Genomic DNA, 57,671 nt, shown 5'->3' with positions numbered 1-57,671 from the left:
GCACGCTACTATTTCCGTTTGCTAAGCGGGCGATTGATGTGGTGACAGACTCTATCTCGCCTCATACCGTCCTATTTAGTGGGATGTTGCCTTCACTATTAATAAATATCACCATTTGGGTTTTTACCCCTATCATTGTAGCATTCACGCTCATTGCCTTTGTATTTTATGCTATGGGTGTCATGACAGAAAATATTCGGGCTAAACCTTAGTTTCTATTTCAAAGAACTTACTTTAAAAAAGATTTTTCTGTACACCTATAAAAGCAAAGACAAGCTAGCATTGTCTTTGCTTTTTGTTTTTATAAGTCAGCTAATAATCGCACTGCATTTACCTTGGCGCATATTTCGCTATGTATTATCTTTCTGTTTTATCATAGACCTTCTAATAAATATTCATTATTAAACACAATATAAGGCGTTTGTGCTGAAAAGTTGTCTATAATGCTCATTTAATGCGGCATCGCAATAGTGATAACAGGGTTTTTATAAATATCGCAGGCGATGGACGTTTTTATCAGGGTTTTTTATTGAAGGAATTTTATTAAATGACTACTACTCGCCAAGAATACGACTTACTCGGCCATCGTGATGTGCCGGCTGACGCTTATTACGGTATCCAAACTCTACGTGCTTTTGAAAACTTTACCGTTAGTGGTGTGCGCTTACATCAGTTTTCAACCTTTATTCGTGCTTTTGCTACTGTCAAAAAAGCTGCAGCTATTGCTAATAATAAAGTTGGTGTATTAAACGATGTTATTAAAGATGCAATCGTCGCGGCGTGTGATGACTTAATCGCTGATAAGTATCATGATCAATTTATCGTCGATATGTTTCAAGGCGGCGCAGGCACCTCAACCAATATGAATGTCAATGAGGTCATTGCCAATCGTGCTTTAGAGATACTAGGCTATGAAAAAGGACAATATCAGCATGTCCATCCAAACAATCATGTTAACCTTTCGCAGTCGACCAATGACGCTTATCCAACAGCGTTAAATGTTGCATTAGACGATTATTGCACGCGCCTATTAGACAAGATGGCAATATTGCATCAAAGCCTCGTCAATAAGAGCATCGAGTTTGCCGATCAATTGAAAATGGGTCGCACCCATCTACAAGATGCGGTACCAATGACAGCAGGTCAAGAGTTCAATGCTTTTGCAACGATGGTCAAAAAAGAGATGGTACGTATCGAGTCAACTCGTGCACTGTTTCATGAGATTAATATGGGCGGTACGGCTATCGGTACGGGCTTAAATGCACCTGCTGGCTATTCTGAAGAGGTCGCTGAAACCTTGTCTGAGCTAACAGGCAGACCTTATTATATCGCTGAAGATTTGATTGAAGCCACGCAAGATACCAGTGCCTATGTCGCTTTATCTGGTAACTTACGTCTTTTCGCTGCACGTCTATCAAAAATTGCCCATGATTTACGCTTACAATCCTCTGGTCCTCGCGCAGGTTTGGCACAGTATCGCCTACCAGAGATGCAGCCTGGTAGCTCAATTATGCCGGGCAAAGTTAACCCTGTTATTCCTGAAGTGGTCAATCAAGCCTGCTTTCATGTGATGGGTATTGATAGCGCTATCGTGATGGCATCAGAAAATGCTCAGCTACAACTAAACGTATTCGAGCCGGTTATTGCTTTCAACCTATTTACTGGCATGAGCATGATGGCTAATATTTGCGAGATGTTTGCCACCCGCTGTATCGATGGCGTGATGATGAATAATGAAGCTTGTAACACTGAAGTATTTAATAATATTGGGCTGGTTACTGCCTTAAACCCATATCTGGGTTACGAGTCGTCAACTTATGTAGCAAGAAAAGCCCAAGAAACCGGTGGTCGGGTCTATGACATCGTTTTAGAAGAGAACCTTATGGATAAAGAAACGTTAGACAACCTATTGTCTCCTGCCAACATGGTGTATCCAAAAGTAAAACTCACGCCTTAGAGAGTTTTTGAACGTAAAAAGGCTAGGTTAGCATTTGCTAATCTAGCCTTTTTTTATTTTATTTATACGTACATTATTAAAGAATAATTTTATAGGATATACCTGCGCACTCCTTAAAAACTAGTGCATAGTACTTACCCTATTTACTTACTCTAAAACTCGTAAACCTGCGCGAGCAATACTCACGTCTTCATTACCATGTGCGCCGCCTACCCCAATACCACCAACTACAACACCATTAATATAAATAGGAATACCGCCCGGCATGATCAGTATATTTTCATCAAGGTATCTGATGTCGGCGGGAATACTGCCGTCCGCAACGCCTCTTCCGATAACCGCTGTTTCTCTTTTTTGCGAATTGGCCGTATAGGCTTTTTTATAACTTGAGCGAATAGTATGTACGCCAGCTTCGTGATCTCTTAAAAATGCCATTATTTGCCCAGAGCGATCGACCACCGTTACTGATACCATCAGCCCGTGTCTTTTGGACTCCATAAATGCAGCATTGACGATATCTTGCGCCATCCCACCTGTCAATAACGATATTTTTATATTCTGTGTTTCGTCACAAGAGACGCTATCCATAGCTGTAATTTCCATCTTCCATCCTTGATTTGGTTTTATGAGTAATTCATGAGCTTTGCAGAACTGTTAAGTGCACGCTTTATAATAATCAGCGTATCACCAACGTGATAAGGTGAATTAGCCAAATGGCTTAAAAACTACCTGCTCACTCGCGCAAAAATCCGGCAAAGTACGGACTATGGCGATAATAATAAAGCCGACACCTTGTACAAGTGCGGTTAAGGCGTCAGACAACGTAAGCGATGACAAATGGTCAAACACCAATGTCAACGTAAAAGAGAAATATTACTTCTAAAAAAACCACTACTTAAATAGTATAGAGCTTAAGAACGGGCATGGTTAAATATAAGTATAGTTTTACAGTGTTATGACCTCATAGTGCGATTACTAATGCGGCAATTACTTCTATAGGTATATACAGGGTCAGTATAGACTGACGAGTGTAGATTAGGAGATGCTAAATGTTTTGGTTCGAGCGTGGCAATATTTGCTGAAAATACCGATAAAAAGCCAATGCCTCAGAGCAACTTCTTTGATATTAAGTATTCTAAAAAGGCTTATAAGGTATAAGCTTAACAGCCAGTGTATGATAATAGCTAAGATGTTTAAATGAGCTGCTGAATAAGCGCTTTGATAATACGGCTAACTAGTAAAATTGTCATACTTCTAGCATAGACTAAAAGTATGACTGTAAAATGTTTGAGCGTTGATTAAATTATAACGTCTACGCTAGCGCCTAAGCTAAGCCAGCTTATCCCAAATTTTACCTAAACGCTTAGGTGATACTGCCATACGAGTTTTCATTGGTTGCGCAAACAGCTGAATCCGATACTCCTCAACCATCCAGCGGTAATCGCTAATGGCTTTGTCATTAGCGCGTCCTGCCAGCCGCTCCATATGTAAATCAAGCGCACAAACACCATCTAGGTCGGCTTCAATATTGTGCTCAAGACGCTCGATACGAATCTCTAGCGCTTCTAGATAGCGTGGATATTGCTGCCAATGACTATAATCCATGCGATAAACGAAATCTGCTAAATGCAAATCACCTAGCTGATCCTCGATATCTTCGATAGATTCGCCAAATATTTCTCGATCAAGCATCAACAAGCTTTGGCGGATACGTTGCCAGCGCGTATAGACGTTTTTGAGCGTTTTGATGACAGTTTGACCGATTAGTAAGAAGTTACTCAGTACTACATCGAGCGTTTGCAGGTATTCTTCAGGGGTAAATGGTAGCTCTTCGCTAAGCCCGATCGCAATATCATCTGCACTTTCAGGTATGTCTGCCGTGTGATCAAAAAACACATAGTGCTCTTCGAGAGCGGCATCTAACGTAGCATCTATAATGATGGTTTTAAGCTTTTCCATATCACCTAGCGGTGCAAATGCCAGTTTAAATATTTTATCGACTTGGCTGGTGAGCTGTTTTTTCTTTGAGCCAAGCTTAGTTTTGATTAGGGTTAATACCCCAATACGGTGCGCCTGCAACGCTGCATTGACATCAGTGTACTGATGGATAGATACGGCTTCACCTGCCTCGTCAGCGACTAAAGCCGCAAACTGCTTCATCACTACGCCTGCGCTATGGTGGTTTTTGCTAAAGGCAAAATGTTCAGGGAATTCTGTATGTGCGCCTTGCTGCTCATTTACTGCTTGTCTGGTTTCAGAGGCATGGCGAATCTGTAGCGTTTGTAGGTCGCGACCTTTTTCAATGATGCGGTTCTTGTCATCAACCACACAGATTTGGGGTTGTAGATAACGGTCAATACTAGAAGGATTAAAATGCTCTGAGGTCACTGACATAATGCCACGGCGATGCAGTGCTTGGCAAAGTTGTTTTAGTAATCCTTGCCCACCTGCAGGCTGCAACTCATCGAACAAGCTATCAGCAGTATCAGGAATGGGCACAATCTGACGGCGAATATCTTTTGGTAACGATTTTAATAACTGTAATACTAACTCAAAACGCCAACCAGGTACACCCCATAATAGCTCAATCGCATCAAGCTGTGGTAACGCCACAAGCGGCACACGAATGGTTACCCCATCGTCGTCGCTTGATGGATCAAAAACGTAGCGTAATGGCAGTTTTAAATCGCCAAGCTTCCACACTTCTGGGAAATCACCTGTGGTCGGTGCTTGGCTGTTGAGCACATCGTCATCGGTAAAGAACAGATACTGAGTATCCGTCTTTTCAATCTCGGCACGCCAATCTTCAAACGCTTTACGGCTTGCTATATGCTCAGGGATTTTTTTATCATAAAACTGATACAAAGATTCTTCATCGACCAATAAATCACGGCGACGTAATTTATCTTCAATGCGTTCAATGTCAGCAATTTTATCCATATTATGCTGTAAGAATGGTGCTTGTCTACCTAAATTTCCAGTAACCAGACCATCACGGATAAATATCTCACGCGACTCGCTTAGATTGACTTGCTCATAGTTGGTCAATTGCTTACTGATAATAATCAGACCAAATAAGCTAATCTGCGCGTAAGCTTTAACGCGACCGGTTTTTTTGGACCAATGCGGCTCAAAGTAGTGATATTTTAATAAGTTACCAGCCGCTGAGATAATCCATTCTGGTTCAATTTTGGCAACCGTACGCATAAAGACTTGCGAGGTTTCGACCATCTCAAATGCCATGACCCACGGCGGTATTTGCTTAAATACCGTACTGGCTGGGAATATTTTGGCTTTTTGCTGGCGGGCAGCAAGATACTCACCACGATTTTCAGTTTTATGGGCAATAATAGACAATAAACCTGTTAACAAAGCTCGGTGTAAATTGGCGTATTTAACCGCTTTAAGTTCTTCATCTTCAATCACAGTAGGATCGCTATGATTGGTAATATTTTCACCGCTATCACTCACATCGGTAAGATTAAGCTCGTTCACCATTTGCACTAGCTGGCGATGAGTCTGATGCCATTCACGCACACGCGGAAAGCTAAGATAATTTTTCTTAGCGAATTGCTTACGCTGATTGCCAGACAACTTATTACCATCTTCATCCTTTTCAAACAAAGCCTTCCACAGTGTCAAGTAAAATAAGAAATCAGAGTCATCTTGGCGAAATTCTGCATGCTTTTGATCGGCTTGAGTACGCTTATTCGCTGGACGCTCACGTGGATCTTGCACGGCAAGCGCTGCAACGACAATCAGCATCTCACGGATACAATCAAAGTCGCTACCGGCTACCAGCATACGAGCCAGCCTTGGATCGATTGGCATACGTGCCATCTTTTGACCAGTAGGCGTTAGACGTAAATGATCGAGACCTTTCTTTGGTTTTGGCTTATTGCTTGCTTTATTATTTGTTGCAGTACTTGACTGACTAGCTGCTTGATCGTCTTTTTCGACAATTGCACCTAATTCATTAAGCAATTTATGCCCATCAGTGACCAAACGACTGTCAGGTGGCTCAATAAAAGCAAAATCATCGACGCTGCCTAAGCGCAGATTTGCCATTTGCAAAATAACTGAGGCCAAGTTGGTTCGTAAAATCTCAGGTTCAGTAAACTCCGGACGACCAGTAAAGTCCTCCTCGCTATAGAGACGAATACAAACACCTGGGGCAACACGACCACAACGACCTTTACGCTGATTGGCTGCCGCTTGCGAGATAGCTTCAATAGGTAGACGCTGCACACGTGAGCGATACGAATAGCGTGAAATACGAGCAAAGCCCAAATCAATCACATAACGAATACCAGGTACAGTTAATGCGGTTTCGGCGACGTTGGTGGCAATAACAATGCGGCGACCGCGACCTGAAGGCTGGAAGATACGCTGCTGCTCTTCATAGGTTTGGCGTGCAAACAACGGCAACACCTCGGTATGCTTAGGTCCATGACGCTCAAGCACTTCTTGTGTCTCACGAATCTCCGCTTCAGTGGCAGCAAATATCAAAATATCAGCTTGGTCAGCATGACCTTTATTCTGCGCATCGCTAAAGCATTCTTCTACCGCTGCAACGACAGCACGTGGCAGGTTTTCTTCAAAATCGTCATAGCTGTCATCATCCGAGCTGGTTACTGGTTCATCTGTCAATGGGCGATAACGCACTTCAACCGGAAAGCTACGACCTTCAACATTGAAGATAGGCGCAGGTATGTTGTGTTTTAGCTTATTATCATAGCGACTAAAGTACTCGCTAAAGCGCTTAGTATCCAGCGTTGCTGAGGTAATAATAACTTTTAAATCGGGACGCTTAGGCAGTAGTTTTTTAAGATAACCCATGATAAAGTCAATGTTTAGACTACGCTCATGGGCTTCATCGATAATAATGGTATCGTATTTACTTAAAAAACGATCATGTCCCAATTCAGCAAGCAAGATACCATCAGTCATCAGCTTAACAACTGACTGTGCAGTCCCTTGCTCGTTAAAACGAATCTTAAAGCTGACGGTATTACCAAGCTGCTCACCCAATTCTTCAGCGATACGGTTTGCCACACTGCGTGCTGCAAGTCGTCTTGGTTGGGTATGACCTATCTGTCCTGTGATACCACGACCTGCCAGCATTGCAAGCTTTGGCAACTGTGTCGTCTTACCAGAGCCCGTCTCACCGGCAACGATAATCACTTGATTATCAATAATAGCTTGGATTAAATCGTCGGCACGTTGGCTAACTGGCAAATCAAGATTCAGTTTCTCTGCCAGTTTATCTGGAATACTATCTATACGCGCTTGTACTGCTTGCTGTGAGCGGGTTTTTAGCTTTTCAAATTGCGCCTGTCTTTTCTCTACATCATTACTGTTTTTAACATCGTTTTTGGCATCGTGTTTGGCACCTACATTAGAGTTTTTACTAGTAGTAGGTTTTTTAGATGTCGGTTTGTTAGATAATGATGCCCGTGCCAGCTCACGCTCAAGGCGGCCAAGATAATACTCATCTTTTGCGAGCACAGGTAAATTCGCAACAGAAACCGTATTTTGGCTCTCTGTATTTTCTTGCGGTTTATTGTTTGCGTCAGCGTTTAGATTTTCAGCTTGTATATGTTGAGTATTTTCTTGATTGTTTTTTAGAGTATCGGGCATATTTACTTAGGCTATTTATTATTTGAAAGTGTTTAGATTATGGGGGTATTGTAGCTATGATTCAAGCTGCTCATGAAAGACATATAATACTTAGCAATCATTGGATTGCTAAATTAGCATTAAAAAGAAAGTTTGATAAAGTAGATAAGGAGAAATTTAAAATATTATTCTAACAGCAACTTTTTTAAATTCTTAATGCTCAAATAGCCGACATACTCTTTATCTTGTTTAATGTCTAAATTGGGATTCAATTCAATTAAAATCTTAACGTTTGAAATAAGCTCGTTGACGTTATATATATCATCAATATCTACCGCAAACTTATCATCAATATGTGAGGCGGCATTGAAAGGTGATGATATATCTTTAAACGTGAATTGCTTATAAAACTCACTTTGTTTTGCTTGTTTGATGGCTTCAGCTTGACTACTCGCTACAATCAGCATTTTGTAATGAAGTTCTTCAAAACTGCCCTGCTGATAACCACCTAAGTTAATAAAAAATAACTTTAAGTCGTTATAACTCTCTAGCTGGTGGTTTGATTCAACCAATTTGATCGCATAATCATCAACCTGAGTAATCGCGCGGTATGAATCAACATGCCACTTATTTTTGACTTCAGGCCAATGGTGATTGATATCATCTACCAGCTCGCTCACTTGATTGGCTATCCCAAAGAAAATATCATGCTGCTCAATCAAACGACCTTTCGGGCGACCACCGAGTTGAACCATATACAGAGTTAACATTTTGTACATTCCTCATCAAATAAAACAGATACCGTCAATCTTAAATTTAATAAGCTTTATTACTTTCATCTAAAAAACCTTTAACCCTACTTTACAGTCACAATACCCGACCTGTTCTTAATGCAAATGCCCAATCTTCACGACCATTTCTAACAGCCAATTTAGCTGCTGCTTCATAATCGTAAGGCACTTTGATATGCTCACTTTGCCAGCATTTACCCTGCTCAGTATCAACGTATCTAATCAGAGCATAGCTGGCATGAGGACAATAAGTCTGCATTTTATGGACAATAGGCAAATCATCTTCATAGGCAGGATAACCAACACTACCCGTATTGATAATAATTTGTCCTGTCGATAGCTTTACTGTGCGCGGGATATGAGTGTGACCACATACAATAACAGCACTATCAACACCATTGAGTAATGCCAAAATATCTGCGTCACTACGTACCCGAGGTTGTCCAGTTTCTATATCTTCTAACAAATACACCATGTCATCGGTTGGCGATCCATGGCACAGATAGATATCCTCACCCAAATGATAGTCAAAAGGCAAATTCTGCATCCATTTGATGGCCACTTTCGGTAAATCTTCGATAATAAAAGCCAGCGTTTGGTTACTATGAATATCTATTGTTGTAGCCTCATAGATTTGCCTATCCTGATTACCACAAATAGTAATGATATCGTCGCGATAGGTCATTAACAGCTTATAAGTGGCTTTAGGCGCAATCGGTCCATATAGAATATCGCCAAGATTGATTATTTGATCGACATTGCGATGTTTCATATCCGCAAGTACCGCTTTAAGCGCGAAAATATTGCTGTGAATGTCGGAAATAGCCGCAATTGTCGTTATCGGTCTGTCTACTTTCTAACTTATTCATTTATTTGCTCACCAGCCAAAAACTGCTTTACTACTTTAACTGTTGCCACCGGATCTTCTTCGTGCGGCACATGCCCTAAATCATTAAATATTTTGAGCTGGCTATTAGAAATATCCTTATGAAAAAGTGCAGTATTCTTAACAGGAATAAGGTCATCTTGTGCGCCCCAAATAATTAAGGTCGGCAAATCTAATTGCTTAATTTGTGCTTGGTCGCTGGTATTATCCATCTCTTGCAGACGACGATTTAATGCGCGGCGGTTACCTTGGCGCAGCGTTAAATCATAATATCGATCAATCAATGCCTCATCGACTTTACTGTCATCAGCATAGACACTAAGCACACTTTTTTTGACTACATCTCGCGGCAGTACGCGACTCAAGATAGGTGTTAAGCTCGAATACTTTGCCAACTTAAACCCAATAGGTACCTGTTTGGGCGTCGCTGGATAGCCAACGGCATCCACTAAGATAAGCTTATCAATACGGTCTGGATATAAAGCTGCTGTACGCCAAGCGATTTTGCCTCCCAAAGAATTGCCTGCCAATGTTACTTTTTTCAAGTTTAGACTATCGAGTACTTGTATAACGAATTTGGCATAATTAGCACTATTGTACTTGATCGTCTCATCTGTATACGGTCCCGTTAAACCAAAACCGGGCAAATCCATGCTAACGACACAATATTCATCACTTAACGCTTTCGTCCAGCCTTGCCATGTGTGCAAACTTGCGGATGTTCCATGCAATAAAACCACAGCTTCAGGTAGCGACTGTCCAGCGCTAACCGTTTGATCAATTGACGCCCTACTGCGATAAACATCACACTTATCTGATTGCAGCACATGAGCCTGCATTCCCTGAATAGCGATAAACTCGCTGTTAGGCAATTGCCATTGCTTGAGCTCAGCCACACTACGATCAGGCGCCCAATAAAAAGCCAATACAGCAGCTAGTATGGCAAGGATAATGAGAAAAACATAGAGAGTGATTTTGACTAAACGTGACATCATTTTCATTAAATCCATTTAATTACATGTGGTTATTTCTTATAGCTAAATATCAGTGATACCGTGTCCATAGTAGCAGCAAAAAAAAGCATCACTTTAATCTGTTATTAACTCACAAGTACAAGATAAGCACACCTAATAAAAAAACCGATATCCAGCTATATCTCGATATCGGTTTTTTATATAAATAATGGCAATACGCCTATTACCATGACTATTGTTGTTATTTTACAGTAAGAAAAAATACGCCCATAAACCCACTACGAACGTAGCAATGATATTAAGGATGACACCAACCCGTATCATCTCTGTTTGCTTAATCAGACCCGTACCAAAGACAATCGCGTTTGGCGGAGTGGCGACAGGTAGCATAAAGGCACAAGAAGCGCCGATACCGATAATCATGACTAATACAGCAGGTGGCATTCCCATTTGCTCAGCAATGGCAGCAAAGACAGGTACTAACAAGGCTGCAGAAGCAGTATTAGAAGCAAATTCTGTCAAGAAAATAATGAATGCTGAGACTGCAAGTACGACTATGATAAGCGGTGCAGATGCTAGTCCATTAGCAACGGTTTGACCAAGAACCAAAGATGCTCCTGATACTTTTAGAACGGTTGATAGTGCAATACCACCACCGAACAACATGAGTACGCCCCAGTCGGTATTGTCAGACACTTGCTTCCATGACACTAAACCTAAGCTAACCACTGCTGATGCTGCTAACAATGCGACAATAGAGTCAATATCATCGACATTCAGTGCTGCACCGATTTGTTTTGAGAGTATCCAACTCAATGCGGTGACGATAAAGACGATAATCGTCAGCACACGTGGCTTGTTCCATTCAATAGGCGCGTCTTCGTTAAGCGTTACCTGACGATTCAAGTTAGGCTTAAGGAACAAATACATCGCACCTAGTAATAATGGCAACAGCACTAGCATCATTGGAATACCAAACTTCATCCAATCGACAAAAGCGATATCAAGCGCTTTGGCAGCAATAGCATTGGGCGGCGAACCAACAATCGTACCCAAACCACCAAGGCTGGCAGAATAAGCAATACCTAATAGGACGAATACAAAAGTGCCACGGTCTTTTTCACGATCAACCTGCGTTAGAATACCAAGCGCCAATGGCAGCATCATCGCCGCCGTAGCCGTATTCGATATCCACATCGATAAAAATGCAGTTACCCCAAATATTAAGAATACCGCGTTTCTAAGATTGCCGCCTGACATTGATAGAATCTTGAGCGCAATTTTTCTATCTAATTGCTGCACATGCAACGCCGCCGCTAGCGCGAAACCACCAAAGAACAAATAAATGATGGGGTTGGCAAAGCTTTGTAAGCCGATTGCAGCATCGAAGTCCGGTAAACCAATAAGTGCGCCTATGACAACGACCAATATCGCTGTAATGGTGACATGTACCGCTTCAGTCAACCATAACACGCCGATAAAGAACAACATGGCGAGGCCTTTATTAGCACTAATATCGTACGGCAATACATTATAGATAAGTAGACTGATAACGGCGGCAATGGCGACAACTATCAGCCCTTTACCAGTACCCTTTGGAAAAGTATCAGTAAATAAATATTCATTGCCATCATCAGGTAGATGGCTGTCTAGTTTTTTCTCTGACATGTAATGTCCTTATTTTGCTCAAAGATGGTGCTAAAAATTATAAATATAAAGACGTATTTCAACAGTGAATAATAGCTTTATAACTGTGCTTACCAAAATACGCCGCTATCATAGCAGAAACATTATCCACCAAAATATTTTCAATATAGGCATTATAAAAACCATATTAGAAATATAGTTTTCATCTCATTTATCCAAAACCAATTGGCTGTAGAAATATACTTTTAAATCTGTTCAAGAGAACTATGAGTCGGGCTGATACAAAGTTACACACCGTCACTAAACATGCCCACATCTGCCCTGTACAACTTATAAGCAGTATCACATACTTAGTTGGTGAAGAACGTTAATAAAAACAAATAGGAGCCTCTCATGGCAGATGACAATAAGACTGACTCAACGACTAAGATGGCAAGACAAGATATCAATCAAGATGGCCTTGCTAAAAAAGACCAACAGCGTACCGATGACTCAGCTCTCGATATGATGCAAGGTATGCACGAACACGAAGATCATAAAGAAGACGATAAATAAAATACGGTTTTACATTTATTTGAACATAAAAACTCAAACAAAAAAAGCGCTCATCAAACCGATGGGCGCTTTTTTGTTCTTGGCCGTCTCTTTTCTGGCAGATTGTCTGATGCATAGTTATAGACAAAGGCGGCAGTCAATACAATAGCAATAGGTAAGAACAAAGCACCGTAACCTACTCTGGCATATAAAAAAGCCCCTACGGCACTACCACCGCAAAAGCAGTACCAGATAATCGCTTGAAACCCTAATGTCGGCTTACTGATACGACGACCTGCTAGCCAATTACCGATGGCAGCACCCATATCTGAGGTCAAGCCGGTCAAGTGCGTGGTTCGAATAACTGCCCCACTATAAGTTGCTACCATCGCATTCTGTAATCCACATGCCATAGCAGCTGCCAATTGTCCTAGATAATCGTGCTGCTGATATAACCAGTAACTTAGTAATAACAACGCCGCTTCGATATAAAGCGCACTGCCATAACGCCGACCAAGCTTCAATGACCGCTGACCGATAACGAAACCACTCAAGATTGCGCCTGCTAAAAATGACAGTAATATCGCACCGATAAATAGAATACTTCGAAAATCTAAATAAGCGATAGCAGCAGCAAATAAGCTCACATTGCCCGTTACGTGTGAGACTGATAAGTTAGTAAAGCCCATCAATGCTGCCGTGTTCACGCAGCCGGCACTAAAGGCAAGGACTGCTCCGCCCCAAAATATCCATCTTGGTAATCTGGTTATCATAGTCGCCGCCTAATGGCTTGTTAGCAAAAAAGCCCATAGTATAACCAAAAAAGACAGCCAATCGGCTGCCTTCCTTATTTCTCAAATCATATCATTGATTATAAAACAAACCTATTTTGCTTCATCGAGCATCATCAACTGCTCGCTGATAGCGACGGTATTAAAACCGGCATCGACAAACATAATCTCACCTGTGATGCCAGATGCCCACGGCGATAGTAAAAATAGCGCGGCATTGCCAACTTCAGCTTGTGTAATATTGCGCTGTAGCGGTGCGATCTTTTCACTAATATCAAGCATCTTACGGAATGACTTGATGCCACTTGCTGCAAGCGTACGAATAGGACCTGCCGAAATCGCATTAACACGAATGCCCTCAGCGCCCATAGAGGTAGCAAGATAGCGAACACTGGCTTCAAGGCTGGCTTTTGCCATACCCATGACGTTGTAGTTTGGCAATACCGAAATACTACCTTCATAGGTCAACGTCAGCATAGAACCGTGACGCATTGCAAGCAACTCACGCGACGCTTTTGCCAATGCCACAAAGCTGTAGCTTGAAATATCATGAGCAATGCTGCTGCCTTCACGAGTGGTCGCGTTGACAAAATCACCATCAAGCTGATCCATTGGTGCAAAGCCAATCGCATGAACCACACCGTTAATGCCATCACCCCAATGCGCTTTAACTTGCTCAAAACAAGCCGCAATCGACTCATCTGACGCGACATCACACTCAAGGACTAAATCTGCCTCAAACGCTTCCGCTGCCATATCCACACGTTTTTTTATTTTATCGTTTGGATAAGTCAGAATTAAAGACGCCCCTTCGCGATGAAGTGCTTCAGCGATCGCCCAAGCGATAGAGAGCTTACTTGCGATGCCAGTAACGACAAAGCGTTGTCCTTGTAATAGCATAATATTTCCTTGTTAAACGATTAACGTTCGTTAAGATAGTTTTTTTATAAAAAATAGCAATTATAAATATAAAAGTTGCTTTATTATACACGAATCAATTTAAGTATACAGTCGTAAACTATAGCTGTCTTATCAAATTCCTTAAGCTAACTATCTACGTCCTTAACATACAATACTTCAGACAGCCTTATTTTATAGAGATGAGAGCCATGCTTGTTAACGGTATGAAATTGAGCTCACTTCAAGTATAATCTCAACCCTTCCAAGCTTGCACAATTTTTATAAAAATCCTTTGCAACCGTTGTTTGTAACTGCTTGTAATTAAGGATTTAGCGTTAAGCTACACCCACATTTTGGATGGCTGCCAAACTTATGAGTAATACCCCAACGATAACACTAGATTATCAAGAAAGCACTGAATCCTATCGTCAGCTCATCGCCTCAACAGGTGAGGACTTGCATCGTCCAGGACTTGAAGATACGCCAATACGTGCCGCCAAAGCATTTGCGCATTTGACTAAAGGGTATCATCAAAGCCTAGATGAAGTTGTTAATGACGCTTTGTTTCCATCGACCAACCGTGAGTTGGTCTTAGTACAAAATATTGAATTTTATTCATTATGTGAACATCATATGTTGCCTTTTCATGGGGTCGCGCACATCGGCTATTTGCCGAATGGGCATGTATTAGGACTGTCAAAATTCGCCCGTATCGTCGATATGTTTGCTCGCCGCTTGCAAGTTCAAGAAAACTTAAGCGAGCAAATAGCGCAAACTATTATGGATGTAACCGGTTGCCGCGGTGTAGCAGTCGTCATGGATGCCGCTCACATGTGTATGATGATGCGCGGTGTCAATAAGCAGCACTCTACGACGCGCACGATGTCGATGTTAGGTGAGTATGTACATGATAATCAAGCGCGCAATGAGTTTTTGGACGCTGTGCCAAAACGTAAACCCGCTTTTTAATTTTAGTTAGAAAAAAATTAGAGGAATAAAAAAGGACGCCTAATGAATAGGCGTCCTTTTTTGTAGTTTCAGCTATTATCAGGCTTAATAAAAAAGAGCACATTACTTTATCAGTAATGTGCTCTTTCATTTTTAGTCCTTATTAAGCGGCTTTATCTTTCTTAGTGTCAGTACTAGCAAAATCTTCACTTACCTGCTGAATCTTTGTCAAAATATCTTTGATTTCAGATGCTGATAGATACGTTGGTACCGCATAAGTATCGCTCACTTCTTTTGCAGCAGCTTTGGCAATTGCATCAAAATCGCTACTCTGCATACCCTTGACTGTCGGATCAATATTTAAATCTTTAATCAAGTCGCGTACTTGGGCGATTAGGTGATCGGCGATATCGCTATCACTACTATTTGCTTGCCCTGCCTTTACCATGCCCGTTTTTCTAGCCAACTCCGCCAATCTTTTTTTGCTCGCTTTATGGTTGACATCAAGAACATAGGGCAGCACGATGGCATTGGCGCGACCATGAGGAATACTATAGTGCGCGCCTAACTGGTGGGCAATGGCATGGACGTAACCAAGACCAGCTTTGTTAAAGGCAATCCCGCCGTAGTGCGCTGCAATACCCATCTCTTCTCTGGCTTTCAGGTTGCCGCCATCTTTATAAACTAATGGCAGATATTGCATGACAGATTTGGTTGCAGAGGCTGCATAATAATCAGTCTCAACGCTGGCATTGGCACTCATCCACGCCTCTAATGCATGCGTCAAGACATCGATACCGGTGTCAGCGGTAATATGCGCAGGCATACCTTTCATAATAACAGGATCAATAGCCGCTGCTAATGGCACCATTCTTGGGTCGATAGACAAGGCTTTTTGATGTGTTTTATCGTCTGATACGACCGCCCCCAGCGTCGCCTCTGAACCCGTGCCCGCAGTAGTAGGAATGCAATATAGCGGCGCTGAAGGTTTTCTTGCTTTCAGAATACCGATAAGCTGTTTTGGCTTGCAGTTATTTCCTTGTGACATGGCAATCATCTTAGCCGCATCAATTACCGAGCCGCCACCGATAGCTATGATCGAATCACACTTAGCATCGATAGATTTACGTAACCCCTCTTCAACAACCTTAAAAGTAGGGTCAGGTGTAATACCATCATAAACAGTGTAGCTGATATTTTTTTTATCTAGATAATCGGTCACTTTGGCTGGTATACCAAGCTTATTGAGCACGGCATCAGTAACGATAAACACATTGGTGCTACCTTCGTTGATGGCCATATCACATAGCTCTTCACAAGAGGTTTCACCAACGAATAGCATTGGTCGTCTAATTGGAACAACGTAAGCGAATGCTTTTAGTACTTTGGCGCGAGTTTTGGCAACGGCCAAATAACCGACATTTTGTAATGGGTTATTACTGACTAATTTAGCAATACTGTTTCGTTTTTTCATGGGTAAAAATCCTTTTCAATGATGGTAATAATAATAACAATCATTTAAAGCAGCGATTTAAACGGCTCTTTAATTAAAAATTCAACAAATTTATGCATCTAACTAAAGTGAACGTCTGTTTAACTTATTGTAGCATTGTCTTTTTTAGGATGTCATGATTACTATGAACTGCTATGTTCTGCTTATTTACAACACTTAAACCATTCGGTACTAACGGCTTATGCTAAACAATACTCGCCTGCAATAACTGCTGCGCATACGAATGCTGCGGATTATTAAATACATCTTCAGCACGACCAGATTCCACACAGATACCGCCTTTAAGTACCATAACTTGCTGGCATAAGGCGCGCACTACTTTTAAATCATGACTAATAAACACATAACTGATTTGCAGTTTTTGTTGAATCTCTCTTAGCAAATTCACGACAGTCACCTGCGTGGTGCTATCAAGCGCAGAAGTAGGCTCATCCAATATCAACAGACTTGGCTGCATAATCAGAGCACGCGCAAGAGCCACTCGCTGACGCTGACCACCTGATAGCTCATGCGGATACCGCTGCGCAAAATCAGCTGGCAGATGTACGGTAGCAAGACTATCCATTACCGCTTGCTGGCGCGCTGTCTTATCAACCCCTTGTACTAGCAATCCTTCTTCAACAATTTGCATAACCGTCATTCGAGGATTGATACTAGCAAAGGGATCTTGAAAGACCATCTGTATCTGCGAGCGAAAACTGCGCAGCTCACGTTTTGACAAAGCTGTAATCTCTTGACCATTGATTATTATCTGTCCACTGACACGTGCTTGATTGCTAAGTAACTGACTTAAGGCAAGCGCAATCGTTGTCTTGCCAGAGCCTGATTCACCAACGATACCCAACGCTTGCCCTTTTTGTAGCATCATCTCTAGGTCTTTTACGGCATCAAACCAGCGCTTAGTACCGCCAAACAGGCTTTTTTCAATGGGAAACTGTACTTGTAGATTATTTACTTTTAATACAGTTGATTGCTGACTTTGCTCGTCATCAGAGAAATTTAGCGCTTGCCCAAAGTCTTGCTGAATAAGGGTACGGGTATAATCCGCTTTAGGCTGGTTAAACACTGCTGCGGTTTGCCCTTGCTCAATCGTCTGCCCTTGTCGCATGACGATGACCTCATCACTGTAGCGTCTCACTAAATTGAGATCATGGCTAATCAGTATCATCGCCATATTATGCTGGCGCTTAAGATCATCTAACAATTCAAGAATTTCATGCTGCAAAGTGACATCAAGCGCGGTGGTTGGTTCATCAGCGATTAAAATATCAGGCTGCTGCGCCAATGCCATAGCAATCATGACGCGCTGGCGTTGACCACCTGACAACTCGTGAGGGTAGCGACCCAGTTTGTCAGTAGGATCAGTAATATTAACATCAGTTAATAAAGCGATGCTTTTTTCACGCCAGTGTTTCTTAGGTACACTACTTAGACGAAGAGACTCAGCGATTTGTTTGGCAACCGTATGGAGCGGGTTTAATGCCGTCATCGGCTCTTGAAACACCATGCCGATACGCTGTCCACGTACAGAGCGTAGCGCAGCATTACGCCCTTTTTCATTGGCGATTGGCAGCACGCTCATGTTTTTGGCGTTTGCTAGCTGTACCTTACCACTAATAATTAAATTATCGGGTAACAGCCCCAATAGAGCCAGACTGGCTATTGATTTACCCGACCCTGACTCACCAACGATGGCCAAAGTTTGTCCTTGCCTGAGCTCATAAGACAGTTTGTCGACTAAAACAACACCTGCATCAGTAGTAATGCTGAGCTTATCGACGCTCAGCATTAGCTTTTGCGCTATATTGCTATTGCTTGAGCTGTTATTTTGCGTATCAATCATGGTCATCTTAAGAGTGCCTCGGATCAAACGCATCACGCAGCGCTTCGCCAACGAATATTAGCAATGATAAAATAAAGGTTAAGCTAAAAAATCCTGACAGCGCAAGCCAAGGTGCATCGAGATTATTTTTTCCTTGTACCATCAGCTCACCCAATGACGGCGACCCAGGCGGCAAACCATAACCCAAGAAATCTAATGCCGTCAGAGCGATAATATTGGCAGTTAAAATAAATGGTAGCTGCGATAAACTTGAAGCTAAGGCATTAGGTAGGATATGTCTAAGCATAATTTGACTGTCTGCAACGCCAAGATTGCGCGCCGCACGCACATAGTCAAAGTTACGCGCACGCAAAAACTCTGCTCGTACCAAACCTACCAAACCCATCCAGCCAAATAACAACATCATGGCAAATAGCATCGTGATACTGGGGCTAAATAAGCTGACCAAAATAATAATCATGAACAGCTGCGGCATCCCGCCCCACACCTCCATAAAACGTTGCCCTGCCAAATCTACCCAACCACCGTAATAACCTTGTATGGCACCGACGATAATACCAATCAGTGCGCCTGCTAGCGTCAAGGCGATACCGAACAATAATGACACTCGCATGCCGTAAAGTATGCGTGCCAGTACATCGCGACCCAAATCATCGGTACCAAGCCAATTTTGACTGTTCGGCGCTGCTGGATAGGGAATTCCCAGCTCCACATTGGGCGTTTGATCGGCAAATGGTATGAGCGGCATGATATAAAAGCCTTGCTCATCAATCAGCGTCTGCACCGCAGGGTCTTTATAATTGGCTTCGGTCTCAAACACACCGCCAAAAGTCGTTTCAGGATAGGCCTTTAATACTGGAAAGTAATAGTCGCCTTGATACTGCACCAGCAGCGGCTTGTCATTGGCAATCACATTGGCTGCCATACAAATGATAAATATCAGTGCAAAAATAAATAGCGATATGACACCAAGACGATTGCGACGAAAACGATTGAGGCGCGCTTGCCAAATAGGGTTTAAGCGTGCTTTTCTTTGTATAGAAACAGAAGATACATTTGAGGATAGCAGATCACTTGACATTAGCGCCCCTCAAAATCAATACGCGGATCAATTAAGTGATAACTTAAATCGCTGATTAACTGTAATAACAGTCCGACCAAAGTAAAGATAAATAGCGTACCAAATATCACTGGATAGTCGCGCTGCTGAATAGCTTCGAAACCTAACAATCCTAAACCATCAAGCTTAAAAATAATCTCAATAAGGAAATTTCCGGCAAAGAAAATTCCAACGATAGCCGCTGGGATACCAGCAATAATAATCAGCATGGCATTACGAAACACATGACCATATAAGACCTGTCGCTCACCCAAGCCTTTTGCTCGCGCCGTAAGGACATATTGCTTACCGAGCTCTTCTAAAAAGCTAAACTTAGTCAAATAGGTCAAGCCAGCAAAACCACCAACCGTGCTTGCCAATAGTGGCAGTGCCAAATGCCAAAAGTAATCTTTAACTTTACCAAGCACGCTTAATTGATCAAAATTCTCTGAGGTTAATCCTTGCAATGGAAAAATGTTCCAATAGCTGCCACCAGAGAAGAATACCAATAAAATCACCGCAAATACAAATACCGGTATCGCATGCCCGATAGCAAGCAGCATCGCCGTTGCTTTATCAATTCCCGAGCCATGGTGCATGGCTTTATAAATACCAAGCGGAATCGCTATCATATAAATCAGCAGCGTACTCCAGAGCCCAAGCGAAATAGACACCGGTAGCTTCTCAACAATCAAATCAGTGACTGACTGCCCTTTAAAGAACGACTCACCAAAATCTAGCTTTACATAGTTTTTGAGCATCAGCCAAAAGCGCTCAGGCGCAGATTTATCAAAGCCATATTGCGCATTAATAGCGGCGACCATCTCCTCTGACAAACCGCGTGTCCCTTGATAGGTGCTATTATTGCCGCCTGCACTGCCCGCACCGATATTAGCACCCAGCGCGTTGTCTTTTGCGCCTTGCTCGATAAGCGCCAGCTGCTGTTCAACAGGTCCACCGGGCGCGGCTTGTATAATGACGAAGTTCGCCAGCAATATCAAAAAAAGCGTCGGTAATATCAGCAATAATCTTTTTAAGATATAACGACCCATAACGACGGCTTCCTAAGATAAAAACATTACAATAGATAAGATGAGCAGCTACTATTTACAGACACATATATTAGTATTTAAAAATTGTTTTTAAGCTCACGTAAGGCAGTAAATACCGTCAAAGACTTATCATCATCGATAGCCATTTTAGACTTAACTCCTGCTATCACACTTAGCTCTTGCGTACGTAAAAACACATTTACCGCACGCTCATGCTCTAAAGTCACCGGTAATGTTGGAATGCCTTGTGTCGTTTTTTCTTCTGCTTGCGCCAATGCTTGTTGCATTGCGACATTATCAGGTTCAATAGACAACCCAAAACGTAGGTTGCTTGTCGTATATTCGTGCGCTGGATATAGCAACGTTTCGCTAGGTAAGCCGTTTAAGTGCTTAAAACTGTCATGTAATTGCTCAATAGTTCCGGTAAAGACGCGACCACAACCGGCGCTGAAGAGCGTATCACCACAAAAACAATGCTTACGACCTTCGATATCCAAAATATAAGCCACATGACTGGCAGTATGTCCAGACACATCCCACACTTGTGCGGCATTGCCCCATGCGCTCACCGTACTACCATCTTTTATGGTCTGATCTTCATCGACGTTATGTTCAGCATGGGCGACCAGATGGGTCATAGGATAGGACTCTTGTAGCTCTGCGACGCCGCCGATATGATCATGGTGATGATGGGTGGTCCAAATCGAAGTCAGTTCTAATTCATTTTCTTCTAAATATTGAATAACAGGCGCAGCTTGACCCGGATCAATAACGATTGCCTGTTTGTTATTTTCATTAATTAACGTCCAAATATAATTATCATTGAATGCTTTAATGGGGTGAATATGAATACTCATATTAAATCCTTACTAGTAGTTGTCTTTATCACTAAGGTGTTCTATTAAATACTTTAAAAATCAAAAGTGCCTATTTATTGTTTTAAATACTGATTAAAGCGCGCTTCTGCTGCTTTATCTGTCCACCAGTAGTCGATACCGATAGCATTGGACGGCAGTTTTTCAGTATGACGGTATTGACTCCAGTAAGCGACATTAGTAGCAGATTTACCGTATAGCGGCACTAAATAATGACCTGCACGGAGCAAACGATCCAGTACGTGAGTATATAAAATAATCTCGTCGCGATTTTTCGCATTACCCAGTTTTTCTATAACCGTGTCAATCGCCATATTTTTGATACCAATCGTATTATTATTGCCAACTTCATCAGCAGCTGCACTGCCCCAAAATGCCGCTTGTTCGGCACCAGGAGATAAGCTTTGAGCAAATACATCAACCACCATATCATAGTCAAAACGGCGCATGCGTTCGTAATATTGTGGTCCATCGACTTGGCGCAGCGTCACGTCAAACCCTAGACGCTTTAAATTGCGAATATAAGGTAGCAGTACGCGCCCCATGGTTTCGCCCGTCATTAATATCTCAATCTGAGCAAGCTTGCCATCAGGTTGATATAGCTTCATATCATCATAATAAAACCCAGTATCTAGCAACAGCTGCCGCGCCTCTAACAACCCTTGACGATTAAAACCACTACCGTCACTGGTTGGCAACTGCCACTCGGCTAATACCGCTTGACGTTGCAGCGGTTCAAGCTTAGGTAGTAAAGGCGTAAGCACTTTCATCTCTTTAGCAGACGGTGTCCCTGTGGCGGCAAGCTCGGAACCATGAAAGAAACTTTGCAAGCGCTCATACTGCCCATGGAACAAAGTCTTATTCATCCACTCGAAATCATAAGCCTTGCTCAGTGCTTGGCGGACGCGAATATCTTGAAATATTGGCCGGCGCATATTCATCACCAACGCTTGCATCGGCACAGGATTTTCACTATTTATTGTTTCTTTATTAATCATATCTGCTTTGACAGCTGGAAAATTATAGCCCGTTGCCCAGTTTGACGCTTTGTTCTCAGGGCGAAAGCGATATTGACCAGACTTAAAACCTTCAAAGGCAATCTCATCACTTTGATAATAAACAAACTTAATCATATCGAAATTATAACGACCACGATTGACCATTAAATCACGACCCCAATAATTGGGATCACGTACATAGCTAACCGAGCGCCCTGCATCAACACGCCCTAGCTTATAAGGACCGCTGCCCATCAACGGCGTCAAAGTTATTTTTTCAAAATCAGTATCGATAGAGGACTTGGCAAAAATAGGAAACTGCCCGACAGTTAATAATATTTCTTTATTGTCATCAGAAGCAAAAACAAATTTTACTTGCTGCTTATTAATAATTTGAATGTCTTTAATATCACCCAAATAGCTGCGAATATACATCGGCCCTTTATTCAACAGCGCATCATAAGTCGCTTTAACGTCACTACTGGTAACTGGCGTTCCATCCCAAAATCGCGCTGCAGGATTGATATGGTAAATAATCCAACTGGTATCATCAGGGTCATAAGTGACTTTACTTGCCAACTGCGGATACATGGTAAACGCTTCATTCAACGAGCCCGTCATCAAAGTATCATATAGATAATCGGTACCAACCATCGCCACACCAGTAGTCATCCATTTATTGGCTGCATTAAAAGTACCACGCGCATCGAGCGATAGTGTGCCACCCTTGGGTGCATTTGGATTGGCATACGGCATAAAAGGTGCATTAATATATTCAGTAGGGCTATTATGACCAAGCGCAGTAGTGGTGATTGGCACAGCAAAGCTAGCGGGCACCCAGCTCACAACTGCAACTAATAAGATAGTTTTTAGCGTAGCATTTTTTATCATAATAAAGTTATCACCAACCCTGTACGCAACCAATGACTATATTGAGAGTTTACCTAATAGCGGCAAGCTAATGAAAGTTTAAATAAGAAATCACTAAAAGCGATAAATACCGCAAAATTTCATCATAACAAACTTAGGTTTTTTAACCTAACGCTTTACAGGATTAAGTAGGCTATCTGACTTATTATGCCTCCAAAAAGCTTATTAATTCCTCATAAAAAAGACGCAGCTTATAAAAGTTGCGTCTTTTTCCTAAAACTTAGCAATAATTAAAACCTTAGCAGTACTTAAGCGTGTTTCTTTTCAAACGCTATCATAAAGTCGACCAATTGCTGTACCCAATCGAGTGATACGGCATTGTAAATACTGGCACGCATACCTCCCACATCGCGGTGACCTTTTAGATGCAGTAAACCTGCTGCTTCTGACTCTTCTAAAAATACTTTATCAAGACTGCTATCAGCTAAGGTAAACGGCACGTTCATGATAGAGCGATACTTAGGGGCAACTGGATTACTATAAAAGCGACTATCATCAATTGTTTTATAGAGTAAATCCGCTTTTTGCTGATTAATTTTCCCGATAGCAGCAACGCCGCCCTGCTCTTCTAACCAATCAAAAACCAGTCCTGCTAGATACCAAGAGTAAGTCGCTGGCGTATTCGACATCGACTCTTTTTCTACTTGATGCTCATAGTTCATCAGCAGCGGGCACCATTCACTAGCTTGCCCTAACAAGTCTTCACGGATAATGACAATCACCAGCCCTGCAGGACCAATATTCTTTTGCGCCCCAGCATAAATCATACCGAACTTAGACACATCGACTGGCTGCGATAAAATGCAAGAAGACATATCAACGATAATAGGCGCATCAACTTTTGGTGGCTCAAATACCTGCAAACCATGAATGGTCTCGTTGGCGCAATAGTGAAAATATGCTGCATCTTTACTTATATTCCACTCGCTCTCGGCTGGTACATCAGTAAAGTTACTGTCTTTACCGGTTGCAACTTCATTAACTTCACCAAGACCAAGTTTGGCATAGCGCTGTGCTTCTTTTACCGCTTTTTCTGACCAAGTACCGGTTGTCAGATAATCTGCGCGCCCACCTTTTAATAAGTTCAATGGAATTGCTGAAAACTGTAAGCTAGCACCACCCTGTAAAAACAGTACTTTATAATTGTCTGGAATGTCCATCAATGAGCGCAGTTTGGCTTCGGCTTTTTCAGTAATATCAATGTACTCTTTACTACGATGGCTGATTTCCATCACCGATACACCACGTCCTTGCCAATCAAGCAACTCTTCTTGGGCACGTGATAAGACAGCAGTCGGTATCGTAGCAGGTCCGGCCGAAAAGTTAGGGGTACGGTTAGGAGTAGCTTTGGTCGTCATAATCATTATCCTAAAGTTGATGGAATCATCGTTGTTAGTTGGGATTGAAAACTTAATAATTAAAGCACTTCTTACATTTTTTATTTGAGTCGCTAACGACTTTATATTTTTTTCACAAATCCACTGTTATACAAAGCCATCATTATTAATGATACAAAACACTTATTATTAATCAGCCGAACTCGATAGCATCTCCCAAAGCTGACGCTTTAGTCTGCTATCACCAAGCATTTCATCCAATGTGGATACAATGGTAAGATTGGGATGTTCAAGCCCGTCAGGCAACGGCGTTAATGCCGCAACTTTAATCTCTTCGCTACGACCAATTTTAAAGACGTACCCTGCTAGGCTAGCATTGGCAAGCTCAGCGGTATCCATACCTTCACAAATAGGGAATGATGTCGTCTCACAATCGATTGATAGTGCTTGCGTGATATTTTGCCATAGTTTTTGACTGTCATTATTAAGGGCTTGGATATCTACCAAAATCACCCAATCGCCATAGCGACCACCTTGTAAATCAAATGGTACTACTTTTTTAAAGTTTTCCTCTTTAAAACCATCTTTTTTAAAGCCATCAGCGTTATTGATGTTAGAAATAGCAGCTTGTTGGACGACAGTATCTATGAGGGGCTTAACGGCTTTACTAGAGATATCAGGGACAGTACTATCAAAATTATAGGTAACAGGGCTTTGTTGGTCAGGATAGCTTAAACTTGTCTCATTATCATCAACATCAACATTGTCATAGTAATGATGAATAGACTCATCATCTACGCTACTTGAGGGAGAATCCGCAGATGCTATACGTGGTGACATCTCGACGTTTATAGCATCAATATGCGGAGATTCAATACTTGGCTGTTTAATGCTTGTAGTAGAAGAAATAGCTGTAGGGTTATGCTTGTTTACAATCGGATCACTGCTAATCGAATCAAGAATAGCAGGTGCAGAAATATCTGCGATATTCATGGTTTCCGTGCTCGGCTGCACCCATTGCTTGATACCCATCATCGCTAAAATCTGGCGCTGCTGCATACGATGCTGCAATACAATTAGCGGGTCTTGAATATCACTCATACAACTTTACTATCCTATTTATCTCAAATGGGTTTACAAATCTCAATGCCAATAAACACTAAAAAAGCTGTCGAACCTTTAACCAGTGCTCTGATAGTAAGGTTAAACAATCATATTCATCTTGGCTGACTATGGTATCGTGTAACATCACGGTATGCAACGTACTCAGCCATTGTCGATAATTATTATAAGCATACCGCTTACTGGTCATCGTATTATAATCTATTTGACCGCTACGCTGTTGTCGCTCTTGTTGCTTTTCTCGAATATTATCATCATGCTTAGAATCTGTGGTAGAAGCCTTGAAGGTGGACACAGCTTCTATCAATGCCAATAATTGAACACTATTTAAGTTTTGGGCAGTTAATAGTAACCACTGTAAGTTTGCTTCACTAACGACCGCTAAATCAATATCAATCAAACGCGCATGACGGCGTAAATCCACAACATAGTGGGCAACGCTGTCATTATCATAGCTGAGCATTGAAGTATGTACTGAGCTATCTATTATTGACAATACCTGACCCTTGGCATCTTTTGATAAACGATAAGCCAATAACACAAGCATTGTTTTCGCGGCAACATCGAGACTCATAAATATCTGTCCTGAAGGATCGAGCTGAGTATAAATATCATCCGTGCCAGCGTGCAATGTTTGCTGCCATAATGCCTGTGTAGGTACATGCGATTGCGACTGCTTATCGTTCAATACAGTAGACAATATCGGTAATAATTGCTGTAGCTGTAGCGCTTGCCATAATGCTGAAATCGATTGCAACTGAGAGTTGGTATTGTCTATGCGCGTTAATACTGGTGTATGTTTATCAATAGAATCATTATCAGAGATAGTAGCAGCAATTTTTTGGCTTAAGTCTGCCGTTAGATAGGTTTTAAAGAGCTCAATGATGCCCTGCTGATAACGCATGAGCGTCGTACGACATTTTTTTTGCTGCACATAATGTTGATAATCTTGATTGCTATGACTGACTTCATACTTTGGATGTAATTCATTGATAGCGCTCTCGGATAGGTCATGCTGACTGAGATGCTTTACAGCTAACACAATCAAGGCGCTATCTAAACGCCGATCCAGACTTGCGACTGTCTCTAATAATTTATGATCTAGCCTATGCGCTAAAAACTGAACGTGACTGCTATTATTAGCACTAGATTTATTATTGATTTTGACAGCAGAGGCTTCTTTATCGTTAGGAAGCCCAAGCCAAATATCAGTTAAATCATAAGTTGCCGTTGTTGATAATGTGCATCCTTGATGACATAGCAGCACTGCTTCAATCAATGCTTGCGCCCCTAGCGGATGATAACTGTGATTGAGCACATACTGCGGTAGCGCGATTTTTTGTATATCTTCGACACCAATTAATGCATCTGATGGCAAATCATTATTAGGTTTTGCTTGCCATGGTTTTAAAATTTTATGAGTACCAATATCTTGTGCTTGCACCTGCAAGCGCCCATCAATAACAACATCTTGCTCTACAACAAATTCAAGCCCGTCTTCTGCTTCTGATTCACTTCCCATTTCAGCAGTAGAAAAGGCTGCGATTTCTTTGTCGATAGCCTTAGCAGGATTGCTAGCAACGCTTTTATTCATCAGATAACTATCTTTATTGGCGCTATTTTTATTAATATCTTCCTTACTTAGGCTATTTGCAGTTATCACGCCCCAATCACCTAATCGGCGCTGCTCATATATCTCTTTAATTTTTTGCTGATTGAGTCGCTTTTCTTTCGCCACTTGTACCGCAAAATCGTGATAAGCATTGGCGTTAATGGCGCTCATACGCTGCGCTAAACTTGGATGCGTGGCAAACCATGAGACATCACCCAAATCTGCACCACTACTGGCAAAGAAGAAATGACTGAGGCCATTAATATCAGCAATAGCGGTTAAACGTGAGCCTAGCGAGTCCTTATGAATGGCTTGTAAGGTTTCCATAATCGCCGGCGAGCGCGTCAATTGAACACTGGTCGCATCAGCAAGCAGCTCACGCTCACGGTTAAAGCTATGTTTGATGAGCTGCGCACTGGCCATACTAGAAAAGCTCAACCCATGTATTAACAATGTCCAAATATTACGCGGCGCTTGTTGCTCAGTAGCAGCGGTATTTTGTAGCCACGTCGACTGATTCTTCGCTGATGATTGATTTTTGTGGGCTTGGTTTTGAGACTGGCTCTGCCAATAGCTTACCCATTCACTGTGAGTGGTAAAGCTTGCTGTTTGTGCCTCAGTGCTACGCGCATGACTATCAATGGCTCTTTGTGATAAAGGGTTGTTTTGATTAACTGCATTATCGAAATAGTTGCTATAGCTGCTTTTATATCCGCTTTGATAACTAGCGCCAAAATTATTAACGGAATCACTCCAATCATAGAGTAATTGTAAGCCTGCCAACACCACCATGAGCTGTAAATTGAAGGTGGCATCACCATGCAAGATATGACCATATTCATGCCCTATCAGACCATATAGCCCCTCATCAGACAACTTATCCAGCGCGCCTTGAGTGACGACCAACACCATATCTTGACTATGGCGACCAGCGACGAAACCATTAATCCCTTGCTCATCAGGCAGCACATAAAGAATTGGCATACTCAAACCCGAAGCAATGGCGAGCTGCTGAGCAATCTCATGATAACGACGGTAGACAGGCGGAAAGTCACGCTCATGACGTACTGCGATATGACGCGCGCTAAAGCGAACTTTTTGTACTGGCTCATGTTGATGAGCAACCCCTTGGCTATGCTCCCAAGCATCTTGGCTATGGTCAATGAATAACCGAACAGCACCAACGCGCTGAGCAATCGCACGGCCCCCTGCTGCTAAGCGTCCATACTCTAAAAAACTACCAATGACGAAGCTACCGATCGTCCATATGACCACTAGTATTAATACCCAATAATAAATGCCACCGGTAAATATTGTCAGCAGTAGTGCCATGACACTGAGTGCCACCGCGATATGGGCAAATATAATAAGGAAAAATAACCCGTACAGTAATAGACTGCGCCGAGTGCGGCTGCGCTGTTCACCAAAAAAATCCATCTATTTGTCTGACCTATAAAGCACTAAACGTATCTGGGTGTATTTGAGCCTGTTTAAATACTAGCCCATATTAACCACAGGTGCTTGAGCGATCGCCTTTCTATCTTCAAACACCAACTGACTTAATGGACGAAATCCAAAGGTTGTGCTGACAAGGTTATTAGGAAACACTTCGCGGTCGTTATTATAAAACATCACGCTATCGTTATAGTGCTGACGGGCAAAGCCAATCCGATTCTCGGTATTGGTCAACTCATCCATCAACTCTTTAATCATACTATCTGCTTTTAGCTCGGGATAAGCTTCAACGACAGCTGAGAATTGCCCCAATGCTTTTGACAACATACTCTCCGCTTTGGCAAATAGTGCCATGTGTTCAAGCGAATCGGGCTGATGCTTACTAGAATCCTGCAGACTTTGGGCATGATTACGCGCACTAATGACGCGGGTTAGCGTTTCTTCTTCGTGCGTTAAATAACGCTTGGCAGTTTCGACCAAGTTTGGAATCAAATCATGACGGCGTTTAAGCTGTACATCTATCTGCGCAAAGCCGTTTTTTGCCTGATTGCGGGCGCGTATCAATTTATTGAATATCGATACTCCAAATACTACTACCAGCACCACAAAGGCAATGAATAGCCAAACAAACATTTTCATAAATAACCCCAAAACCTGCAATCTAGATACTAATGTTAATAAAAGTTACTACATTATATTTTAACCTATATCTATAAATAAGAGGTTTAAATCTGACAAAATTTAGGCGAAAAAAAGCCCTTTACAATGAAGGGCTTATTATTAGGATTTAACGTTTTGAATTATTTATACATTTTATTATCAAATTTTAGGCAAAAAAAAGCGACCTCAAAAGCACATCCTCGGCACACATTATAACTATTACCGTTGCTACCTTCCGGTCCTGGCGGGATTCATAGAACAATGTTGCGAGGCTACCAATGAGGCCACCAGCTGCAGATTATACAAGAATTTTTGCTTATTACAACCCCTATTATAAAACTGTTTCTTTATCCTCTAAAAACTTTGTAACTTAGTTGACAAAATTATCACAGCGACACATTTAAATTTTGCTATTTTAGCTAAGCAGACTGACGGCCATAAACCATGCCTAATAAATACAATGTACCTAAATGCAATGCATCTTTATGGCTTTTAAATTAACTGCTTCAAGCATATTTATTTTATTCAGGAGATTATGATGAAAAACATTTTGATAAACAAAGCCGCACTCGCTACCGGTACAGTCGCCCTACTGACAGCAATGATGGGCAGTGCCCATGCAGCGCCAATAGGCTATGACCAGCTTACTTTTCAAACAGAAGTAAAAGAAGAGATTCAAAACGATGAAGTGACTGCTAGCTTATATAAAAAAGCACAGGCAACGGATGCCAAAACGTTGGCAACTACCTTAAACACGTCAATCAACAAAGCCTTAGCGATTGCTAAGCGCTACCCTACCGTTACCGTTAGCACAGGACAACAAAGCACCTATCCGCGATATGATAAAAATGACAAAATTATCGGCTGGACAGGACAGGCAAATATTGATATTAAAAGTACCGACTTTGCCGCAACCAGTCAGTTGATCGCTGCTTTACAAGAGACGTTAGTGATGAATAATTTGACGTTTGGCGTGTCAAGCACTAAAAAAGATGCCTTAGAACAAAAGCTTATGACCGATGCCTCTCGTGCTTTTCAGCAACAAGCGAAGAACTTAACCCGCGCTTGGGATGCCCGTGGCTATCGTGTGGTGACAGTCAACCTTAATACCAACAATAATAATTATCCACGTCCTATGTACAGTATGAAAGCGGCAGCGTCATCTATGGAAGACTCAGTACCAAGCCAAAATTTTGAGTCTGGCAACAGTACCATTTCTGTCACTGCCAATGGCACGATTGAGTTAACCAAATAGACTTCTTTCTATCTCATATAAAGAAACCGTCATAAATAAAGGCAATCGCTGATATCAGTGATTGCCTTTATTTATACATATACGCTTACTTAAACTTATCTTGTCTTTGCCAATGCTTAGCGCTATTTGCTATTTTATCGCTGGCTGCTCAAGTGTCATTGGTTTGTCAGTTATTGGCTTAGTGAATGATTGCATATTAGGCTGCTTGCCATCTTGACGCAGTTTTAATAATACTTTTTGATGCCAAGGTAAGCGCTGATAAGCCAAAAGCTGTTCTGCAATTTTCTTATTATTTTGCAATGTCTGCGTATTTTGAATGACATAAACGGTTCGTGATATTTGCTTTACTGCCTGCCCTTTCGCATTCTTAATCACCGCATTAATCACATGAGAACCCGGTAGGATATCAACCGTAGAAATCGAGGTACTTAAACCTTGAGCGACCTCATTACCATCAAGCGTAATGCTGATACTATCGCCTGCTTGTAGTGTAGGTTTGATTTGCAAAGCAACCTCAATACTCTGTGCAGGGCGACGATAAGCGCGCTCTTCGCTAGGCTCAATCATGGTTAATTGATAATTGACGCGTGCTGCTTGGGTGGTGCTCGGTGCATTTGCCAGCGCTGGCGGCGTAGTATTGCTAGCAACCATTGGGTTCGTTGGCGCTGCAGTATTATTGTTTGCATTGCCAGTTTGGCTAGAATTATTTGAACCAACACTATCATTCCCTGTCATGATACTAGTCTGGCTAATTTGCTTGCCTGATTTATTCTCATAATTTTGCGGACGGTCGGTAAAGGTGACTTGACCTGTTTTTTCATCGACGACTTTATAAATAGCTGACGCACTTGCCATCGGTGCGTAAAGACTGACTGTACTAATCATAAAACCTGTCAGCAGGCTTAAAGTCATCTTTTTATTTAAAAAATTATTTTTTGATAATGAGGTCATAGTGAGTCAGCCTAATAGTGCTTATTATTGATATACAGATGAAACCATTATGCGATATTTTTCATGCTAAAGCAGTATTGTCTGCGCATAAACTTTTTCAGTTCAGTCAAGACAATTATTCAAGCATAAAAAAACCAGTTAATAGTTACTTAACTGGTTTTTTGTTTATCAAGAATTTGGCGTGTTAACTATAGATTAGCAGCTATAGTACAAATCAAACTCAACAGGATGTACCGTGATATTGACGCGCTGCACTTCTTCTTGTTTCAGCGCAATATAGGCTTCTAACATATCTTTGGTGAATACATCACCTTTTAATAAGAACTCATGATCGTCTTTTAACGCTTGTAGCGCCACTTCTAAGTTTTCAGCAACCGTTGGAATGAGTGCTTCTTCTTCCGGTGGCAAGTCATACAAGTTTTTATCAGCCGCTTCACCTGGATGGATTTTGTTTTGAATACCATCAAGACCTGCCATCAACAGAGCTGCAAAGGCTAGGTATGGATTGGCTGCTGGATCAGGGAATCGCGCTTCAACACGTACCGCTTTCGGGCTACTAACGTGCGGGATACGGATAGAGGCTGAACGGTTAGACGCTGAGTAGGCAAGCTTGATAGGCGCTTCATAATGAGGGACTAGACGCTTATAGCTATTGGTTGATGGATTGGTAATCGCATTCAAGGCACGAGCGTGTTTGATGATACCACCGATGAAATATAATGCCGACTCAGACAAACCTGCATATTCATCACCAGAGAAGGTATTAACGCCATCTTTTGAGATAGAGATATGCACGTGCATACCTGAACCATTGTCACCAACGATAGGCTTTGGCATAAAGGTTGCTGTTTTACCAAACTGATGCGCGACGTTATGTACCGCATATTTTAGCTTTTGTACTTCATCAGCCTTGCGTACTAAGGTATTGAAGGCGACACCAATCTCTAACTGGCAAGGCGCAACTTCATGATGATGTACTTCGATACAACCTTCACCAATCATGTCTTCTATACGCTCACACATCACCGTACGCATATCTTGTGAGCTATCAACTGGTGGCACTGGCACGTAACCGCCTTTGACACGTGGACGATGGCCCATGTTGCCCCACTCATAGTCTTTATTAGTTGACCAAGCGGCTTCTTCAGCAATGATTTCATGGCTGACACCAGACATGTTGACGGACCATTTTACTTCGTCAAATACGAAGAACTCAGGCTCAGGGCCAAAGTAAGCCGTGTCACCAATACCGGTAGATTTTAAGTACTCTTCAGCACGGCGTGCGATAGAGCGTGGATCACGATCGTAACCTTGCAAGGTTGATGGCTCGATAATGTCACAAGTCACAACAACGGTAACCGCATCAAAGAACGGGTCGATAAAGGCGGTCTCTGGATCAGGACGCAAAATCATGTCTGATGCTTCAATACCTTTCCAACCAGCAATCGATGAGCCATCAAACATTTTGCCATCTTCCATCGACTCTTCATCAACGCTATGCGCCGGAAAGCTCATGTGATGCTCTTTACCGCGGGTATCAGTGAAGCGAAAATCGACCCATTTGGCGTTGGATGATTTGATCAGATCAAGTAGTTTATTTGACATAAATAGTTTCCCTTGTGGTTATCATGGTACTGAAATTATGGTGCTGATTTTATAATGACTGAACTAAAAGTTAAGATTTTTACTTGTTATACGCTCTATGAGCGTCTATCTGTATTATTTATGGCATATTTCCATACACCAAGTAAATTCAGCTGCTATTTTAGCAATATCTCACTCATAATGCTGAACTCTTCAGGCTCTTATTGGTAAATATTCTATATTATAAGGCGAAGCAAGATATTGACATATTAAAAGTTGCAACAGCTATGCCATTCTAGATACTTATTGCTAATTCACCCCCTAAAATATTTACTTTATTATCAATAAATACAGTTAGTTAAGCTAAAACTAGTTTTATTTATAACAAATTTTAGTAACTAAAACTCACTACGAGCAATAAACTTTGTTGATTTAACATCATAATATCTGCCCCATAAAAGTGCATAACAGAAGGTATATTAAGTGCGCATGCACCGTAATAGCACATTACCTAAATAATTTTTTAATATATTTTATTGATATGGTCGCAATAATGCTCATCTACATTAGTATTATTGATCAAACATACTTTTAGATATCTGCATTACAGCTATATAACCATCACACTTGATAGACGGCAAAATAATGTTAAGATAACGACGTCTTGAATTTCTTAGTATCAATTGACATATAAAATTGATTTACAAAAGCAATATGCGAAAACCGCTATACAAATTTATTACTTAACACCAAAAGCAAGCATCTCAATAAGTTGAAGCCCTCATGATTCTGATGATCGATAATTACGACAGCTTTACGTACAATATCGTACAGTACTTCGGTGAGTTGCAGCAGGACATTACCGTATATCGTAATGATGAGATTGACATTGAGCAAATAAAAGCGCTTAAGCCTGACGCCATCGTTATCGGTCCTGGACCTTGTACCCCTGACAGCGCTGGTATTTCACTTGAATTGATTGATACTTTTAAAGGCATGATACCGATGTTAGGTATTTGCTTGGGTCATCAGGCTATTGGGCAAGCATTTGGCGGTAAAATAGTCAAAGCAAGCGAAGTGATGCACGGACGCTTATCCGCTATTTACCATAATGGACAGGGTGTGTTTATGGATTTGCCCAATCCTGCGCAGTTTACCCGCTATCATTCACTAGTTATTGATAAATCAAGTTTACCTGCTGGCTTTGAGATCACTGCTTGGACGCAACATAGCGATGGCAGTATGGAAGAAATTATGGCTATTCGTCACCGCGATTTTGCCATTGAAGCGGTGCAATTTCATCCTGAATCTATTTTGAGCGAGGCCGGTTATCAGCTGCTTAATAACTTCTTACAGACACATCATTTGGCTGTACTAGACAGCGATAGTTTGCCACAGGTCGGCTAACCATTAAGTCTTGGTTCAAACAAGTATTTAAGCATGGTTTTAAAATTTAAAATAATAACAAGTGAGAATATAATGACTACTACTCCTTTGCAGACGGTACTTTCAAACGTGACCCGCACCCCAGAAGATATCCATCAGCTGTCAGATAACAGTATCCATGAGCTATTGACCACCGCATTAGGTAGAATTTTTCAGCATATTGATCTGACCTTTGATGAGATGTATCAAGTGATGCTAATCATCATGCAAGGCAAATGTAGCGATGCCATGATGGGCGCTATCTTGACCGGTCTGCGTATGAAAGGCGAATCAATCGATGAGATTACTGCCTCAGCGAGTGCCATGCGTGCATTAGCTGCTAATATCGCCCCAAAAGACTGTCGCCACATGGTCGATATCGTTGGTACAGGAGGCGATGGTGCTAACTTATTTAACGTCTCCACAGCGGCGGCGTTGGTCGCAGCAGCAGCCGGTGCGCAAGTTGCCAAACATGGTAACCGCGGCGTTTCAACCAAATCTGGTAGCTCAGATTTACTTGAACAGGCTGGAATTAGCCTGTCGCTCAGCCCAGAACAAGCACAAGAATGTATCGAAGAGCAAGGTATTGGTTTTTTGTTTGCGCCAAACCACCATAGCGCCATGCGTTATGCCAATCCGGTACGTCGAGAGCTAAAATCGCGGACGATTTTTAATATTTTAGGTCCACTTACCAACCCCGCTGGTACGCCCAATTTGGTAATTGGCGTCTTTACTGCACAGTTATGTGAGCCTTTAGCAAAAGTAATGAAAAATCTAGGCGCGCGCCATGTGATGGTCGTCGGTGCAAAAGATGGTTTGGATGAAATCAGCCTTGCAACCTCGACCACAGTTGCTGAATTAAAAGATGGTGAAATCTCCGTCTATGAGATGATGCCAGAAGATGCAGGCATTGAGTCGCAAACCCTTATCGGGCTTGATGTAGATTCACCAGAGCAAAGTTTAGCGCTGATACGTACCGCTTTATCTGGCGTAGAAACACACGACCGAGCAGTACTTAAAGCGCGGGATATGATTGCTTTAAATGCAGGGGCTGCAATATATACTGCCGGACTTGCCAGCAATTATCCTAATGGCGTTAATCAAGCGCAGACGGTTATCCAAAATGGTTCGGCATTGATTAAGCTTGAGTCTTTGGCACAATATACGCAGCAACTGGCAACCAATGCTTAATTTATAAGTATATAAAACTAGCCATTATCGACTATTTACACTAAAAATATTTGGATACCACCATGACTACTAAAACTACATCCCACGCAGATATTCCTTCGGTATTACAGCGTATCGTTGCTACCAAACATGAAGAAGTAGCTGCTGCTCGTAAGCTATTAGCCCTTGAAGACTTACAAGCAAAAGTCGCGGCAGATAAGCAACCTCGTCGTGGTTTTGCTAATGCTCTGCGTAGCGCTAATATTGGTATTATTGCTGAGATAAAAAAAGCCTCACCTTCTAAAGGTGTTATTAATCATAACTTTGCGCCAGCCGAATTTGCCAAGCAATATGAGCAAGCAGGCGCAAGCTGTCTGTCGGTATTGACTGATCGTGATTATTTCCAAGGCGATGATAGCTATTTAATTCAAGCACGTGACGCTTGCAGTTTGCCGATATTACGTAAAGATTTTATGATTGATATCTATCAAATTTATCAGTCGTATTTAATGGGTGCAGATTGTATATTACTCATCATGGCGTGTCTTGATGATGTACAAGTGCAAGAACTGCATGCGCTAAGCATCGAGCTTGGCTTGGATGTATTGATAGAAGTGCATACAGCAGGCGAGCTTGAGCGCGCTTTACAACTTCCTCGTTCAGAACATAATATCTACGGTATCAATAATCGTAACCTCAATACCTTTGAAGTAGATTTACAGACAACCCTTGATTTAAAAAATACGCTATTACGTGAGCTTGCCACTGATGATGCATTTTCTGCTAACCCTAATAATGTTCTACAACGTCCGCTTATCGTGACCGAAAGTGGTATCCATAACAGCGATGATATCCGTCTGATGTTAAGCCATAATATTCAGCACTTTTTAATCGGTGAGCAGTTTATGAAGACCGAACATCCGGGGCAAGCATTACAATCCTTACTTGCGAGCGTCGCAGCACAGGCGTAAAGTAAGTTAATAAACTAAGTATTTAAGGCAGAATTATTATGGCTTTAGTCACTGCATTAAGTACTGAATCCGTTATTATTCTTTTTATTCACCAACCAACGATACATTAACTATTATGTCAAACTCTCTATTTTCAAAAGAAATGCAAGACCAACTCAAAGAACTGAAAGGTCAATTGAGTAAAGGTCGTGATACGGTTTCACCTGATGGTGAGAACGGTAAGCCGACTGAGCCTGTCTCGCTATTGACTCAAAAACAAGTCAAAAAAACCGTCAAACAGATGGATAGCGAACATATAGATGATGATAAAGTCTTGTTCATGCAAGCAATGAATGGTGTCAATCAGCTCGATGATAAAAATGTGCGCTCTCCTGCCAATACGGCAAAAGCAAAAAAACCTGACGCAGCAACACTGTCTAAACGTGCAGCCGCTCAAGGTGGCGAAGCAAGTGATTTGGGCGCTGGTTTATCAGATATGCAGGCTTTATTGAACCCTGTTGCCGGTGAAGCCTACTTATCTTATAAAAACCCTACTCTACAAAATAAGATTTTTACCCAATTAAAACAGGGTAAATTGCGTTGGTATGATGCGGTAGATATTCATGGCTGCACTATCGAAGAAGCTCGCATAGCAATGACCCAATTGCTTAGCCAAGCCAAGAAAAACAACGAAACATCAGTAAAGATTGTCCACGGTAAAGGTAGTGAAGCGATTCTAAAAACCTGCGTGAATGGCTGGTTACGTCAATTACCAGAAGTATTGGCGTTTTGCTCTGCTCCACCAAAAGATGGTGGCAATGGCGCAGTATTGGTACTACTCAAAAAATCTAAAACAGATGGCGAATAAGGTTTTAGTTTAGGAAAAAAAGACTGCTCTTTGCAGTCTTTTTTTATACCCGTGTTTAACCTATATTCAGTAAATAAATTCAATTATTTAGGATAAGCCTTTTATGAGCGTACAAAATAGTGAGGTCATCAAAACTATTGAAAGCCTCAAAAATACCGAAGCTATTGTAATGATTACAACGATTGAAACGACTGAGCAGCTAAAAGAGCAAATTGAAGCGCTTATCACTATTGAACCAAGGTTTGCTGGTATTTATGAGCAAGTGGGTATTCCTGATTTAAGGCGCAATGATGGTGGCTTTGAACAGCTACTAAGAGCGATGGTAGGTCAACAACTATCAGTGGCGGCAGCAAGCAGTATTTGGCAACGATTGATTGATGCAGATTTGACAAATCCAAAAATGATTAAGGCAGTATCGGATGATATTTTACGAGCACAAGGACTATCTAAGCAAAAAGTTCGTTACGCGCGATCATTAATTGAGCACAATATCGACTTTGAATCATTATCCACCATAAGTGATGAAAAGGTACTTGAGATACTGACTGCGGTAGTCGGTATTGGGCGCTGGACGGCTGAGATGTATTTGTTATTCTCATTAGGTCGCGCTGATGTACTTGCTGTCGATGACTTAGCGATTAAAGTCGCGGCAATGGATTTACTAAATCTAGTAGAACGTCCAACGCCGAAGCAATTAAAAAAGGCGACCGAAAATTGGTCGCCACATCGCAGTGCTGCCAGTTTACTACTATGGTCACATTACGGTTTGCTACGTAATAGAAAAGCTATGCCAGTGTAATAGGTTGTTTCATTATATACTTTACACTTTAGGCAATCTAAAGCTCTTTTTTACCTTTTTAAACTTTAATCTTGCTAAATTATAACCACGACTTCTATGAATACTCTTATATCTATTATCTACCATGTGCTTTTTTAAGGTATCTTTGGGTTTCTTTGCTGTCTCCTCATTAGTAGTAATATTCACATCTTTATTTAAATTTACGGCTTCAGGTTTATGATCAGTAGCGTTTTTTTGGTCAGCTTTCTTGTTATCTGTTTCACCTTCGACTTCATGGTCTAATTGAGCTTGCAGTTCTGGTTGCTTGACAATCAGCTGCTGCGTTGGTAAAGCATGCTCTACATCATACTTTCTAACTTGCATCAAAATATCAACGAATAACACGTTTTGTTTATCGTAGAACTCAATAATCCCGCTGGCATTGACGTAGGCTTGTAATTGAATGATATAGCAATCTTGACGCAGTTCTAAAATATTGACTTGATTCCATTCTTGATTGGTCAATTCGTGCTCATCTAAAAACTTATTCAAGTGCTTAACCATTTGGAACACCACGTCGATATCACCCGTACGTTTAATATATAACTGATGTAAAAAACGGAACATGTCACGCGAGGTAAAGTTTTCAATTTGCATCGATGAAAAGTCACCGTTAGGTACCGTGACGATGGTACGGGTTAAGGTACGCACGCGCGATGAACGAATACCGATATCAATAACCGTGCCTTCATAAGTGCCAAATTTACAGTAATCGCCAATACGTACCGGTGAATCTGCCACTACCACCACACTGCCGACTAAGTTTTCGATGGTCTTTTGCGCACCTAATGCTAATGCCAAACCACCGACCCCAAGTGCCGCAATACCGGTTGTTAAATCAAAGCCCAAATTACCAAAAATAACGATGGTGGCAAATATTAATAGCAGCGCTTTAACGATTTTGCGCAATAGCCCCAAAATAGAGACACGCTCAGTATAGTTTTTCTTATAGCTTAAGTTGACCGCGCGGGTAAATATGGCGTCAATCACTCGCAGTAATAACCAAGTGGTCGCCAGCCAAGAAGCAATATCTGTATAGCGATTGATAGGCTCGCGCAGCGTCACTGATACCCCAGCGTATACCATCACTTCAGATAAAATCAGCGCCATAATTACCACCGCTAGCGGCAATATAACTCTATCCGGCAATGGTAGCGGTACACCGCGGACACGAGGATAAACGATCTTTAATAAATGATATAGCAGCCATACGATAACATAAGTGAATAAAAAACTGCTGATAGTCATCGCTAATGCGGCAACCAAATCAGCCAATTGATAACTAAAGAGCTTTTTACCTTCTAGTGAATCAATAGTATAACGAGAAACCAAAGTCGGCTCATAATTTTCTATGGCCTCTGGTATTGAGCTGAGCGTATCAGTAGAAAACTGCCAGTATTGCTCGCCGCTTTTAGACACTACCCTTTCAAGTATTAGCGGTATGCTTTTATCACTGACATTGATAGTACCAACATTTTCTTGGCTTGGCGGCAGCTGATCGGTTAAGTTGCCTTCAGGGGTATTATTAATCTGCAAATCAGGCTGAAAACGACCGCCGGCATCAAGCGCTTGCTTAAACTGCCGCACAATCGTCGTCGGGTTGTCAGACTTGGACAAATTTAAATAGTTGCTCGCCACCAAATAATCGTTTTCACCCAGCGCCCCAAGAAACCCTTGCACCGTATGCCGAGGCGTATCGCGCCCAAATGAATCTGGTATCGCTGTATCAGATCCTTCTTCCGTTTTGCTACCACCCACACCCAATATGCTCGCTTCAGCTGCCAGCGCACTAGGCTGCGAGATGATACTTAATAACATAGCGAGAAACAGTGTTATCAAAAATAGCGGTAATTTCATCAAATGTTTTGTTGAGTGCGGCTTTGATGAAAATGGCATAACAGTGGTACTCAGACGACGCTTAATGAACAAAACGAACCTCATGGCTTTATGAATGGTATAACGGAAAATAGATGGAAACTGCCACTATAATAGCAATTATTTATGACAGCAATGCTTTTGGTTGCGTGTTTTTGTGAAGGATCATTTGAGCCAGTAAAGTTTTAGTTTCTCAAGGCTATCTTATCAAAATTAACAATAAAAACTTCTATCTATCCAACCAATACTTATCAAATAGCAATACATTAGCTTAAGATGAAAGCCACTCAGCTTATGATGAATAAACATTAGGTTAAAATGGTTTATAAATGAAGTGCTTTTATAGATAATGGCGACATGTAATCTCTTTATTACTTTTTGTAATTTTTAGCTTCTCAGATTTCGCCTCTGTAACTTCTTTATTTGATTAATTTGGAATTAAACATGGTTTTATCACGTTCATCTTCAACCACCTATCTTCGCTTATGTATTTTAAGCGCGCTTGGGGTATTTGCTTTAAGTTCAAACGCTGCCACCACTGATGATGCTATCGTAAGCAATAATGCCTTACCAGAAGTTGAGCTTGATAAAATTGTCGTAACCGCTACGCGTACACCGACTAAGACCAGTAACGTGATTGCTCAAACTCGAGTTGTTGATAAAGATGACTTGAAACGCTTTCAAGGTCAAAATGCACTTGATATCATTAAACGTCAGCCAGGTATTAGTCATTACACTAATGGTGGTGCTGGCACTACATCAAATTTTTATATGCGTGGATATAATAACAAACAGATATTGGTACTCATTGACGGGGTTCGTTATAGCTCTCTAAGTGCAGGTGGCGCAACTCTTAGCTTGTTACCTGCTGATCAAATTGATCGTATAGAAATTCTATACGGCGCATCTGGCTCAAGCATCTATGGCGCTGATGCCATGGGCGGTGTGATTCAAGTATTTACTAAAGGCACTAATATCGATAGAAGCAACGTGTCAGTAACTGCAGGCATAGGCTCACATAACGAGTATTTGTACGGTACCAGTGCACAATTTGTCAATCAGACAGGTACAACCCTAAGCTTGTCAGCGAGTCATAATGAAACTGACGGCTATAATGCGACACTACCAAGTAACTTGCCTTCTCAAACAGATGACGATGGATTTAAAAGCGATAATTACAGCCTATTATTTAGCCAAAAAATTAATGATAATTTTAAGTTAGGAATCAATGGTATTTACTCAAAATCAACTACTGATATTGACGCTTATGATGATTACAATACTAACGTCCCTGTCCCTGCTCTAAAACACGCTTTTTCCGACCAAAATAGTGGTGCTGCTAGTGCCTATCTCGAACATTCTGACGACAATAGCAATACTAAATTAACTTATGGTTATAGCATTGATGAAACAATAACCTATGAGACTGACTTAAAAAATGGTAGCAAATACGATACTAATCAGCAACAGATAAACTTAGTAAGAGTTCAAGACCTACCGATTGGTAAAGCCATTATAGGAGCTGAGCACTTAACTCAAGAGCTAGAATCAAATGTATATACCGCAAAGGATCGTAAAATTAAAAGTGGCTTTTTAGGTTATTTGGTATCACATAATAATATCGATGCTCAAGCAAACGTACGATATGATGATTACTCTGACTTTGATAGCAAGACTACTTACAACTTAGGTGCAGCGTACCACCTTAACTCGGAATTTCGTGTAGGTGCTAACTACGCTAAAGGATATCGAGCGCCTACTTTCAATGACTTATACGGTCCAGCAAGCTGGGGTAGTAATCCAAACCTAAAGCCAGAGACTAGTGATAATTATGAGGCTTTTATCGAGTATGTTAACCAAACTCAATCTACTCGCCTTACTGGATATAATAATAAAGTCAAAGAACTTATTGCTAGTGATGGTATTAGTACTGTTGAATACCCTTACGGTAAGAACATCAATATTGATAAAGCAAAAACTAAAGGCATTACACTAACTTCTGACTGGAATATGAACAACTATCTTTTTGGTTTAAGCTATGACTATCAAAAAGCAACAGATGATAGTGATTACACTGGTAAAGTCGACTACCTTGGCAAACCTATTGACTATAACGGCAATTTTCTTTCCATCCGCCCTGAACATCAAGGTTTAGTGTATGCAGGTTATCGCTTACCAAGCTTAGATGTTCGTGCTGAGTATCAATATGTTGGTGATTACTATAGTGGTTTAGCTAACACTGATTCACAGGTAGTGGATTCTTACGGCTTATTTAATATTAGCGGTAACTATAAACTAACTGATAACCTATCTATGACGGCACGCTTAAACAATATTACCAATAAGAAATATGTGACTTTGCCTGGCTATAATACCGATGGCACCAACTTCTTTACTTCACTAACCTATAATTGGTTCTAAAGTTATTTAGCAGCATTTGAATGGTATATTATTAATAATCAAGGTCATCCATTAGATGGCCTTTTTTATGGCTGTTATTTGCACAACATACTTTTATATATCGTGAACACTTACTATTTATATCAGCCAATAGGTGACAAATTAACCGCCATCTATTACAATAATCACCCTCCGAGAGGTGTTGCACCATATGAATTGATGCTTACGTTTGCGCTCTATAAACAAACTAAGCTGATTAATTCGTCATGTTAGGCTCGGTAAACTGTCTGATACTGGTCATTCCAGTCTTTGACAGCATAACAACGGCACCTGCGCTATTATTCTTTTTATCATACCTTAACCACTGATAGGAGCATATTATGGACGCAGTGTCTAACACCCCATCTGCCCATACGATCAACCCCGCTTTCACTGACTATAAAGTCGCCGATATTAGCTTAGCTGATTACGGTCGCCGTGAAATTACTCTTGCTGAAGCCGAAATGCCTGCCCTAATGGGCTTGCGTCGTCGCTACGAAGCGGATCAACCGCTTAAAGGCGCGAAAATCGCTGGTTGTATCCACATGACCATCCAGACTGCCGTACTTATCGAGACATTAGTCGCGCTAGGTGCTGAAGTACGCTGGACTTCATGTAATATTTTTTCAACTCAAGACCACGCTGCTGCGGCGATTGCTGCTGCTGGTATCTCTGTTTACGCTTGGAAAGGCGAAACCGAAGAAGAGTACGAGTGGTGCTTACGTCAACAAGTTCACGTAGGTGGTGAAGCATCAGGTCAGCTTTGGGATGCAAACTTAATCTTGGATGATGGCGGTGATTTGACTGCTTTGATTCACAATGATTATGCAGAACTACTTGATAGTATCCATGGTATTTCAGAAGAAACTACCACCGGTGTTCATCGCTTGGTTGAGATGCTAAATAAAGGTACGCTAAAAGTACCAGCGATTAACGTTAACGACGCCGTTACCAAGTCTAAAAATGACAATAAATACGGTTGCCGTCATAGCTTAAATGATGCTATCAAACGTGCAACTGACATGTTCCTTGCTGGTCGTCGCGCCTTAGTTATCGGTTATGGCGATGTGGGTAAAGGCTCTACGCAAAGCTTACGTCAAGAAGGTATGATTGTCCGTGTTTCAGAAGTTGATCCTATCTGCGCGATGCAGGCATGTATGGATGGCTTTGAAGTATTATCCCCGTACATCAATGGCGATAACACTGGCGGCGCAGAAAATATCAATACTCGTCTGCTCGAAGATACAGATATGATTGTGACCACTACTGGTAACTATCATGTTTGTGATAAGCATATGCTTGCGGCGCTTAAGCCGGGTGCGGTGGTTTGTAACATCGGTCACTTTGATACTGAAATCGACACGCAGTTTATGCGTGATAACTGGCGCTGGGTTGAGATTAAGCCACAAGTTCATCAAATCTTCCGCTCAAACGATGAAAACGACTATTTAATTTTGCTTGCTGAAGGTCGTTTGGTTAACTTAGGTAATGCGACTGGTCACCCATCACGCGTGATGGACGGCTCATTTGCCAACCAAGTATTGGCGCAAATGTATCTGTATGAAGAAAAATTCGCCGACTTGCCAGCTGATACACGTACTGAAAACTTATACGTCAAAGTATTGCCTAAGAAACTAGACGAAGAAGTTGCCGCTGCGATGGTTGCAGGTTTTAATGGCACTTTGACCAAGCTGACTGAAAAACAAGCTGAGTATTTGGGTGTGCCTGTCGAAGGTCCATTCAAGCCTGACGCTTATAAATATTAATAGGAGTCAGACTGTGACCAAGCCTGCTTTCTCATTTGAGTTTTTCCCTGCTAAAACTGAGCAAGGACACGAAAAGCTCCTCAGCACTTATGATGAGCTGAATAAGCTGTCACCTGCGTATTTTTCGGTAACTTACGGTGCGGGCGGTTCAACGCGTAGCCGTACGCTTGACATCGTCCAAGCCTTGTGCGCGCGCGGTAACACTGATGTTGCACCGCATCTGTCTTGTATTGGCGATGACAAAGCGCAAATCGCTGAGTTGCTCGATCTTTATAAAGGTTTGGGTATCAAACGCTTGGTCGCGTTACGTGGTGACTTGCCATCGGGTCAAGTGGGTATGGGCGAGTTACCATTTGCGTTAGACTTGGTTAAGTTTATTCGCGAATATTCAGGCGATCATTTCCGTATCGAGGTCGCAGCCTATCCTGAAATGCATCCCCAAGCGCGTAGCTTTGAGCTTGATGTTGAAAATTTGGTCAATAAATACCAAGCGGGCGCCAATGCGTCGATTACCCAGTTTTTTTATAACGCTGATAGCTATTTGTATCTGCGTGATACCTTAGAGAAGCGTGGTATCGATACGGTTGCTCAGCCATTGGTTGCAGGAATTATGCCGATCACCAATTCTAGTAACCTTATGCGTTTTGCTGACAGCTGTGGCGCTGATATTCCACGTTACGTGCGTAAGCAGTTGGCGGATTTTGGCGATGATAGCAAGGCCATTCGCGAATTTGGTTTTGAGGTGGTCTATCGTTTGTGTGAGCGTTTAATTAGCGAGGGCGTACCTGCCATGCATTTTTATAGCATGAATAAGGTTGAGCCAAATAAACGCTTGGTAGAAGCATTAGGATTGACCGCTTAAACCTTTATCGAATTTATTAATTAATAACTGGCGTTCTTAGGAGCGCCAGTTTTTTTGTTTTGCTGATGACTCATCTTATGCTAAAGACAGCCTTATTTGAGCTGTTTTTATTCCCCAAACACCTGTAACAATACCATTCTCTTCTCGACTTATATTCTGCTAATATATTGGGATAGATTATTGTTCAATTAAAGGATTAAGCGACTGTGCGACGTTTTTTTTATGACACCAGTAACAATACGAACACCCCCTTCCCTAAACTTAGCGCCTTTTCTATCGGTGCCAGTGTCGAATTGACCGAGAGCATCGTTCACCATTGGTGCCGTGTATTACGTGCAAATATTGGCGACCAAGGTATTTTATTTGATGGCTTTGGCGGTGAGTATCAGGTCGAGCTGCAAGCCATCAGTAAAAAACACGCGACTGTGACTTTACTGGCTCATACAAACGATGATCGTAGTGCACCGATACTTACTAAAATCGGTTTAGTGATGAGTCGTGGCGAGCGTATGGATTATGCGATTCAAAAGTCAACTGAGCTTGGCGTGACTGCTATTCAATTGCTAAGTAGTCATCATGGCGAGGTTAATTTAAAACCCACACAAGTCGAAAAAAAGCTTGCCCATTGGCAGCAAGTCGCTATTGCCGCCTGTGAGCAATGTGGTCTCAATCGCCCGCCTCTTATTCTTGCACCTATTTCTATCAATGATTGGCTCAAATCTACAACGTCTGCCACACCTATTAATACAGAAACAACTATCAGCCCTATAATTGCCATGCTCAATCAGGATGCTTATTATCAAGCATTACAGCAACCAGCAGATTTACGTTTGCAACTGAGCGTGCCAGCAGCAGGACAACCTGCTATGCCTAAAGCGCTATTGACTGTATTGCAGCAGCCAGTGCCTTATATTGAATTGCTAATCGGCCCTGAAGGTGGATTGAGTAATGAGGAATGCGCACAAGCAGCAGACGTTGGTTTTGAGCCTTGGCAGATTGGTGCAAGGGTATTACGCACAGAAACTGCGCCTGTAGTTGCTTTAGCGACTCTGCATGCCTTGTGTAATTAATCAGCAATACCCCTTACCGTTTTATTACTTAGCTAGTTTTGATGTTATGAGTCCAATGATGACCAATTTCGCGCCTATTTCAATTACAAACAAGCAGCAAGTATTGGCTGAACTGTGCGAGCAATTCGATGATGCTATTTTTATATTGGACGAACATTTGCGTTACCTATCGGTCAATGCTCGTTATGAGCTGATGATCGGTTATACGGAAGCTTTTTTACTTGGGCGTCCACTTGGTATCTATGCGGCTGAATTTTTATCGGAAGAAGAAAGAGTAGTTCTAACAGATATTACTGAGCGCTTAGATAATAGCGGTTTTTATGAAAATAACTTTTCAATGCCGAATCGCTATGGAGAAATACTGAACTGTTATATGACCTATCGAAAAATAAAGATGGGCACTACTATCTATTACGTAGGTATGGTTCGAGATATGTCTGCCGTGGTAAAAGACAGAAAACAAGTAGCGCACTTATTAAACTATGATCAAATAACTGAGCTGCCCAACCGCAAGGTATTTTTAAGCCAAACCAGCGATTTGTTACTAGATAGCTATCAAGAAGTCATCGTTGTACGTCTAAATATTGACCGCTATCGCAGCCTTGCCAGTCTGCTCGGTCCAGATGGTATCAATAACTTAATAAAAAAATTTGTGACGCGCGTTAAAGACCTAAAGCTCGGCTTTTTACGCTGTTTTTCTCATTTTGGCGGTGATGACTTTGCGTTATTATTTGAGTGTAGCGACGCCAATATGGTACGCCTTCAGTTAGACAGCTTAATGCAGATGTGTGAGCGTCCTTTTTTCGTCAGTGATGATAGAGTCACAAATACTGAAGTGTATTGTCACGTGTCTGTTGGAGTCAGCTACTACCCTGAAAACGACAATGAGTTTACTGGCTTATTAACAAAAGCTGAAAAAGCCTTGAATTATGTTAAGCAGCACGGTGGCGACGATGTTTTTTGGTATAACAACTCCATGACTGAACTCAATGCCCATCATTTACGGTTAGAGTATGAGCTTAGAGTCGCCACCAATGAAAGTCAATTTATTGCTTATTATCAGCCTAAATTCGCTCTAGATACCGGCGATATTTCAGGCTTTGAAGCGTTAGTGCGTTGGCAGCACCCTACTCGCGGATTGCTACAGCCCATTGAATTTATTGACGCTATTATCTCGCACAAATTATCGCTTGAGTTGTTCTCTCAAATGGCAAACCAAATCGCTGAGCAGTTAACCCTTTGGCAAAACCTTGGCTTTGAGCAACACATTTGTATCAATGCCGATGCTACTGAATTCAATAATCCAGAGTTTTTTGATGTGGTCAGTAACTTACTAATGCAGCATCAGATTGCAGCACACCAATTACATATTGAAATCACAGAATCTTCTTTAATGAAGCGCCATGACAATGTCAGAAAACAACTTGACCGGCTAAAAGAGCTTGGAATTTGTTTGGCCTTGGATGATTTTGGAACCGGTTACGCTTCGTTAAGCTACTTGCAAGAGTATCCCTTTGATTTTATTAAAATCGATAAAAGTTTTATCTCCAAAATTACCGCGGATAAAACCCAGCGCGCTATTGTCAAAGCGATTTTGGCACTGGCGCAGGCACTTGACATGCAGGTTATTGCTGAGGGTATCGAAAACGAACAGCAGCGCGATTTTTTATTAGCAATGGGCTGCCAGTACGGTCAAGGCTATTGGTTTGGTAAACCTATGACGGCTGAAGCGGCAACTGAGCTATTAATGCAACAACATTTGTCCAAGAATAAGTATGATTAGAGTAGGCATTTAAAAATAGATTAATGCTATTTATCTAAAATGATTGTTAAGAATTATAGTCTGTAGGCTATATTGCACATAGTATGCAAGACAGGTTGGTGACTTGGCAGTATTGTTACTAAACTTGTATATTTACCAGTGAACGCCTATCTTTTACCAAGAATTTACAGATACAGTCTTAATTCTTTTTACTCTTCTCAATCTATTTCATATGATCGGTGTCATTGTCTGTTATTTGCGCAGACATATTTCATCCCAGCAAGATACTAGCTGTTCAGACTTAGAAATACAGTCGTCTTATCGCTGTCGGTCATACACTAAAAAAAGGACAGGAAGTTATGCAATATAAAGCGCCCCTACGTGATATGAAATTTGTCATGCATGAACTTTTGAACAGCACCGCACATTATCAGACGATTGATGCGTTTTCTCATATTGAAGCCGATATTGTAGACAGCTATCTAGAAGCTGCCGCAAGCTTCGCTGAGAATGAGTTGTCACCACTAAATATGAGCGGTGATGCAGAAGGCTGTACTTTTAATAATGGCGAAGTCACTACCCCTAAAGGCTTCAAAGAAGCTTACAAGCAATATTGTGAGCTTGGCTTTACTTCTTTAACAGCTGATGAAGAGTTCGGTGGTCAAGGCATGCCAATGTCTCTAAACTCCTCTATTTCTGAGTTTGTAGGTACTGCTAACTGGTCTTTTGGTATGTATCCTGGATTGTCTGAAGGCTGTGTTTCTACCCTTGAGCATCATGGTACTGACGAGCAAAAACAGAAATACTTGCCTAAATTAGTCGCTGGCGAATGGACTGGGGTCATGTGTTTGACTGAACCACAATGTGGCTCTGATTTAAACTTAGTGCGCACCAAAGCTGAACCGAATACTGATGGCAGCTATAAAATTAACGGCGGTAAAATCTGGATTTCGGCAGGCGAGCACGATATGTCTGACAATATCATCCATATTGTGCTAGCGCGTCTTCCAGATGCACCAAAGGGCACCAAAGGCTTGTCGTTATTTGTTGTCCCTAAATTTATGGTCAATGATGACGGCAGCTTAGGCGAGCGTAATGCTGTTTCTTGTGGTTCTATCGAACACAAAATGGGCATCAAAGCCTCAGCGACTTGTGTTATCAACTATGACGGCGCAACCGGCTATTTAATCGGTGAAGAGAACCGTGGTCTAAACTACATGTTCACCTTTATGAATGTGGCACGTATTGGTACCTCTATCCAAGGTGTTACCGCCTCTCAATATGCTTTCCAAGGTGCCTTGGCTTTTGCCAATGAACGCTTAGCATTCCGTTCATTAGACGGTGCTAAATTCCCTGAAAAAGTGGCTGACCCTATCATCGTGCATCCTGCTGTTCGTGACATGATATTGACTACTAAAGCCTTTGCTGAAGGCGGCCGTGCATTAATCGGTTATATGTCGCAGTTTGCAGATACGGTTGCCAAAGGTGAAGGCGATGCTCGCAAATATGCTGATCAAATGCTGTCACTGCTTACGCCTATCGGTAAAGCTTTCTTAACCGAAACAGGTCTTGAGTCTGCTAGACATGGCGTTCAAGCATTAGGCGGTAGTGGTTTCTGTGTTGAGTATGGCATGGAACAAAACGTCCGTGATACGACGATTGCTTGTATCTATGAAGGCACGACTCAAATTCAAGCACTTGACCTGATTGGTCGTAAAGTACTAGGCTCACAAGGTAAATTGCTTGCGAACTTTACTACTGTTATTCAACAGTTCTGTGACGACAACAAAGACAATGATGAGATGGGTCAATTCATCCGTCCGCTTGTCAAGCATATTAAAGAATGGGGTGATTTAACCACCCGTATCGGTATGCAAGCCACTGAAAACCCTGAAGCGGTTGGCGGTGCAGCGGTTGATTACATGTACTTTAGTGGTTACGTGACTCTTGCTTACTTATGGGCGCGTATGGCACTGATCGCTCAAACCGAAATTGCAAATGGTAGCAGCGAACAGGCATTCTACGATGCCAAAGTAAAAACAGCACAATTCTACTTTGCTAAATTATTGCCACGTACTAGCACTCACGTACAACGTATCGCTACTGGCGTTGAGCCGTATATAAGCATGAATGTTGAACAATTTGCCTTTTAATAAAAGTTTTAACGGCTCGTTGATTCACTAAAACCTCTTAATAATCGGCAACACACTAAGGTGTGTTGCCGATTTGCTTATTACCAATACATTTAGGCTTATAAAAGCAATTATTTTGCATAATAAATATTTTTGGTGTACGCATAATTCACGAAGAAATACACAAGCTAAGCCTCTAATTTGCTAAACTTTAGCTATTGACCGTTAAGATTAACTCAAAAAGAACAATCGATAATCTTACTATATTCAATTTTTATTCATTTGAACCAAAGGAATATTTATGGCTGTTTATAATGCCCCTCTTAATGACATGCGCTTCATCTTAAATGATGTTTTCAATGCGAATGAATTTTGGCAAAACAACGATAATCTAGCTCATGTTGACATGGATACTGTCGATATGATTTTAGAGGAAATGGCAAAACTGACCAAAAATGTTCTGCTACCTATCAATCGTAGTGGCGATGAAGAAGGTGCTACTTTCCAAGGTAACGGCGTTGTCACTACCCCGACAGGTTTTAAAGACGCTTATAAACAATACGCTGAATCTGGTTGGGTTGGCTTAAGTGGTAACGCTGAGTACGGTGGCCAAGGCTTCCCAAAAATGGTGACCATGCTAACCGAAGAGATGGTATTCACTGCCAATCAGTCATTTGCTCTCTATCCTAACCTTACCGTTGGTGCGACATTATGTCTCAATGCTGCCGGTTCAGAAGAGCAAAAACAAACCTATCTAGAAAAAATGTACAACGGTGAATGGGCTGGCACCATGTGCTTAACAGAGCCACATGCTGGTACGGACTTAGGTATCATCAAAACCAAAGCGGTACCGAATGATGATGGTAGCTATCAGATTTCTGGTACTAAGATTTTTATCACAGGTGGTGAACATGACCTCACTGAAAACATTATTCATTTAGTATTGGCAAAAACGCCTAATGCGCCAGAAGGCTCAAAAGGTATCTCTTTATTCGTTGTACCGAAATTCTTAGTCAACGAAGATGGCAGCTTAGGCGAGCGTAATACTTTGGCGGTTGGTTCTATCGAGCATAAAATGGGTATCAAAGCCTCAGCTACTTGTGTGATGAACTTTGACAATGCTAAAGGCTGGATGGTTGGTGCCGAAAACACTGGTCTGTCTTCTATGTTCATTATGATGAACTATGAGCGTGTCACTATGGGTCTGCAAGGACTTGGTGGTTCTGAGCTTGCTTACCAAAACGCCGCGCTATATGCCAATGACCGTGGTCAAGGTCGTAGTGATACGCAATTGCAAAGCCCAGAAAAACCTGCTGATGCCATCATCCATCATGCTGATGTACGCCGCATGTTGTTAAATGCTAAAACCAACACCGAAGCGTCGCGTTGCTTTGCCATGTACGTCGCCAAAAATCTTGACGAAGAGAAGTTTAGTACCGATCCAGAGGCCGCTCAAGCTGCTGCTGCTCGCGTTGCTCTACTAACGCCAGTTGCTAAAGCATTCTTAACGGATAAAGCACTAGAAGCGACAATTGATTGCCAACAAGTATTTGGCGGTCACGGCTATATCCGCGAATGGGGTATGGAGCAAATCGTTCGTGATACTCGTATTGCCCAGATTTATGAAGGCACCAATGGTATTCAAGCGCTTGACCTACTAGGTCGTAAAGTCGCAAAAAATAATGGCAAATACGTCACCCATTTCTTAGGCGAGATTCGTGATTTTGTCAAAAATATGCAAGCAGATCATGGTATCAAGCAAGCCACGCTAGATGCTGCAGATACGATTGAAGCACTAACCACAACAGTCCTTAACAACATTAGCGAACGTAAAAATGAGATTAATGGCTGTGCCGTTGACTACATGCATGCCTTTGGTTATTTAGCTTATTCATACATGTTTGCATTGATGGTAGAAGCCGCTAACGGTAAAGAAGGTGAGTTCTATACCAATAAAGCCAAACTTGCTGATTACTTCGTCGGTCGTGTCTTGCCACGTATCGACGCACATGCTCAGATGGTTCAAGCTGGTAGTGACCCAATGATGAATTTCGACCTTAATTACTTTGATGTACCTGCTAGCTAATTACTTACTTTTATAATAAAGTAAGCCCTACCGCACTATGATAAAAGGGACAGTCACGCTACTGTTCCTTTTTTTGCCCCAGTATTATTACAATTGAACCATATTACGATTGAACAGCATTACTATTAATCAGCAGTGCTCCGAGCTACGATTAAATTGCTTGAATACCAACCCTTAAGATATGTTATAAACCTTTTAACATACAGTTTGTCATGCTCAAAAAATAACTGCTAACAAAATAATTAACCTTAACTGCAAACTAATGATTAAAATAATGCAAAGCAAAAACCTTAAACCGTATTACTAAAAAGCGCCATTTCTAAAGAATACCTTTGCTAAAGAACACCATTGCCAGACTTGTTATGCAAAATATACATTCAAATCTCTATGGCAGCCATTATTATAAAAAGCCGTAGCACGCCATTACTGAATAATAACTATTACTAAATTAACCACCTTAGAGGATACAATGTGTCAGAAATCCAACACATTTTGCAGCAAATTACTGCGCTAAGTGACGTGCCTGATCCTGCAGTACTGAAGCGCTTGATTGACGAGCTGCGAGTGAGTGATAAAGAGCCTGCTTTAGCCAATCAAAAAATCCAAGAACTGCTAGAGATACTACGCCATCATCCAGAATATGGTGACGGCTTATCAAGTTTTGTTTTAACCCTTATTATTCAATATCGCCAAATTGCCCTTTATACCGATACTGGCATCATGTCCGATCAAGGCTTCTTTAATAGTCTACGTCGTTTGATTGGACATCGTTTTCTGCCGTTACTGCCACAAGAGGACTCTGTGGTCGAGCTGGCCGGTTATCTATTCGATAAACGCTCTGATGAGCGTTGGTTGAGTCATATCGATAATGAAAAATGGGATGAATTAGTTGATCTGCTTAAGGTTAATGACGAACATTTAAATTTAATTGCGACTGCCAAAAACAGTATTCTAAACGCTATTATCATTTTGTCTTATCGTATTAGCGGTATTGGTCTACATCCAGATTTGATGGATTCTTACCCGCAGATGCTGAACTACTCAGCATCATTTGTGGCGCAAAACCAAGAAGCGGTGTTATACGTCAATCAGTACCGTGAAGCACATGAACTTGATAACTTAACCGATATCATTCCAGAAAAAGCCGTAGATCCAGCGCCACTATTGGTCATGATTGAACAATGTGAAGACATTGTTGCCACCATACGTAAGCGTATTTATAAAACAGGTATTTCCATCCGCTTGACCAATATGATGCTGCGTTTAGACCAAAGTTTGCAGCGTATGCGTATCTTGATTGAACTGGTCTCAGATAATCATGATAAGCGTGACCATGCGGTGATTGAGCTGATTCAAGCACTGATTACTTCTGCCAGTCGTCGATATAGTATTGGCTATTTGATCGACAATAATACCAAGCTACTATCACGCAAAGTGACTGAAAACGCCAGTCGCGTCGGCGAGCATTATATTAGTACCGACAAAAGCGGTTACCAAAAGATGTTTAAAAAAGCCTCTATCGGCGGCTTTATTATCGCTTTTATGGCAACCACCAAAATCGTAACCTATCATTTAGCACTAGCACCGATGGGACGTGCTTTTATAAACAGTATGATTTACGGTTTGGGCTTTGTTTTTATTCATATTGTTCATGGGACGGTCGCTACCAAACAGCCTGCTATGACTGCCGCTGCTATCGCCTCTACGATCTCTGACAGCTCTGGAAAGAAATCCCATCAGCTCAATAAGCTGTCTGAATTGGTCGTCGATATTTTGCGTACCCAGTTTATCGCCATTATGGGTAATATCATGGTGGCAATACCCGTTGCGCTTATCATCTCTTATGCCTGGCTGCATAATACAGGCGCACCAATGATTAATACTGATATGGCAGCGCACCTACTCCATGACCTTGATCCTTTTCGATCACTGGCATTACCACATGCTGCCATTGCTGGCGTCTATCTATTCTTATCCGGTCTGATTGCGGGCTACTATGACAACTTGGCGGTTTATAACAATGTGGGTGCACGTATTCAGCGCCATAGATTGTTAAAATACTTATTACCCAAAGCATGGCTGCAACGTTTGGGTGGCTTTGTAGAGTCTAATCTTGGCGCCATCATGGGTAACTTTATCTTTGGGATATTCCTAGGTAGTACGGCGACTATTGGCTTCTTATTTGGCTTGCCGATTGATATTCGCCACATTGCTTTTGCTTCAGCAAATTTGGCTCATGGCCTATTTAATATATCGTCGAGTCAACTAGACTGGCAGATTGTGCTGCTCTCTGTCTTTGGGGTTATGCTCATCGGTATGGTCAACTTGATGGTCAGCTTTTCACTTGCGCTATTTGTAGCATTACGCTCAAAAGAGGTGAAATTCGTTGATTGGAGTCGATTAACTAAGCAGCTCTTTAGCCATATCATGACTCATCCCTCTGACTTTTTTTGGCCACGCGATAAACCGATGAAATATGCACGCATCGATAGCCAAGGACAGATGATTTTTGATGATTCAACGACAGCAAATAGCAATCAGCCACTTCCTAAAAACTATGTGGTCAGGCGCTTATCTGATGTAAAAATACTGTCGAAATCGTTACAGAAGAATACGCAAGATACTCCGTCAGTGACCGATATACATTATGCTAGCCCATCAACAGAACATTTGATTGATTCTGATCAGCATAGCGGTGATGCTCAGACGAGTATCAATAAACCTGCCATACAGAAAACGATTGAGCTTGATGATGGACTGACAGAAGAAGCGCTCAGTAGCGGCATTTATAGCGAGGGTATTCAGTATTTAGCTTCCAATGACAACAACAATCAGCCATCACCTGATGCCATTAATCAGGATAAAACTTCTGGAACCTCTGAAATCAAAGCCGCTGGCGATGCTAAAACACCTTTACCTAAACCGAAAAAGCCACCAAATCTACCCAGTTAATAGAGTAGTTTTGGTGACTTCAATGCTTGCTTAAATACTGATTTAAAATATCTTCTTTAATAAATATTCAGTGTTAAGGTTGTGGTGGTAGGCAATGCGCACTAGAAGTGATTGCTTTACCATCACCCAAACGATAAGCCAATAAATAATTACCCCAAACACAACCGCCATCAAGCGCGCGAGCATGCGGCAAATCAACCTTGCCTTTGAGCGCTGCCCAATGACCAAATAATATCTTGCGCGCGCGCGGCACTTGCCATTCAAACCAAGGTAAAAAACCGTTTGGCATAGGCTCATCTAAACCTGCCGTAAAACCAAATTCAAGCAAGCCATCTTGCTGGCATAAGCGCATACGCGTAAAATAATTGGCAATCGCACGCATCTTAGTATAGCCATCTATGCCTGCATGCCATTTATCAGCTGTTTTGCTATATAGATTTGGCAATAACTGATCAAGCTGCTCTAAACTGCTTTGTAGTTGCGCCTCTAGTTCTTTAGCATAATGGGCGGCGTCTTCAATACTCCAGTGCGGCGGAATACCAGCATGTACCAACACCGTATGCTCATCAGGATAAACCAATAATGACTGATGGCGTAGCCATTCAAGTAACTCATCGCAATCATCGGCTGCAAAAATCGGTGCGGTCTTATCTTTTTTCTTAAGTTTCGTCGCCCCGCGCCACACAGCAAGCAAATTAATATCATGATTGCCAAGCACCGTCGCTGCTGCACCTTGCTCACATAATGCTTTAACATGACGCAACGTATTCAACGAGTCTTCGCCACGTGCGACCAAGTCACCAGCAAACCATAATTTGTCTTGCGCCGGATCAAAATCTAATACTTCAAGAAGCTGTAGATAGGCAGCATAGCAACCTTGTAAGTCACCGATGACATACTGATGACGAAAACTCATAAACCCTCTATACTTTTTTATATGGTATTTAACTTATATGGTTTTTAATGATAATAAGCAGTCGTTTAATTTAGACTTCTACTTTACTCGCTTGATTACTCAAATTGACAAAATCTTTCACAGTTAATGTTTCAGGACGTGCTTGCGGATCGATAGCGCAGGCAGCAAAATCTTCTTCACTCAGGGTCGGTAATAAGGTCGACTTCTTAAAAATGGCGCGCAGTGTCTTACGACGATGATTAAAAGTTTCACGTACTACAATCGCAAAATACTCTTCATCTTCTGCTATAACCGGCTTAATGACATGCGGCGTCAGTCTAAATACCGCGCTGGTCACTTTTGGCGGCGGATTAAAGGCACCGCGTGGTACGGTCAGCAGATAATCAGTATGGCAATGATATTGCATAATGACAGATAGGCGACCATAGGTCTTGCTACCGACGTCAGCAGTGATACGCTCAACCACTTCTTTTTGTAGCATAAAGTGCATGTCTTGAATGACGTCGGCATAACTGAGCAGATGAAATAAGATAGGCGTAGAAATATTATACGGCAGATTACCCACTACCCGTAGCTTACCGCGCTCATCGCTATACAGCGCACGATAGTCCACATGCATGGCATTGTCTTTGATAATGGTAAAATTTGGATGACTGTTGGCACCAATACGAATACGCAGACTATCTGCCAAATCACGATCCAGCTCGACCACAGTCATCGCATCCACTTCTGCCAATAGCGGCTCAGTTAATGCACCCATTCCTGGTCCAATCTCAATCAAATTATCATCACGCTCTAAGCGAATACTCTCAACAATCTCACGGATAACACTACGGTCATGTAAGAAATTTTGACCAAAGCGTTTACGCGGTTGGTGTTTGGCAGCGCGTAGGCTGTTAGAAATAGATTGAGCATCAAAGGTAGTCTTGGACATAAAAAAGTCTTAATAGATGAAAAAGAGAGGGTCGATAAGGCAATGCCAGTGATATATTGGCTTTATAATGGCAAATTATAACACAGCTCATAATTGCACTGTATTTTTGAGATACTTTATTAGTGAACCAACTATACCTTAGCGCAACCGACACAGTAATTTTTTTAACCATTTGGTATAATGTTGGTTATATGAATAAAGCTCAACTTGCCTGATAAGCAAAGTTTAGAAAAGTTGATACCCATTGGTTATAGTTTTCAGAAAGTTCGATAAAGGTTTGCAACTCTAGCTAA

The 57,671-nt window shown here is 41.6% G+C and carries 41 protein-coding genes and 1 other RNA gene (1 of these 42 running past the window's edge); 18 read left to right on the top strand and 24 right to left on the bottom strand.

What is annotated here, in order from left to right:
• Positions 1–212: the 3' portion of a hypothetical protein gene (locus ACMHKH_RS04365; RefSeq protein ID WP_413519442.1), read on the top strand. Its footprint begins 124 nt before the window's first position; the window shows 212 of its 336 coding nt (coding positions 125–336); the start codon falls outside the window, past its left edge; it ends in the stop codon at positions 210–212.
• A 335-nt stretch (positions 213–547) separates the two neighbouring features.
• On the top strand, positions 548–1,957 hold the full coding sequence (locus ACMHKH_RS04360) for an aspartate ammonia-lyase (protein WP_413519441.1): 1,410 nt from the start codon (positions 548–550) through the stop codon (positions 1,955–1,957).
• A 147-nt stretch (positions 1,958–2,104) separates the two neighbouring features.
• Here ACMHKH_RS04360 and ACMHKH_RS04355 read toward each other — a convergent pair whose 3' ends face one another.
• From ACMHKH_RS04355 to ACMHKH_RS04330, 6 genes are all read right to left on the bottom strand, one after another.
• A complete protein-coding gene (locus ACMHKH_RS04355) occupies positions 2,105–2,560 on the bottom strand; it encodes a GlcG/HbpS family heme-binding protein (RefSeq protein WP_413519440.1) in 456 nt (151 codons plus the stop codon).
• A gap of 726 nt (positions 2,561–3,286) precedes the next feature.
• The gene (gene hrpA / locus ACMHKH_RS04350) at positions 3,287–7,597 is read right to left on the bottom strand and encodes an ATP-dependent RNA helicase HrpA (protein ID WP_413519439.1); all 4,311 of its coding nucleotides are present in this window, start codon (positions 7,595–7,597) and stop codon (positions 3,287–3,289) included.
• A gap of 164 nt (positions 7,598–7,761) precedes the next feature.
• Positions 7,762–8,346, bottom strand: a complete 585-nt coding sequence (locus tag ACMHKH_RS04345) for a DUF1543 domain-containing protein (protein WP_413519438.1) — start codon at positions 8,344–8,346, stop codon at positions 7,762–7,764.
• Positions 8,347–8,443: 97 nt separating this feature from the next.
• Positions 8,444–9,190: a metallophosphoesterase family protein gene (locus tag ACMHKH_RS04340; RefSeq protein ID WP_413519494.1), complete on the bottom strand. Its 747-nt coding sequence runs from the start codon at positions 9,188–9,190 to the stop codon at positions 8,444–8,446.
• Between the two features lie 38 nt (positions 9,191–9,228).
• Complete coding sequence (locus ACMHKH_RS04335; RefSeq protein WP_413519437.1) at positions 9,229–10,248, bottom strand: alpha/beta fold hydrolase; 1,020 nt, start codon at positions 10,246–10,248, stop codon at positions 9,229–9,231.
• Between the two features lie 225 nt (positions 10,249–10,473).
• Positions 10,474–11,895 (bottom strand): SLC13 family permease, encoded by a 1,422-nt coding sequence (locus ACMHKH_RS04330; RefSeq protein ID WP_413519436.1) that lies wholly within the window; start codon positions 11,893–11,895, stop codon positions 10,474–10,476.
• 372 nt (positions 11,896–12,267) lie between these two features.
• Between ACMHKH_RS04330 and ACMHKH_RS04325 the strand changes: the two genes are divergently transcribed.
• The gene (locus tag ACMHKH_RS04325; protein WP_165767613.1) at positions 12,268–12,429 is read left to right on the top strand and encodes a hypothetical protein; all 162 of its coding nucleotides are present in this window, start codon (positions 12,268–12,270) and stop codon (positions 12,427–12,429) included.
• 53 nt (positions 12,430–12,482) lie between these two features.
• Here ACMHKH_RS04325 and ACMHKH_RS04320 read toward each other — a convergent pair whose 3' ends face one another.
• Both ACMHKH_RS04320 and ACMHKH_RS04315 read right to left on the bottom strand, forming a co-directional pair.
• A complete protein-coding gene (locus tag ACMHKH_RS04320; protein WP_413519435.1) occupies positions 12,483–13,181 on the bottom strand; it encodes a YoaK family protein in 699 nt (232 codons plus the stop codon).
• Between the two features lie 111 nt (positions 13,182–13,292).
• A complete protein-coding gene (locus ACMHKH_RS04315) occupies positions 13,293–14,099 on the bottom strand; it encodes an enoyl-ACP reductase (protein ID WP_413519434.1) in 807 nt (268 codons plus the stop codon).
• Between the two features lie 372 nt (positions 14,100–14,471).
• Between ACMHKH_RS04315 and folE the strand changes: the two genes are divergently transcribed.
• Positions 14,472–15,068, top strand: a complete 597-nt coding sequence (folE, locus tag ACMHKH_RS04310) for a GTP cyclohydrolase I FolE (RefSeq protein WP_413519433.1) — start codon at positions 14,472–14,474, stop codon at positions 15,066–15,068.
• A gap of 142 nt (positions 15,069–15,210) precedes the next feature.
• On the opposite strand, the gene ACMHKH_RS04305 is transcribed toward folE, so the two are convergent.
• From ACMHKH_RS04305 to ffs, 11 genes are all read right to left on the bottom strand, one after another.
• On the bottom strand, positions 15,211–16,521 hold the full coding sequence (locus tag ACMHKH_RS04305; protein WP_413519432.1) for an iron-containing alcohol dehydrogenase: 1,311 nt from the start codon (positions 16,519–16,521) through the stop codon (positions 15,211–15,213).
• A 223-nt stretch (positions 16,522–16,744) separates the two neighbouring features.
• Positions 16,745–18,409 carry an ABC transporter ATP-binding protein gene (locus ACMHKH_RS04300; RefSeq protein ID WP_413519431.1) on the bottom strand — a complete coding sequence of 555 codons (1,665 nt, stop codon included), beginning with the start codon at positions 18,407–18,409 and terminating at the stop codon, positions 16,745–16,747.
• A gap of 1 nt (position 18,410) precedes the next feature.
• Positions 18,411–19,484 (bottom strand): ABC transporter permease, encoded by a 1,074-nt coding sequence (locus ACMHKH_RS04295; protein WP_413519430.1) that lies wholly within the window; start codon positions 19,482–19,484, stop codon positions 18,411–18,413.
• Positions 19,484–20,554 carry a microcin C ABC transporter permease YejB gene (gene yejB / locus ACMHKH_RS04290; RefSeq protein WP_413519429.1) on the bottom strand — a complete coding sequence of 357 codons (1,071 nt, stop codon included), beginning with the start codon at positions 20,552–20,554 and terminating at the stop codon, positions 19,484–19,486. Before yejB ends, ACMHKH_RS04295 begins: the two co-directional genes overlap by 1 nt.
• A gap of 77 nt (positions 20,555–20,631) precedes the next feature.
• Positions 20,632–21,411: a hydroxyacylglutathione hydrolase gene (gene gloB, locus ACMHKH_RS04285; protein ID WP_413519428.1), complete on the bottom strand. Its 780-nt coding sequence runs from the start codon at positions 21,409–21,411 to the stop codon at positions 20,632–20,634.
• A gap of 74 nt (positions 21,412–21,485) precedes the next feature.
• On the bottom strand, positions 21,486–23,318 hold the full coding sequence (locus ACMHKH_RS04280; protein ID WP_413519427.1) for an extracellular solute-binding protein: 1,833 nt from the start codon (positions 23,316–23,318) through the stop codon (positions 21,486–21,488).
• A 287-nt stretch (positions 23,319–23,605) separates the two neighbouring features.
• Entirely contained in the window at positions 23,606–24,715 is a 1,110-nt protein-coding gene (gene serC, locus ACMHKH_RS04275; protein WP_413519426.1) for a 3-phosphoserine/phosphohydroxythreonine transaminase, read from the bottom strand.
• Positions 24,716–24,883: 168 nt separating this feature from the next.
• Positions 24,884–25,795, bottom strand: coding sequence for a hypothetical protein (locus ACMHKH_RS04270; RefSeq protein ID WP_413519425.1), 912 nt, complete (start codon positions 25,793–25,795; stop codon positions 24,884–24,886).
• A 58-nt stretch (positions 25,796–25,853) separates the two neighbouring features.
• The gene (locus ACMHKH_RS04265; RefSeq protein ID WP_413519424.1) at positions 25,854–28,865 is read right to left on the bottom strand and encodes a M48 family metalloprotease; all 3,012 of its coding nucleotides are present in this window, start codon (positions 28,863–28,865) and stop codon (positions 25,854–25,856) included.
• Between the two features lie 60 nt (positions 28,866–28,925).
• Entirely contained in the window at positions 28,926–29,522 is a 597-nt protein-coding gene (locus tag ACMHKH_RS04260; protein WP_413519423.1) for a LemA family protein, read from the bottom strand.
• 205 nt (positions 29,523–29,727) lie between these two features.
• Positions 29,728–29,824: signal recognition particle sRNA small type (gene ffs, locus ACMHKH_RS04255), an RNA gene on the bottom strand.
• A 257-nt stretch (positions 29,825–30,081) separates the two neighbouring features.
• Between ffs and ACMHKH_RS04250 the strand changes: the two genes are divergently transcribed.
• Positions 30,082–30,798, top strand: a complete 717-nt coding sequence (locus ACMHKH_RS04250) for an SIMPL domain-containing protein (RefSeq protein WP_413519422.1) — start codon at positions 30,082–30,084, stop codon at positions 30,796–30,798.
• 129 nt (positions 30,799–30,927) lie between these two features.
• Here ACMHKH_RS04250 and ACMHKH_RS04245 read toward each other — a convergent pair whose 3' ends face one another.
• Together ACMHKH_RS04245 and glnA are read right to left on the bottom strand one after the other, a co-directional pair.
• Positions 30,928–31,749: a DUF4124 domain-containing protein gene (locus ACMHKH_RS04245; protein WP_413519421.1), complete on the bottom strand. Its 822-nt coding sequence runs from the start codon at positions 31,747–31,749 to the stop codon at positions 30,928–30,930.
• A 195-nt stretch (positions 31,750–31,944) separates the two neighbouring features.
• A complete protein-coding gene (gene glnA / locus ACMHKH_RS04240; protein ID WP_413519420.1) occupies positions 31,945–33,354 on the bottom strand; it encodes a type I glutamate--ammonia ligase in 1,410 nt (469 codons plus the stop codon).
• 762 nt (positions 33,355–34,116) lie between these two features.
• On the opposite strand from glnA, the gene ACMHKH_RS04235 reads away from it, so the two are divergent.
• From ACMHKH_RS04235 to ACMHKH_RS04215, 5 genes are all read left to right on the top strand, one after another.
• On the top strand, positions 34,117–34,740 hold the full coding sequence (locus ACMHKH_RS04235; protein WP_413519419.1) for an anthranilate synthase component II: 624 nt from the start codon (positions 34,117–34,119) through the stop codon (positions 34,738–34,740).
• A 72-nt stretch (positions 34,741–34,812) separates the two neighbouring features.
• The gene (gene trpD / locus ACMHKH_RS04230; protein WP_413519418.1) at positions 34,813–35,949 is read left to right on the top strand and encodes an anthranilate phosphoribosyltransferase; all 1,137 of its coding nucleotides are present in this window, start codon (positions 34,813–34,815) and stop codon (positions 35,947–35,949) included.
• A 62-nt stretch (positions 35,950–36,011) separates the two neighbouring features.
• A complete protein-coding gene (gene trpC, locus ACMHKH_RS04225) occupies positions 36,012–36,899 on the top strand; it encodes an indole-3-glycerol phosphate synthase TrpC (RefSeq protein ID WP_413519417.1) in 888 nt (295 codons plus the stop codon).
• A 115-nt stretch (positions 36,900–37,014) separates the two neighbouring features.
• The gene (locus ACMHKH_RS04220; protein ID WP_413519416.1) at positions 37,015–37,746 is read left to right on the top strand and encodes a Smr/MutS family protein; all 732 of its coding nucleotides are present in this window, start codon (positions 37,015–37,017) and stop codon (positions 37,744–37,746) included.
• A 103-nt stretch (positions 37,747–37,849) separates the two neighbouring features.
• The gene (locus ACMHKH_RS04215; RefSeq protein WP_413519415.1) at positions 37,850–38,545 is read left to right on the top strand and encodes a DNA-3-methyladenine glycosylase family protein; all 696 of its coding nucleotides are present in this window, start codon (positions 37,850–37,852) and stop codon (positions 38,543–38,545) included.
• Positions 38,546–38,566: 21 nt separating this feature from the next.
• On the opposite strand, the gene ACMHKH_RS04210 is transcribed toward ACMHKH_RS04215, so the two are convergent.
• On the bottom strand, positions 38,567–40,525 hold the full coding sequence (locus tag ACMHKH_RS04210) for a mechanosensitive ion channel family protein (protein WP_413519414.1): 1,959 nt from the start codon (positions 40,523–40,525) through the stop codon (positions 38,567–38,569).
• Positions 40,526–40,903: 378 nt separating this feature from the next.
• Here ACMHKH_RS04210 and ACMHKH_RS04205 point away from each other — a divergent pair, with 378 nt between their 5' ends.
• From ACMHKH_RS04205 to ACMHKH_RS04170, 8 genes are all read left to right on the top strand, one after another.
• The gene (locus ACMHKH_RS04205; RefSeq protein ID WP_413519413.1) at positions 40,904–42,880 is read left to right on the top strand and encodes a TonB-dependent receptor plug domain-containing protein; all 1,977 of its coding nucleotides are present in this window, start codon (positions 40,904–40,906) and stop codon (positions 42,878–42,880) included.
• A 359-nt stretch (positions 42,881–43,239) separates the two neighbouring features.
• Positions 43,240–44,664 (top strand): adenosylhomocysteinase, encoded by a 1,425-nt coding sequence (ahcY, locus tag ACMHKH_RS04200; protein ID WP_413519412.1) that lies wholly within the window; start codon positions 43,240–43,242, stop codon positions 44,662–44,664.
• A gap of 13 nt (positions 44,665–44,677) precedes the next feature.
• On the top strand, positions 44,678–45,526 hold the full coding sequence (locus ACMHKH_RS04195; RefSeq protein WP_413519411.1) for a methylenetetrahydrofolate reductase: 849 nt from the start codon (positions 44,678–44,680) through the stop codon (positions 45,524–45,526).
• Positions 45,527–45,732: 206 nt separating this feature from the next.
• Positions 45,733–46,596 (top strand): 16S rRNA (uracil(1498)-N(3))-methyltransferase, encoded by an 864-nt coding sequence (locus tag ACMHKH_RS04190; RefSeq protein ID WP_413519410.1) that lies wholly within the window; start codon positions 45,733–45,735, stop codon positions 46,594–46,596.
• 58 nt (positions 46,597–46,654) lie between these two features.
• Positions 46,655–48,379 (top strand): putative bifunctional diguanylate cyclase/phosphodiesterase, encoded by a 1,725-nt coding sequence (locus ACMHKH_RS04185; protein WP_413519409.1) that lies wholly within the window; start codon positions 46,655–46,657, stop codon positions 48,377–48,379.
• Between the two features lie 338 nt (positions 48,380–48,717).
• A complete protein-coding gene (locus ACMHKH_RS04180) occupies positions 48,718–50,511 on the top strand; it encodes an acyl-CoA dehydrogenase C-terminal domain-containing protein (protein ID WP_413519408.1) in 1,794 nt (597 codons plus the stop codon).
• Positions 50,512–50,791: 280 nt separating this feature from the next.
• The gene (locus tag ACMHKH_RS04175; RefSeq protein WP_413519407.1) at positions 50,792–52,576 is read left to right on the top strand and encodes an acyl-CoA dehydrogenase C-terminal domain-containing protein; all 1,785 of its coding nucleotides are present in this window, start codon (positions 50,792–50,794) and stop codon (positions 52,574–52,576) included.
• 471 nt (positions 52,577–53,047) lie between these two features.
• Entirely contained in the window at positions 53,048–55,528 is a 2,481-nt protein-coding gene (locus ACMHKH_RS04170) for a site-specific recombinase (RefSeq protein WP_413519406.1), read from the top strand.
• A 73-nt stretch (positions 55,529–55,601) separates the two neighbouring features.
• Here ACMHKH_RS04170 and ACMHKH_RS04165 read toward each other — a convergent pair whose 3' ends face one another.
• Both ACMHKH_RS04165 and rsmA read right to left on the bottom strand, forming a co-directional pair.
• Entirely contained in the window at positions 55,602–56,444 is an 843-nt protein-coding gene (locus ACMHKH_RS04165; protein WP_413519405.1) for a symmetrical bis(5'-nucleosyl)-tetraphosphatase, read from the bottom strand.
• Positions 56,445–56,514: 70 nt separating this feature from the next.
• Positions 56,515–57,378 (bottom strand): 16S rRNA (adenine(1518)-N(6)/adenine(1519)-N(6))-dimethyltransferase RsmA, encoded by an 864-nt coding sequence (gene rsmA, locus ACMHKH_RS04160; protein ID WP_413519404.1) that lies wholly within the window; start codon positions 57,376–57,378, stop codon positions 56,515–56,517.
• Positions 57,379–57,671 lie beyond the last annotated feature (293 nt).

It is taken from the genome of Psychrobacter glacincola (genome assembly GCF_965118485.1).
Taxonomy (GTDB): Bacteria; Pseudomonadota; Gammaproteobacteria; order Pseudomonadales; family Moraxellaceae; genus Psychrobacter; species Psychrobacter glacincola_D.
The sequence above is the reverse complement of the archived record's forward strand: the minus strand, read 5'-3'. Positions and strand labels throughout refer to the sequence as shown.

What these genes read in the sequence shown, in the direction of transcription:
- ACMHKH_RS04360 (WP_413519441.1), top strand. Translation starts at nt 548, where the DNA reads ATGACTACTACTCGCCAAGAATACGACTTACTCGGCCATCGTGATGTG.
- ACMHKH_RS04355 (WP_413519440.1), bottom strand. Translation starts at nt 2,560, where the DNA reads ATGGAAATTACAGCTATGGATAGCGTCTCTTGTGACGAAACACAGAAT.
- hrpA (WP_413519439.1), bottom strand. Translation starts at nt 7,597, where the DNA reads ATGCCCGATACTCTAAAAAACAATCAAGAAAATACTCAACATATACAA.
- ACMHKH_RS04345 (WP_413519438.1), bottom strand. Translation starts at nt 8,346, where the DNA reads ATGTTAACTCTGTATATGGTTCAACTCGGTGGTCGCCCGAAAGGTCGT.
- ACMHKH_RS04335 (WP_413519437.1), bottom strand. Translation starts at nt 10,248, where the DNA reads ATGATGTCACGTTTAGTCAAAATCACTCTCTATGTTTTTCTCATTATC.
- ACMHKH_RS04330 (WP_413519436.1), bottom strand. Translation starts at nt 11,895, where the DNA reads ATGTCAGAGAAAAAACTAGACAGCCATCTACCTGATGATGGCAATGAA.
- ACMHKH_RS04325 (WP_165767613.1), top strand. Translation starts at nt 12,268, where the DNA reads ATGGCAGATGACAATAAGACTGACTCAACGACTAAGATGGCAAGACAA.
- ACMHKH_RS04320 (WP_413519435.1), bottom strand. Translation starts at nt 13,181, where the DNA reads ATGATAACCAGATTACCAAGATGGATATTTTGGGGCGGAGCAGTCCTT.
- ACMHKH_RS04315 (WP_413519434.1), bottom strand. Translation starts at nt 14,099, where the DNA reads ATGCTATTACAAGGACAACGCTTTGTCGTTACTGGCATCGCAAGTAAG.
- folE (WP_413519433.1), top strand. Translation starts at nt 14,472, where the DNA reads ATGAGTAATACCCCAACGATAACACTAGATTATCAAGAAAGCACTGAA.
- ACMHKH_RS04305 (WP_413519432.1), bottom strand. Translation starts at nt 16,521, where the DNA reads ATGAAAAAACGAAACAGTATTGCTAAATTAGTCAGTAATAACCCATTA.
- ACMHKH_RS04300 (WP_413519431.1), bottom strand. Translation starts at nt 18,409, where the DNA reads ATGACCATGATTGATACGCAAAATAACAGCTCAAGCAATAGCAATATA.
- ACMHKH_RS04295 (WP_413519430.1), bottom strand. Translation starts at nt 19,484, where the DNA reads ATGTCAAGTGATCTGCTATCCTCAAATGTATCTTCTGTTTCTATACAA.
- yejB (WP_413519429.1), bottom strand. Translation starts at nt 20,554, where the DNA reads ATGGGTCGTTATATCTTAAAAAGATTATTGCTGATATTACCGACGCTT.
- gloB (WP_413519428.1), bottom strand. Translation starts at nt 21,411, where the DNA reads ATGAGTATTCATATTCACCCCATTAAAGCATTCAATGATAATTATATT.
- ACMHKH_RS04280 (WP_413519427.1), bottom strand. Translation starts at nt 23,318, where the DNA reads ATGATAAAAAATGCTACGCTAAAAACTATCTTATTAGTTGCAGTTGTG.
- serC (WP_413519426.1), bottom strand. Translation starts at nt 24,715, where the DNA reads ATGACGACCAAAGCTACTCCTAACCGTACCCCTAACTTTTCGGCCGGA.
- ACMHKH_RS04270 (WP_413519425.1), bottom strand. Translation starts at nt 25,795, where the DNA reads ATGAGTGATATTCAAGACCCGCTAATTGTATTGCAGCATCGTATGCAG.
- ACMHKH_RS04265 (WP_413519424.1), bottom strand. Translation starts at nt 28,865, where the DNA reads ATGGATTTTTTTGGTGAACAGCGCAGCCGCACTCGGCGCAGTCTATTA.
- ACMHKH_RS04260 (WP_413519423.1), bottom strand. Translation starts at nt 29,522, where the DNA reads ATGAAAATGTTTGTTTGGCTATTCATTGCCTTTGTGGTGCTGGTAGTA.
- ACMHKH_RS04250 (WP_413519422.1), top strand. Translation starts at nt 30,082, where the DNA reads ATGAAAAACATTTTGATAAACAAAGCCGCACTCGCTACCGGTACAGTC.
- ACMHKH_RS04245 (WP_413519421.1), bottom strand. Translation starts at nt 31,749, where the DNA reads ATGACCTCATTATCAAAAAATAATTTTTTAAATAAAAAGATGACTTTA.
- glnA (WP_413519420.1), bottom strand. Translation starts at nt 33,354, where the DNA reads ATGTCAAATAAACTACTTGATCTGATCAAATCATCCAACGCCAAATGG.
- ACMHKH_RS04235 (WP_413519419.1), top strand. Translation starts at nt 34,117, where the DNA reads ATGATTCTGATGATCGATAATTACGACAGCTTTACGTACAATATCGTA.
- trpD (WP_413519418.1), top strand. Translation starts at nt 34,813, where the DNA reads ATGACTACTACTCCTTTGCAGACGGTACTTTCAAACGTGACCCGCACC.
- trpC (WP_413519417.1), top strand. Translation starts at nt 36,012, where the DNA reads ATGACTACTAAAACTACATCCCACGCAGATATTCCTTCGGTATTACAG.
- ACMHKH_RS04220 (WP_413519416.1), top strand. Translation starts at nt 37,015, where the DNA reads ATGTCAAACTCTCTATTTTCAAAAGAAATGCAAGACCAACTCAAAGAA.
- ACMHKH_RS04215 (WP_413519415.1), top strand. Translation starts at nt 37,850, where the DNA reads ATGAGCGTACAAAATAGTGAGGTCATCAAAACTATTGAAAGCCTCAAA.
- ACMHKH_RS04210 (WP_413519414.1), bottom strand. Translation starts at nt 40,525, where the DNA reads ATGAGGTTCGTTTTGTTCATTAAGCGTCGTCTGAGTACCACTGTTATG.
- ACMHKH_RS04205 (WP_413519413.1), top strand. Translation starts at nt 40,904, where the DNA reads ATGGTTTTATCACGTTCATCTTCAACCACCTATCTTCGCTTATGTATT.
- ahcY (WP_413519412.1), top strand. Translation starts at nt 43,240, where the DNA reads ATGGACGCAGTGTCTAACACCCCATCTGCCCATACGATCAACCCCGCT.
- ACMHKH_RS04185 (WP_413519409.1), top strand. Translation starts at nt 46,655, where the DNA reads ATGACCAATTTCGCGCCTATTTCAATTACAAACAAGCAGCAAGTATTG.
- ACMHKH_RS04180 (WP_413519408.1), top strand. Translation starts at nt 48,718, where the DNA reads ATGCAATATAAAGCGCCCCTACGTGATATGAAATTTGTCATGCATGAA.
- ACMHKH_RS04175 (WP_413519407.1), top strand. Translation starts at nt 50,792, where the DNA reads ATGGCTGTTTATAATGCCCCTCTTAATGACATGCGCTTCATCTTAAAT.
- ACMHKH_RS04165 (WP_413519405.1), bottom strand. Translation starts at nt 56,444, where the DNA reads ATGAGTTTTCGTCATCAGTATGTCATCGGTGACTTACAAGGTTGCTAT.
- rsmA (WP_413519404.1), bottom strand. Translation starts at nt 57,378, where the DNA reads ATGTCCAAGACTACCTTTGATGCTCAATCTATTTCTAACAGCCTACGC.